Source organism: Vibrio sp. V39_P1S14PM300 (assembly GCF_009904765.1).
GTDB classification, from domain to species: Bacteria; Pseudomonadota; Gammaproteobacteria; order Enterobacterales; family Vibrionaceae; genus Vibrio; species Vibrio proteolyticus.
Map to the genome: position 1 here is coordinate 1 of NZ_WXWP01000338.1, position 49,382 is coordinate 49,382.

General features: G+C 51.3%; 43 protein-coding genes, 2 pseudogenes and 1 riboswitch. Of the genes and pseudogenes, 32 read left to right on the forward strand and 13 right to left on the reverse strand.

All coding sequences use genetic code 11. The features are described 5' to 3' along the window. Positions 1 to 59: 59 nt before the first annotated feature. Positions 60 to 197: riboswitch (molybdenum cofactor riboswitch) on the forward strand. The 9 genes from moaA (at position 186) to udp (ending at position 8,592) form a co-directional block, all read left to right on the forward strand. After that, complete coding sequence (moaA, locus tag CAG65_RS17595) at positions 186 to 1,175, forward strand: GTP 3',8-cyclase MoaA (protein ID WP_161454459.1); 990 nt, start codon at positions 186 to 188, stop codon at positions 1,173 to 1,175. It overlaps the preceding riboswitch by 12 nt. Positions 1,176 to 1,253: 78 nt before the next feature. Further along, complete coding sequence (gene moaB / locus CAG65_RS17600; protein WP_161454460.1) at positions 1,254 to 1,766, forward strand: molybdenum cofactor biosynthesis protein B; 513 nt, start codon at positions 1,254 to 1,256, stop codon at positions 1,764 to 1,766. A gap of 12 nt (positions 1,767 to 1,778) precedes the next feature. Continuing rightward, on the forward strand, positions 1,779 to 2,258 hold the full coding sequence (gene moaC / locus CAG65_RS17605; protein ID WP_161454461.1) for a cyclic pyranopterin monophosphate synthase MoaC: 480 nt from the start codon (positions 1,779 to 1,781) through the stop codon (positions 2,256 to 2,258). Next, positions 2,255 to 2,500: a molybdopterin synthase sulfur carrier subunit gene (moaD, locus tag CAG65_RS17610; RefSeq protein ID WP_161454462.1), complete on the forward strand. Its 246-nt coding sequence runs from the start codon at positions 2,255 to 2,257 to the stop codon at positions 2,498 to 2,500. Before moaC ends, moaD begins: the two co-directional genes overlap by 4 nt. Position 2,501: 1 nt before the next feature. Next, entirely contained in the window at positions 2,502 to 2,957 is a 456-nt protein-coding gene (moaE, locus tag CAG65_RS17615) for a molybdopterin synthase catalytic subunit MoaE (RefSeq protein ID WP_161454463.1), read from the forward strand. Positions 2,958 to 3,258: 301 nt separating this feature from the next. Next, on the forward strand, positions 3,259 to 3,675 hold the full coding sequence (locus tag CAG65_RS17620) for a CBS domain-containing protein (RefSeq protein ID WP_021703834.1): 417 nt from the start codon (positions 3,259 to 3,261) through the stop codon (positions 3,673 to 3,675). 57 nt (positions 3,676 to 3,732) lie between these two features. Continuing rightward, on the forward strand, positions 3,733 to 5,202 hold the full coding sequence (locus tag CAG65_RS17625; RefSeq protein ID WP_161454464.1) for an MATE family efflux transporter: 1,470 nt from the start codon (positions 3,733 to 3,735) through the stop codon (positions 5,200 to 5,202). 90 nt (positions 5,203 to 5,292) lie between these two features. Further along, entirely contained in the window at positions 5,293 to 7,590 is a 2,298-nt protein-coding gene (locus tag CAG65_RS17630) for a zinc/cadmium/mercury/lead-transporting ATPase (RefSeq protein WP_161454465.1), read from the forward strand. Positions 7,591 to 7,833: 243 nt separating this feature from the next. Then, the gene (gene udp / locus CAG65_RS17635; protein ID WP_021703837.1) at positions 7,834 to 8,592 is read left to right on the forward strand and encodes a uridine phosphorylase; all 759 of its coding nucleotides are present in this window, start codon (positions 7,834 to 7,836) and stop codon (positions 8,590 to 8,592) included. Positions 8,593 to 8,645: 53 nt separating this feature from the next. On the opposite strand, the gene CAG65_RS17640 is transcribed toward udp, so the two are convergent. Both CAG65_RS17640 and metG read right to left on the reverse strand, forming a co-directional pair. Further along, positions 8,646 to 9,455 (reverse strand): hypothetical protein, encoded by an 810-nt coding sequence (locus CAG65_RS17640; RefSeq protein WP_161454466.1) that lies wholly within the window; start codon positions 9,453 to 9,455, stop codon positions 8,646 to 8,648. A gap of 209 nt (positions 9,456 to 9,664) precedes the next feature. Beyond that, complete coding sequence (metG, locus tag CAG65_RS17645) at positions 9,665 to 11,725, reverse strand: methionine--tRNA ligase (RefSeq protein WP_161454467.1); 2,061 nt, start codon at positions 11,723 to 11,725, stop codon at positions 9,665 to 9,667. Between the two features lie 160 nt (positions 11,726 to 11,885). Here metG and apbC point away from each other — a divergent pair, with 160 nt between their 5' ends. From apbC to CAG65_RS17660, 3 genes are all read left to right on the forward strand, one after another. Further along, complete coding sequence (gene apbC / locus CAG65_RS17650) at positions 11,886 to 12,962, forward strand: iron-sulfur cluster carrier protein ApbC (protein ID WP_161454468.1); 1,077 nt, start codon at positions 11,886 to 11,888, stop codon at positions 12,960 to 12,962. A 182-nt stretch (positions 12,963 to 13,144) separates the two neighbouring features. Beyond that, positions 13,145 to 13,786, forward strand: coding sequence for a uridine kinase (gene udk, locus CAG65_RS17655; protein WP_040902226.1), 642 nt, complete (start codon positions 13,145 to 13,147; stop codon positions 13,784 to 13,786). 131 nt (positions 13,787 to 13,917) lie between these two features. Continuing rightward, a complete protein-coding gene (locus CAG65_RS17660) occupies positions 13,918 to 16,050 on the forward strand; it encodes an AsmA family protein (RefSeq protein ID WP_161454469.1) in 2,133 nt (710 codons plus the stop codon). Between the two features lie 64 nt (positions 16,051 to 16,114). On the opposite strand, the gene cobO is transcribed toward CAG65_RS17660, so the two are convergent. Beyond that, positions 16,115 to 16,720, reverse strand: a complete 606-nt coding sequence (gene cobO, locus CAG65_RS17665) for a cob(I)yrinic acid a,c-diamide adenosyltransferase (protein ID WP_021703843.1) — start codon at positions 16,718 to 16,720, stop codon at positions 16,115 to 16,117. A 323-nt stretch (positions 16,721 to 17,043) separates the two neighbouring features. Between cobO and CAG65_RS17670 the strand changes: the two genes are divergently transcribed. After that, positions 17,044 to 17,493 carry a low molecular weight protein-tyrosine-phosphatase gene (locus CAG65_RS17670; RefSeq protein ID WP_161454470.1) on the forward strand — a complete coding sequence of 150 codons (450 nt, stop codon included), beginning with the start codon at positions 17,044 to 17,046 and terminating at the stop codon, positions 17,491 to 17,493. A gap of 27 nt (positions 17,494 to 17,520) precedes the next feature. Here the strand turns inward: CAG65_RS17670 and CAG65_RS17675 are convergent, their stop codons facing one another. From CAG65_RS17675 to CAG65_RS17695, 5 genes are all read right to left on the reverse strand, one after another. Next, a complete protein-coding gene (locus CAG65_RS17675; RefSeq protein ID WP_161454471.1) occupies positions 17,521 to 18,195 on the reverse strand; it encodes an SDR family oxidoreductase in 675 nt (224 codons plus the stop codon). Positions 18,196 to 18,401: 206 nt separating this feature from the next. Beyond that, complete coding sequence (locus CAG65_RS17680) at positions 18,402 to 18,905, reverse strand: VC2046/SO_2500 family protein (RefSeq protein ID WP_021703846.1); 504 nt, start codon at positions 18,903 to 18,905, stop codon at positions 18,402 to 18,404. Positions 18,906 to 19,039: 134 nt separating this feature from the next. Further along, positions 19,040 to 19,573, reverse strand: coding sequence for a flavodoxin FldA (fldA, locus tag CAG65_RS17685; RefSeq protein WP_021703847.1), 534 nt, complete (start codon positions 19,571 to 19,573; stop codon positions 19,040 to 19,042). A 49-nt stretch (positions 19,574 to 19,622) separates the two neighbouring features. Continuing rightward, positions 19,623 to 19,844, reverse strand: a complete 222-nt coding sequence (locus CAG65_RS17690) for a DUF2788 domain-containing protein (protein ID WP_021703848.1) — start codon at positions 19,842 to 19,844, stop codon at positions 19,623 to 19,625. 95 nt (positions 19,845 to 19,939) lie between these two features. Beyond that, positions 19,940 to 20,701 (reverse strand): alpha/beta fold hydrolase, encoded by a 762-nt coding sequence (locus CAG65_RS17695; protein WP_161454472.1) that lies wholly within the window; start codon positions 20,699 to 20,701, stop codon positions 19,940 to 19,942. 92 nt (positions 20,702 to 20,793) lie between these two features. Here CAG65_RS17695 and seqA point away from each other — a divergent pair, with 92 nt between their 5' ends. Beyond that, positions 20,794 to 21,330: a replication initiation negative regulator SeqA gene (gene seqA / locus CAG65_RS17700; RefSeq protein ID WP_021703850.1), complete on the forward strand. Its 537-nt coding sequence runs from the start codon at positions 20,794 to 20,796 to the stop codon at positions 21,328 to 21,330. An 89-nt stretch (positions 21,331 to 21,419) separates the two neighbouring features. Next, entirely contained in the window at positions 21,420 to 23,066 is a 1,647-nt protein-coding gene (gene pgm / locus CAG65_RS17705) for a phosphoglucomutase (alpha-D-glucose-1,6-bisphosphate-dependent) (RefSeq protein ID WP_161454473.1), read from the forward strand. A 50-nt stretch (positions 23,067 to 23,116) separates the two neighbouring features. On the opposite strand, the gene CAG65_RS17710 is transcribed toward pgm, so the two are convergent. Continuing rightward, complete coding sequence (locus CAG65_RS17710; RefSeq protein WP_161454474.1) at positions 23,117 to 23,875, reverse strand: DUF1853 family protein; 759 nt, start codon at positions 23,873 to 23,875, stop codon at positions 23,117 to 23,119. Between the two features lie 84 nt (positions 23,876 to 23,959). Between CAG65_RS17710 and CAG65_RS17715 the strand changes: the two genes are divergently transcribed. Then, complete coding sequence (locus tag CAG65_RS17715) at positions 23,960 to 24,718, forward strand: Nif3-like dinuclear metal center hexameric protein (protein ID WP_161454475.1); 759 nt, start codon at positions 23,960 to 23,962, stop codon at positions 24,716 to 24,718. A 36-nt stretch (positions 24,719 to 24,754) separates the two neighbouring features. Here CAG65_RS17715 and CAG65_RS17720 read toward each other — a convergent pair whose 3' ends face one another. Further along, complete coding sequence (locus CAG65_RS17720) at positions 24,755 to 25,378, reverse strand: trimeric intracellular cation channel family protein (RefSeq protein WP_021703854.1); 624 nt, start codon at positions 25,376 to 25,378, stop codon at positions 24,755 to 24,757. A 222-nt stretch (positions 25,379 to 25,600) separates the two neighbouring features. On the opposite strand from CAG65_RS17720, the gene CAG65_RS17725 reads away from it, so the two are divergent. The 3 genes from CAG65_RS17725 (at position 25,601) to CAG65_RS17735 (ending at position 27,069) form a co-directional block, all read left to right on the forward strand. Then, positions 25,601 to 26,131: an elongation factor P hydroxylase gene (locus tag CAG65_RS17725; RefSeq protein ID WP_161454476.1), complete on the forward strand. Its 531-nt coding sequence runs from the start codon at positions 25,601 to 25,603 to the stop codon at positions 26,129 to 26,131. A gap of 12 nt (positions 26,132 to 26,143) precedes the next feature. Continuing rightward, entirely contained in the window at positions 26,144 to 26,407 is a 264-nt protein-coding gene (locus tag CAG65_RS17730; RefSeq protein ID WP_021703856.1) for a YfcL family protein, read from the forward strand. Positions 26,408 to 26,541: 134 nt separating this feature from the next. Next, complete coding sequence (locus CAG65_RS17735) at positions 26,542 to 27,069, forward strand: NADPH-dependent FMN reductase (RefSeq protein ID WP_161454477.1); 528 nt, start codon at positions 26,542 to 26,544, stop codon at positions 27,067 to 27,069. 46 nt (positions 27,070 to 27,115) lie between these two features. On the opposite strand, the gene mnmC is transcribed toward CAG65_RS17735, so the two are convergent. Further along, on the reverse strand, positions 27,116 to 29,128 hold the full coding sequence (mnmC, locus tag CAG65_RS17740) for a bifunctional tRNA (5-methylaminomethyl-2-thiouridine)(34)-methyltransferase MnmD/FAD-dependent 5-carboxymethylaminomethyl-2-thiouridine(34) oxidoreductase MnmC (RefSeq protein ID WP_161454478.1): 2,013 nt from the start codon (positions 29,126 to 29,128) through the stop codon (positions 27,116 to 27,118). 127 nt (positions 29,129 to 29,255) lie between these two features. Between mnmC and fabB the strand changes: the two genes are divergently transcribed. From fabB to purF, 11 genes and pseudogenes are all read left to right on the forward strand, one after another. Next, complete coding sequence (gene fabB, locus CAG65_RS17745) at positions 29,256 to 30,467, forward strand: beta-ketoacyl-ACP synthase I (protein WP_161454479.1); 1,212 nt, start codon at positions 29,256 to 29,258, stop codon at positions 30,465 to 30,467. 234 nt (positions 30,468 to 30,701) lie between these two features. After that, a complete protein-coding gene (locus CAG65_RS17750) occupies positions 30,702 to 31,835 on the forward strand; it encodes a 4-phosphoerythronate dehydrogenase (RefSeq protein WP_021703860.1) in 1,134 nt (377 codons plus the stop codon). Then, entirely contained in the window at positions 31,832 to 32,845 is a 1,014-nt protein-coding gene (locus tag CAG65_RS17755) for an aspartate-semialdehyde dehydrogenase (protein WP_161454480.1), read from the forward strand. The genes CAG65_RS17750 and CAG65_RS17755 overlap by 4 nt, the downstream gene beginning before the upstream one ends. Positions 32,846 to 33,064: 219 nt before the next feature. After that, positions 33,065 to 37,018, forward strand: coding sequence for a FimV/HubP family polar landmark protein (locus CAG65_RS17760; RefSeq protein ID WP_161454481.1), 3,954 nt, complete (start codon positions 33,065 to 33,067; stop codon positions 37,016 to 37,018). Positions 37,019 to 37,106: 88 nt separating this feature from the next. Next, on the forward strand, positions 37,107 to 37,901 hold the full coding sequence (gene truA, locus CAG65_RS17765; RefSeq protein ID WP_021703863.1) for a tRNA pseudouridine(38-40) synthase TruA: 795 nt from the start codon (positions 37,107 to 37,109) through the stop codon (positions 37,899 to 37,901). Positions 37,902 to 38,090: 189 nt separating this feature from the next. Then, the gene (gene accD / locus CAG65_RS17770; protein WP_021703864.1) at positions 38,091 to 39,017 is read left to right on the forward strand and encodes an acetyl-CoA carboxylase, carboxyltransferase subunit beta; all 927 of its coding nucleotides are present in this window, start codon (positions 38,091 to 38,093) and stop codon (positions 39,015 to 39,017) included. A 46-nt stretch (positions 39,018 to 39,063) separates the two neighbouring features. Beyond that, positions 39,064 to 40,329, forward strand: coding sequence for a bifunctional tetrahydrofolate synthase/dihydrofolate synthase (gene folC / locus CAG65_RS17775; protein ID WP_161454482.1), 1,266 nt, complete (start codon positions 39,064 to 39,066; stop codon positions 40,327 to 40,329). Continuing rightward, positions 40,330 to 40,552 (forward strand): annotated as a pseudogene (locus tag CAG65_RS22485) (cell division protein DedD); the annotation flags it as partial. A gap of 95 nt (positions 40,553 to 40,647) precedes the next feature. Then, positions 40,648 to 40,914 (forward strand): annotated as a pseudogene (locus CAG65_RS22490) (SPOR domain-containing protein); the annotation flags it as partial. A gap of 61 nt (positions 40,915 to 40,975) precedes the next feature. Further along, a complete protein-coding gene (locus CAG65_RS17785) occupies positions 40,976 to 41,467 on the forward strand; it encodes a CvpA family protein (protein WP_161454484.1) in 492 nt (163 codons plus the stop codon). 33 nt (positions 41,468 to 41,500) lie between these two features. Continuing rightward, the gene (gene purF / locus CAG65_RS17790; protein ID WP_021703868.1) at positions 41,501 to 43,015 is read left to right on the forward strand and encodes an amidophosphoribosyltransferase; all 1,515 of its coding nucleotides are present in this window, start codon (positions 41,501 to 41,503) and stop codon (positions 43,013 to 43,015) included. Positions 43,016 to 43,068: 53 nt separating this feature from the next. On the opposite strand, the gene znuB is transcribed toward purF, so the two are convergent. Together znuB and znuC are read right to left on the reverse strand one after the other, a co-directional pair. Beyond that, entirely contained in the window at positions 43,069 to 43,854 is a 786-nt protein-coding gene (gene znuB / locus CAG65_RS17795) for a zinc ABC transporter permease subunit ZnuB (RefSeq protein WP_161454485.1), read from the reverse strand. Then, positions 43,847 to 44,635 carry a zinc ABC transporter ATP-binding protein ZnuC gene (gene znuC, locus CAG65_RS17800; RefSeq protein WP_021703870.1) on the reverse strand — a complete coding sequence of 263 codons (789 nt, stop codon included), beginning with the start codon at positions 44,633 to 44,635 and terminating at the stop codon, positions 43,847 to 43,849. Before znuC ends, znuB begins: the two co-directional genes overlap by 8 nt. A gap of 81 nt (positions 44,636 to 44,716) precedes the next feature. Between znuC and znuA the strand changes: the two genes are divergently transcribed. Together znuA and CAG65_RS17810 are read left to right on the forward strand one after the other, a co-directional pair. Continuing rightward, positions 44,717 to 45,595, forward strand: a complete 879-nt coding sequence (gene znuA / locus CAG65_RS17805) for a zinc ABC transporter substrate-binding protein ZnuA (RefSeq protein WP_161454486.1) — start codon at positions 44,717 to 44,719, stop codon at positions 45,593 to 45,595. 217 nt (positions 45,596 to 45,812) lie between these two features. Continuing rightward, complete coding sequence (locus CAG65_RS17810; protein WP_161454487.1) at positions 45,813 to 49,184, forward strand: helix-turn-helix domain-containing protein; 3,372 nt, start codon at positions 45,813 to 45,815, stop codon at positions 49,182 to 49,184. Positions 49,185 to 49,382: the final 198 nt, after the last annotated feature.

Below are 49,382 nucleotides of genomic sequence, written 5' to 3' on the forward strand. Positions count from 1 at the left end.
GAATCACATACAAATATTAAGTATTTTAATGTTAGCTGCTATTGATAACGACAAGTCATTAGTTGCCATAACTCCGAGCTCTTAAGCTAAGTTCCTGCGGGGGATACGCTGAATGAGCCAGTGGCATTTTGCCACGAGGGCCAGGTTGGAAATGACCTTGCCTCCCGTGTTTGGAAAGGTGTTCCGTGGCGCAACAATTTGAAGATAAATTCCATCGCAAGTTTTACTACTTGCGTCTGTCAGTAACTGACGTTTGCAATTTTAAATGTACTTACTGCCTGCCTGATGGCTATAAGCCTTCCGGGCGTAAAAACTCGTCTTTTTTAACCCTGCCTGAAATCCGTCGTGTGGTAAAAGCCTTTGCGGATTGCGGGACCTCTAAAGTGCGCATCACCGGCGGTGAACCCAGCCTGCGTAAAGACTTCAGCCAGATCATTGAGACGGTCGCCGGTACTGATGGTATCCGTAAGGTCGCGACGACCACCAACGGTTACCGGATGGAGAAACAGGTCGCTGAATGGCGTGAGGCCGGTCTGACACACATTAATGTCAGTGTCGACAGCCTGGATCCGCGAATGTTTCATCAGATAACCGGTGAGAATAAATTCACTCAGGTCATGGCGGGTATCGACCGGGCATTTGAGGTCGGCTTCGAACAAGTTAAGGTTAACGTCGTCCTGATGAAAAACCTCAACCATCAAGAGCTGCCTGCGTTTCTCAACTGGATCAAAGATAAGCCGATTCAACTGCGCTTTATTGAGCTGATGCAGACCGGTGAGATGGATGATCTGTTTAACAAACACCATGTATCTGGCGTGGCCATCCGGAATCAACTGATCGCCAACGGCTGGTTGCTCAAAGTTCGTGCGGCTAACGATGGTCCAGCTCAGGTCTTCGTTCATCCCGATTATCAGGGTGAGATTGGTCTGATCATGCCGTACGAAAAAGATTTTTGTGAGAGCTGTAACCGGTTGCGGGTATCGGCTACCGGTAAACTGCACCTGTGCTTATTCGGAGAACATGGTGTTGAGCTACGTGACCTGCTTGAACAGGATGAGCAGGAGCAGGTTTTGATTGAACGCATCCAGGCCCAGCTACAAACCAAAAAAATCAGCCATTTCCTCCACGATGGCAACACAGGTATGACGCCTCATCTGGCGTCAATTGGCGGTTAAGCCGTCGCCTTTTCTGCCGCTGTCTTGCCGAGAGCGGCGCACGCATCCATTTAAATTTTTATCGAGATAGGTGAACACATGGGTCACGCAGAAACGAAATTTCAACCGGCCAACATCGCAGTACTGACCGTTTCAGACACTCGCACCGAAGAGAATGACACATCCGGCCGCTACCTGGCAGAGCACGCAGCAGAAGCGGGCCACAACGTGGTGGATAAACAGATCGTGATCGATGATATGTACAAGATCCGGGCGATTGTGTCGCAATGGATCGCCGACGACCATGTTCAGGCAGTGATGATTACTGGCGGTACTGGTTTTACATCGCGTGACAGCACACCTGAAGCGCTTCAGCCGCTGTTTGACAAAGAGGTCGAAGGGTTTGGTGAGCTGTTCCGGATGGTGTCGTATGATGAGATCGGGACATCGACGATTCAATCGCGAGCGATTGCCGGTTTTGCCAATCACACGGTTATTTTTGCGATGCCTGGCTCAACGGGGGCATGTCGCACCGGCTGGACGAAGATCATCAAGCAGCAGCTGGATGCCAGCCATCGTCCGTGCAACTTCATGCCTCATCTGGCAGTGTGATCCGGAGGGGTAATGAGTCAATTTACTCACATTAACGCGTCCGGCGAAGCCAATATGGTTGACGTCTCTGCCAAAGCAGAAACCGTACGTGAAGCACGCGCGGAAGCGTTCGTGCACATGGCGGCGGAAACCTTGCAACTGATCGTCTCTGGTCAGCACCACAAAGGGGACGTGTTTGCGACCGCGCGCATTGCGGGCATTCAGGCCGCCAAGAAAACCTGGGATTTGATCCCGCTGTGTCATCCATTGCTGCTGTCTAAAGTCGAAGTGCAGTTGGAAGCGTTGGAAGCGCAAAACATGGTTCGGATTGAGTCGGTATGCAAACTGGCCGGCAAAACGGGCGTGGAAATGGAAGCGCTGACGGCTGCGTCAGTGGCGGCGCTGACCATCTATGACATGTGTAAAGCGGTCCAGAAAGACATGGTGATTGGTCAGGTTCGACTGTTGGAGAAAACCGGAGGGAAGTCCGGACATTTTAAGGCAGAGTCATGATTACAGTGTTATTTTTTGCTCAAACCCGTGAATTGGTCGGTACGGATCAAGTCCAGGTTGAGTCTCGTTTTACTACGGTTGATGCGCTGCGCGAACACCTGGCGGCTCAAGAGGGCAAATGGTCACTGGCGCTGGAAGCCGGTAAATTGCTAGCGGCGGTGAATCAGGCGATTGTCCCGCTCGACACTAAGTTGAACGACGGTGATGAAGTGGCGTTCTTTCCGCCTGTGACCGGAGGCTAAGATGGATCCACGCGTCTCGGTACAGCAACAGGATTTTTCGGTGGGTGACGAATATCAGCGTTTAGCTCAGGGAAGTGCAGCAGGCGCTGTTGTCACCTTTGTCGGTAAAGTCCGGGATATGAATTTGGGCGACAATGTCACGGGGCTGTCGTTAGAGCATTACCCGGGAATGACGGAAAAGTCGCTGCTGAATATCTGCGATCAGGCAGAGCAACGTTGGCCTCTGTTGCACACCCGGGTTATCCATCGTGTTGGTGATCTCGATATTGGGGATCAGATTGTGTTTGTGGGTGTGGTCAGTGCCCATCGCGGCGCGGCATTTGAGGCTTGTGAGTTCATAATGGACTACCTCAAAACTCAGGCACCGTTCTGGAAAAAGGAACGGACGACCAACCAGACTCGCTGGGTTGAATCACGCGATTCAGACACGCAAGCTGCCAAACGTTGGCATAAATAAGTCCAACAAGGCCAACCTCAGGTTGGCCTTTTTGATGCGCGTTATTTAAAGAACTGGACGCGCAGTGAGTTAATCCAAGCTTTGACGGTTTGTTGACCAAGGAAAGTTGCCTGATTTTGGCGTGTTCAACCATACTGATTTCAGGAGCCCATCTCAGGGTGAGCGTCCACAGTGACAGTATGGCTATCAGGTGATAGATGCTGCCTATGATTAAAATTGCTGAATTCCATTTAGTAAAATCAAGAAATTAGACAACAATTAGCGTATAGGCACTGCAAAAATCGCAGCAAAGGAGACGCGCATGGAATTATTAAAAGTCAGAGATTATATGACCCTTCAGGCGGTGACATTCACACCGGATATGTCGTTGAGTGCAGCGCTGGAAAAGGTCATGAACTCGAACTACCTTGGTGGGCCGGTGATCAACGAAAAAGAACAGGTGATTGGTTTCCTGTCCGGGCAAGACTTACTCGATAAACTGATCAAAGTGAGTTATTTCTGCCAGGATACTCACATCGTCTCAGATTGTATGCACCGTGAGGTGTTGTCTGTATCGCCTGACACATCCATCATCGCGCTGGCGGAAATGATGAAAGTGGGTAAGCCAAAAGTGTATCCGGTGATTGATGATGGTAAGTTGGTCGGTATTATCACCCGGCGTGATGTGCTGCGTGCGATCGCTAAATCGATTGATAGTTGCTTCAAAAAGCCCGTTTAATTTATTCCTATCCCTTGAAAGGCGCATCGGCGCCTTTTGTTTTGCTCAGAGCATTCTATGACCGAACACAACGCGAAATTTGTTCAGGGCTCGACCATGAGGCACATCTTAGTGATGTCAGGCGCCGGCTCCGTTGGATTGATGGCGTTGTTTGTGGTCGATCTGCTCGATATGTTGTTCATCAGTATGCTCGGCCAGGTGGAACTCGCCGCGGCGGTTGGCTTTGCCGGCACGCTGGTGTTTTTCTCGACGTCGATTTCTATCGGCGCCTCGATTGCGATGGGGGCGTTGGTATCGAAGGCCATCGGGGCTCATCAGCAGCAACACGCCCGTCAGCTAAGTGTATCGGTGTTAATGACGACGTTTGTGATCAGCAGTGTGGTGGCAGCGTTCATGTTGTGGTTTATGCCTCAGTTGCTGGCGGCGATTGGTGCCAAAGGATACGCCGCCGAGCGGGCTCAGGCTTACTTGACCATCCTGTTGCCCAGTGGGCCGGTTGTCGCGGTAGCCATGGCGGCAGGGGCGGGGTTGCGCGCTGCCGGAGATGCTAAGCGGTCCATGCTGGCGACGTTGTCGGGAGGTATTGCCAATGCGGTGTTGGATCCATTGTTTATCTTCGGTTTTGGCTGGAATGTGGAAGGCGCTGCGCTAGCGTCGGTATTCGCCCGATTTACGGTGCTGTATTTTTCTCTTGCGCCTTTGATTAGAGTGCATCAATTGGTAGCGGTGCCGTCGCTGAACACTTGGCGCAACCACATCCGAGTAATACTGATGATCGCGGTGCCCGCCATTATCACCAATATTGCCACACCGATAGGTAATGCGATCGTTACGTCTTCCATTGCGCATTTTGGCGAGGACTATGTGGCGGGTTTTGCGGTTATCGGGCGGTTGACGCCAGTGTGTTTTGCGGTGATTTTTGCCTTGTCGGGCGCCGTCGGGCCAATCGTCGGTCAAAATTTCGGCGCCCATCGATTCGATCGGGTCAGAGAAACGCTCAGTAATGCTTTGCTGGTGACCACCCTCTACACCTTGTTTATATGTGTCGTCCTCTATTTTTGTCAGGGGCTGATTATTCGTGGTTTCTCCTTGTCTGGTGACGCCGCAGTGCTGGTGGCGGCCTTTTGTACTTATGTGGCGATCAGCTTTATTTTCAATGGCACCTTATTCGTCGCTAACACCTCATTTAACAATCTCGGCAAGCCGCTGTTTTCAACCGCGCTCAATTTAGGCAAGGCGACACTCGGAACCTTGCCGTTTGTCTACCTCGGTGCCGATTGGTTCGGGGCACTCGGCGTGGTGTATGGGCAGGCGGTCGGGACGGTGGTGTTTGGCCTGATCGCGTTGGTGGTGTTGCGCTGGCACATCAATGAACTGATGTCGTCACAGCAGCCCGCGGTGGTGCAAGTAGATCCGTCGGTTACCTGTGTGAACACCCAACCGTTTTGTACTCACGATGCGGTTCTGATCGACGAAGCCGGGGCCGACAGTGAAGTGCTGATCTCACCGGCCGAAAATAAATCCTGAAAAGCGTTGACCTTGGAGTAGAGTCCAAGGTTTATGCTGTGACTGTAATGAGAAAAGTTCTCTTTTTTAGTTGGAAACAGGAGTTCGATTATGTGCAGCAAACACGATGCATGTCGTTCAAATAAAATCGCAATTAACCCTTCTCAGGCTGGTTCATGCTCTAGCCCTAAAATTTCGTCTGTCCACATGGCAGAGGCATCAGATTCCGGCGCCGAATGCTGCAGCAGTCACAGTTGTGCATCGGGAAGCGATCCCGGTGACGAAGACAGCGACGCCGCTAGGGTAGCCAAATACACACAAAGCTGGCAGGTCGCAGGTATGGATTGCCCATCCTGCGCACGTAAAATTGAAACGGCCGTCAGTCGACTCGATGGCATTATTCAGGCGAAAGTGCTGTTTGCCACCGAAAAGCTGGTCGTTAAGTTTGATGACCAACGCCTGGCTCAGGCGGTCGAAGCCGCTGTTGTCGATACGGGGTTTACTCTCGTTTCCAACGCCTCTACGGCAACATCAGCAGACAATGCAGGCTGGCGACATGTGGTTCGCCAGAACGGTCAGATCATTGCGATCGCTACCGCGATGGCCGTCGGTGCACTGCTAAAACCGGTGGTCCCTCAAGTCAGTGAGTGGCTGTTTATCCTGACCTGCCTGATTGGCTTGGCGCCGATCATGAAAAAAGCATTCGCTCTGGCTAAATCCGGTACGCCGTTTGCGATTGAGACACTGATGAGTGTGGCTGCAATTGGGGCGTTGTATCTGGGCGAAACCGTTGAAGCGGCGATGGTGTTGTTGCTGTTTTTGATTGGTGAGCGATTGGAAGCATTTGCCGCCTCGCGCGCGCGCAGCGGCGTGCAGGCATTGATGGCGCTGGTGCCAGAGAATGCGACCAGAATCGATGATGGCCGCCGGGTACAGGTGTTGGCGGCCGACCTTAAACCAGGAGACATCATTGAAGTCGCGCCCGGAGCGCGAATGCCAGCAGATGGTCAGTTGCAGGAATCCTCAGCCAGTTTTGATGAGAGTGCGCTGACGGGGGAGTCGATTCCGGTTGAACGTTTCCTGGGTGACGCCGTGATGGCGGGCGCAGTGGTGGTGGACAAAGTGGTGCGCTTTCACGTGATCTCACGTCAGGGCGAAAATGCCATTGACCGGATTTTGCATCTGATTGAAGAGGCGGAATCTCGTAAAGCCCCTTTGGAGCGTTTTCTGGATAAGTTCAGTCGCTGGTACACACCGCTAATGATGCTGGTGTCGCTACTGGTGATCATCGTACCGCCGCTGATGTTTGCTCAACCATGGGAAACCTGGGTTTACCGCGGATTAGCTTTATTGCTGATTGCTTGCCCTTGTGCACTGGTGATCTCAACGCCAGCCGCCATCACTTCCGGGCTGGCCGCTGCTGCGCGGCGTGGGGCTCTGATTAAAGGCGGTGCTGCGCTAGAGCAGTTGGGTCATATCGACACCATTGCTTTTGATAAAACTGGTACACTGACCAAAGGCAAGCCGGAAGTCACCGACATTGAACCGGTAGAGCAGGTCTCTCTCGCGCAGCTGATGCGAGTGGCCGGAGCGATTGAAGTTGGCTCCAGTCATCCACTGGCGGTTTCTGTGGTCAACAAAGCGCAGCAGATGGGGCTGACGCTTCCGGAAGCCGAGGAGAAACAGGCGTTGGTAGGCAGTGGGGTACAGGGCCGGGTTGAAGGTGAGCTCTATCAAATTCTTGCGCCGAGCAAAGTATCTGTGCCTGTGAGTGCGACGTTGCAGACTCGCATTGAACAATTAGAAGGTGCGGGAAAAACGGTCGTGGTGGTACTGAAGGGTCAGTCTGAAGCGCTGGGTCTGATTGCCTGGCAGGACACGCTGCGCGAAGATGCGGCGCAGGCGATAACGGCACTCAAAGCTTTGGGTATCCATTCGGTGATGCTGACCGGAGACAATCCACGCAGCGCCGCTGCCATCAGCAGCCAGATTGGTATCGATTATCAGGCCGGCTTGTTACCACAGGACAAAGTGCACTACGTAGAAGCGTTATCGCAAAAGGCGAAGGTCGCCATGGTGGGGGACGGCATCAACGATGCGCCTGCAATGAAAGCGGCCAGTATCGGGATTGCCATGGGCGGCGGTACGGATGTTGCGCTGGAGACGGCAGACTCGGCTATCACCCATAACCGACTGGTGGAGCTGCCTGGTATGATTGAACTGTCCCGCGCAACTCTCAGCAATATCCGACAGAACATCACTCTGGCTTTGGGGCTGAAAGGGATATTTCTGGTGACCAGTTTACTCGGCATTACCGGCTTGTGGGTCGCTGTCTTGGCAGACAGTGGGGCCACCGCTCTGGTGACGCTGAACGCTCTGCGCTTACTGAAATTTAACCCTCGTCAGTAAACGTCCACGCGAACTGTCATAAATAGTCGCTACACTGGTTGAGTAGCGGCTATCACTTTTATGCAATCAATTGTCTTTGAGTTGGGATTAAGTGTGATCATGTCGATCATTTAATGAAATGCTAATTATGTTTACGCGCATCATTGTGACTCTAATCACTCTTTGTCAGGCGTTTGTTGGTTAGAGTAGGCAAGTACCCAATGAATCAATACGAGCTGAACAAGCCACTATAAGGAGTCTCTTATGTCTCAAGCAGTTTTCCATCTGGGCGTTACTGAAGCGGATCTTAATGGTGCCACACTGGCGATCATTCCGGGCGATCCGGCACGTGTACAGAAGATCGCAGAGCTGATGGATAACCCGGAATTTCTGGCAAGTCAACGTGAGTACACGGTGTACCGCGCTGAGCTGGACGGTAAACCGGTTGTGGTTTGTTCAACTGGTATCGGCGGTCCTTCTACGTCGATTGCGGTTGAAGAGCTTGCACAATTGGGCGTGCGTACTTTCCTGAGAGTGGGTACGACGGGCGCTATCCAACCACACGTCAATGTGGGTGACATGATCGTCACAACCGGTTCTGTGCGTCTTGATGGTGCGAGTCTGCACTTTGCTCCAATGGAATTTCCTGCGGTTGCCGACTTTGATGTGGCGACCGCAATGAAAGCGGCTGCGATTGATGCTGGCGCAACTGTCCACACCGGTGTGACCGCATCGAGCGATACTTTTTATCCAGGCCAAGAGCGCTACGATACCTTCACAGGCCGCGTTGTGAAGCGCTTCCAGGGTTCGATGAAAGAGTGGCAGGACATGGGCGTACTGAACTTCGAAATGGAGTCAGCGACGTTACTGACCATGTGTGCCAGCTCGGGTCTGAAAGCGGGTTGTGTTGCCGGTGTGATCATCAACCGCACGCAAAAAGAAATCCCGGATCACTCTACGCTGAAAGAAACCGAAGCACGCTCTATCAAAGTTGTGGTAGAAGCTGCGCGTAAGATGCTGTAATTTTTAGCTTCATTGTGAGTGATAAAGCCGCCGGTTCGGGCGGCTTTTTTGTGTCAGGCGGCAATCGCCACTTTGGGTAACGGCAGGTACAATGTTTCCGTCAGCTCAGACAGCATCTGATCATAAACGTTGGCGATGCTCAGCGAAACATCACTGGTCATGGCGTACAGCTGTTCGACACTGATGTCATACGCCGGATTGTCGGTCAGTTCCCCCAGCATATGCATCGCTTTAGAGCAGCCTGGTGAGGCAATCGACAGTGGGCTGATCAGCGCCAGTTGGTTGAGCTTACGGCGCATTTTGTCGCAGTAATATTTGACTCTCAGGGCGCCATCTTCCGTGTGCATATCCTGAATCGAAATGCGCAGCTGAGTCAGCACTTCCATGGAGTCGACTACTTGCTGCCAGTTGAGGTGATATTCGTCACTGAGGTCGTCTCGACCAGACTCTGCCAGCCAGGCCATGGCAATTTCATCCATCAGAAACAAACAGTGCCGAATGGTTTTACCGTGGATCATTTGATTACGGGCAACACTGCGGTCTGACCACTCCTTGTCTAACGCCTTGAGCTTGAGCTGTAAAATCCGGTACATGGGTTTATTTTCGAACTGGGCGGTGGCGATCAGATGGTTGCTGGTCTCCATTAATGCGTCCTGAAGATGGCTGAGCTCGGATTTCGGATTGTGCTCTGACGTCAGGCCCAGATGCGTGGCACTGCGGTGCTGACGGCACTGATGCAGCAGTTGTCGCAGGTCGACCAGCAATTCGTATTTGCGCTGCAGCGAATTTTGTCGTTGCTTGGACAGGTAAAGTAAAACTGCCAGTATGCCGATGGATATCAGCATCGAAATCAAAACAAACATAACCAACTCCTTGTTAATGCCTTTCTACCTCAAAAGGGGTAGCAGACTTAATGCCAAGAAATTAGTTATTTAAAAACAATGAGTTATCTAATTTAAATCCAAGATGTTGCGCTGTTTTGGTGCAAGCTGACCTAAAAGTGTGAACCTGGTCAATAAAAAAGCGCCTGATGTTTCCATCAGGCGCTGGGAGTTACAAGGCTGGCAGTGGGTTACATCACACGCATACCAGGCTGAGCGCCTTCGTGTGGCTCCAGGATCCACAGCTCGCTGCCACCAGGGCCTGCCGCCAGGATCATGCCTTCTGACATACCAAACTTCATCTTACGAGGTTTCAGGTTGGCAACCATAACGGTCAGTTTACCTTCCAGATCTTCCGGTTTGTACGCAGATTTAATGCCAGAGAATACCTGCCGGGTTTCGCCGCCAATATCCAGTTGGAACTTAAGCAGTTTGTTGGCTTTTGGCACTTCTTCGCACGAGATGATACGTGCAATACGCATATCTACCGCGGCAAAAGCGTCAAACTCAATCTCTTCAGCGATAGGATCTTTGTCTAACTCAGTCTGACTCGCTTTGTTCTTTTCCGCTTCTGCTTTTTCTTTCGCCGCCATTTCTGCTGCCGCGTCTTGCTTTGATGCTTCGATCATCGCTTCGATGTTCTTAGGATCAATACGGTTAAACAGGGCTTTGAACTTAGTGATTTCGTGGCCTGTCAGTGGTTGAGCAATGCCATCCCACGTTAGTTCCTGATTCAGGAATGCTTCCGTGCGCGCTGCAAGAGCAGGCATCACGGGTTTCAGGTATGTCATCAAAACGCGGAACAGGTTGATACCAACCGAGCAAATATCTTGCAGCTCTTGATCTTTGCCTTCTTCTTTAGCAACCACCCAAGGTGCTTTTTCATCAACGTACTGATTAGCTTTGTCCGCCAGTGCGGTGATTTCACGGATAGCTCGGCCAAATTCGCGAGTATCAAATAGCTCTGCAATACGATCCGCCGCTGCAACGAACTCGTTGTACAGTTCAGGCTCAGCAAAGTGCTCGGACAGTTTGCCGTCAAAACGTTTAGCAATGAAGCCGGCGTTGCGTGAAGCCAGGTTGACGATCTTGTTAACAACGTCCGCGTTGACGCGTTGGGTGAAGTCTTCCAGGTTCAGGTCAAGGTCGTCGATACGGCTGTTGAGTTTTGCCGCGTAGTAGTAACGCAGGCACTCTGGGTCCAGGTGTTCAAGGTACGTGCTCGCTTTCACGAACGTACCCTTAGACTTAGACATTTTTGCGCCGTTTACTGTGACGTAACCGTGGACGAATACGTTATTCGGTTTGCGGAAGCCAGAGCCTTCCAGCATGGCAGGCCAGAATAGGCTGTGGAAGTAAACAATGTCTTTACCGATGAAGTGGTAAAGCTCCGCTGAGCTGTCTTTGTTCCAGTACTCGTCAAAATTCAGATCATCCCGTTTGTCACACAGATTTTTGAACGAGCCCATGTAGCCGATCGGTGCGTCTAGCCACACGTAGAAGAATTTGTTTTTTTCACCTGGGATCTCGAAGCCAAAATATGGCGCATCACGTGAGATGTCCCATTGTTGCAGGCCTGATTCGAACCATTCTTGCATCTTGTTCGCGGTTTCAGCTTGTAGAGAGCCAGAACGTGTCCACTCTTTAAGCATGCTTTCAAACTGAGGCAGATCGAAGAAGAAGTGTTCAGAATCTTTCATGACCGGCGTCGCACCAGACACGGCCGATTTCGGATTGATCAGCTCGGTCGGGCTATAAGTTTCACCACAATTGTCGCAGTTGTCGCCGTACTGATCTTCCGATTTACACTTCGGACAGGTGCCTTTTACAAAACGGTCTGGCAGGAACATCTCTTTCTCAGGATCAAACAACTGAGAAATAGTGCGGCTGGAGATAAAGCCGTTTTTCTTGAGTTCTAAGTAGATGTGAGACGCCAGCTCGCGGTTTTCTTCCGAGTGTGTGCTGTGGTAGTTGTCAAAGCTGATATCAAAGCCAGCAAAGTCTTTCTGGTGCTCTTCGCTGACGGCGGCAATCATCTCCTCAGGTGTAATACCCATCTGTTGAGCTTTAAGCATGATTGGCGTGCCGTGAGCGTCGTCCGCACAGATGAAGTTTACAATGTTGCCACGCAGGCGTTGGTAACGAACCCAAATGTCCGCCTGGATATGCTCAAGCATGTGACCAAGGTGGATCGAACCGTTAGCGTACGGAAGGGCACAAGTTACCAAAAGTTTTCTTGGATCGTTTGCCATACTTAATATTCGCTTTTCTCGATAGGTATTAAAAAATAGAGAGTAATACTACCTTATCCACACTTTGACTCCAAGGCATCAACGCGCTCAATGCCTTAGTTTTTTCAGGGTTCAGTCTGCGCTGAACGAGTGATAGCATTGAGGGCATCAAGGAGGGCCTATGCGTCAATTTTCATCCAAACAAGATTTGTGTCACTGGCTGAACCAATTTCAGCATTCATCGCTTGTGGACAACTGGGCCGAAGTGCCCGGCTTGGTCACAGTAGAGCCGGATGGTACGTTTGTCATCGCGTTGCCATTTGCCGCCAACGATCTGGTGAGTGAGCTGCAACACTGGATTCGCTCCCAGCAGGACAGTGCTGAGGTCGCTCCGTTTGCTTTCCGGGTGGAAGTGCAGGTGAAAGCGCTAAAAACGCATGTGCCACATGCCGTCAACGGGGTCAAAAACGTCATCGCGGTGACCTCCGCCAAAGGCGGTGTCGGAAAATCAACTACGGCCGTCAATCTCGCGCTGGCCATGGCGCGCTCCGGGGCCAAGGTGGGGCTGCTGGATGCTGATATTTACGGCCCATCCGTGCCGATGATGCTCGGTCAGATGACGGCTGCGCCTAAAGTACGCGACAACAAATGGATGCAGCCCGTCGAGGCGTACGGTATCTACACTCACTCGATCGGTTATCTGGTTTCCAGCGATGATGCCGCCATCTGGCGTGGTCCCATGGCATCCAAAGCGCTGGCGCAACTGCTGAACGAAACAGAATGGCCGGAGTTGGATTATCTGGTGATCGACATGCCGCCGGGTACTGGTGATATACAATTGACCTTATCACAGCAGATTCCGGTTACGGGGGCGTTAATCGTGACGACGCCTCAAGATCTCGCTTTGGCGGATGCACGCAAAGGGGCGGCTATGTTTGCCAAAGTGGATGTGCCGGTGATCGGGTTGGTGGAAAACATGAGTTACCACATTTGCAGCCACTGTGGCGAAAAAGAACATCTCTTTGGTGTGGGTGGTGCGCAGAAGATGGCGGCAGAATATGATCTGGCCATGCTGGCACAGATCCCATTGCATATTCGGCTGCGTGAAGATGTGGATTCTGGCTGTCCGACGGTGGCCGCAGAGCCGGAAAGCGAGCATGCCCAGCCCTATTTCTCTCTGGCGGAAAGCGTGGGCAGTCGGCTGTTCTGGCAAGGGGAAGCTAAACCGGACGCAATCAGTTTCACATTGGTGGAGTGAGGTTTAGGGCAAAATAAAAAGGACCGTACGAGATCACATATTCAATGTAATCGTTTGTATGGCGCTTTGTTATTCAATTTGGCCAAAAGCGGCGATTTAAATGGTTTTGCGACTAGTATCCACTAGTCGCAACCCCTATAATCAGGCGGTTTATCTAATCACATCATCATCGGGTGCAACTAATGTCTGATAATAATCAATGCGTCATCGTAGGTATTGCCGGCGCGTCTGCTTCTGGAAAGAGTTTGATCGCCAGCACGATTTATAATGAGCTACGTGCCAAAGTGGGCGATCATCAAATTGGTGTTATCACGGAAGACAGCTATTACAAAGACCAAAGCCATCTGAGTATGGAAGAGCGAGTCAAAACCAATTACGACCACCCGAATGCCCTCGACCACGACCTTCTTTGTGACCACCTTGAAAAGCTGACCCGAGGCGAAGCGGTCGATGTGCCAGAGTACAGCTACACAGAACATACCCGCACCGAACATACCTCCACATTAACGCCAAAGAAAGTGATCATCCTGGAAGGCATTCTTTTACTGACAGACCCACGTCTGCGTGATCTGATGCATGCAACCGTGTTTATGGACACACCGCTGGATATCTGTTTGCTGCGCCGTGTTAAGCGTGATGTGGAAGAGCGTGGCCGGACCATGGACTCGGTACTGAAACAGTATCAAGCGACTGTACGCCCGATGTTCATGCAGTTTATCGAGCCGTCGAAACAGTACGCGGACATTATCGTACCTCGTGGTGGTAAAAACCGCATTGCGATCGATGTCTTGAAGGCTCATATTGCAAAACTTCTGAAAGCTTAATCGTTTATCGCAGTTCTGAGCTTTATTTTTTATGAGATAAGTGGCACTTTAGGTGCCACTTTTTTTATATAACGACTAACCTGAAAAATGTCTCCTTCCTTAACAAGCTCAATCAAGCAAGGAAAAAGCTGATGAAGAAAATTGTACTGTTCATTGCTGCGCTTTTGCTGATCGTTGTTATCGGCCTCGCAGCTCTCGTCTTGCTGGTAAATCCTAACCAATTTAAACCTTTGATCGTCGAACAAGCCAAAAAACATACTGGCCTGGAGCTGGTGATCGAAGGGGATATCAGTTGGCAGTTCTTCCCATCGCTCGGTTTTGAGCTGGGCAAAACCGAACTGCGCAACCCGGCGGGCTTCACCAAACCAAACATGCTCAAAGTAGAATCTGTGGGAATTGACGTGTCAGTGATGCCGCTGCTAAGCAAGCAGTTGGAAATTGGCAACGTGACTCTGGATGGGGCTGAATTCAATCTGGAAACGCTTAAAGATGGTCGTAAAAACATCGACGCTCTGAGCAAAGCGCAAACCGCACAAACAGAATCGAAAGCCGCGGAGAGTAACACTCAAACAGCGCCGGAAACGAACGATCAAACCGGTGAGGCAGCTCAATGGACTATCCATCTGGCTGGTGTCACCGTGTCGAATGCGACATTGGATATTCAGGACAAGCAGGCAGGAACGTTTACCAAACTGTACGATGTGTCACTGAACCTGTCGGAGTTTGCGGTCGATACCTGGACCAAAGCGGATTTTGCCGCCAAGGGTGAAAATAATCAGCAGACATTTGGTGCTAAAGGCAACGCCGAATTTAAGTTGGCTCCAGGCTTCAAAGAATACGCGCTGCGTAACATCAAAGTCGATGCTAACTTCAGTGATGCGTCGAATCAGATCGAGTCTGCCAAGTTAGAGCTGGCAACGTTTGAGTTTGATAAAGCCAATGCACTGACTTACGCGGTGAAAGGAAAAGCGGGCGATATGGCGCTGGATCTGAACGGATCTGGTGCACTGAAAGTGAACAAAGCGATCACTCAGGTGAGTGTGAGTAAACTGATGCTGGCTGGCCAGTTGGAAGGCGCAGGTTTGCCTCAGTCGCCGATGAAAGTGGCGATGACATCGGATGTAAATTTTGACCTCAACAAGAGCCACCTCAGTGTGATCCTAGAAACGCTGACCGCGAACGCGATTGCTCTGGACGGAAAAGCGGATGTGACGCTGGGCGATATTCCGAAAGTGCGCTTTACCCTGCACAGCCCGAATATCGATTTAGATGAGTTCCTGGGTCTTGAGTCCACGAACACTGAAAGCAAACCCGCCACATCGGGTGGTAGCCATTCAGGGGCGAAGTCTGGCACGGCTACATCGGCACCTGAACAGGAGCCGGATTTGTCTGCGCTGAAAACCCTCGACGTTCAGGGCGGCATTACCATTGATAAATTCAAAGCATCCAATGCGAAAATGCAGAATGTGAAAGCCAGCTTTACTGTGGATCGCGGTGTGGCCAAACTGACATCCTTTCGCTCTCAGCTGTACGGCGGTTCGGTGAACGCAACCGCCACTCTGGATGCGCGTAAAATGCCAGCGACCTACGCAGTGAAAAAGCAGATCAAAGGTGTACAGGTTCAGCCGCTGCTGAAAGACGTTGCGGACAACGATAAGCTGGAAGGCACCGGGAACATTGATGTGAATGTCCAGGGGCGCAGCCTGACCCCTAGCGGGATCAAAAAGAACCTGGCAGGCACTGTGGTGATCAAGTTTGCAGACGGTGCGGTGAACGGTATCAACGTTGCGCAGATGATTCGTGACGGTTATGCCAAGTTTAAAGGGAAGTCGATTGATGGCAAAGAAGGTGCACAGAAGACCGACTTCAGTGCGATGGGCGCGACGCTAAACTTGAGCCAAGGTGTGGTTTCAACCAAAGACCTGACGATGCAATCGCCATTGCTGCGTATTGGTGGAGAAGGTAAAGCCAACTACATCAATCAAACGGTGGACTTTCTGGTCAGAACGTCGATTGTCGGTACACTGGAAGGCCAAGGCGGTAAAGACATCAATGAGCTGCGTGATCTGACAATTCCAATCAATGTGTCCGGCAAATGGGAGAAACCGAAGTTCAAGTTGGTGTTTGATGATGTGCTCAAACAGAAAGCCCAAAAGGAACTCGACCGTAACCTGGAAAAGCTGGATGAAAAGTTAGGTGATAAGATTAAAGATGAGAAGACCAAAGACGCGATCAACAATGCGATAAAAGGCCTGTTTAATTAAGCACAGCAAACGCAAAAGGGTTGGCCAATGGCCAACCCTTTTTTGTTATCAACGAAAGCCGCGCTTACCAGTCGACGCCTTTGAGCGCTTTGACACCCGATTCAAAAGCGTGTTTGACGTTGCGAACTTCGGATACCGTATCGGCCATGTCGATCAGAGTACGGTGGGCACCGCGGCCGGTAATGATCACAGATTGCATTGGCGGGCGGGCGTTCAACGCATCAACCACTTCATCCAGCTCAATGTAGCCATAGCTGACCATATAGGTCAGTTCATCGAACAGTACAACATCCAGAGATTCATCGGTCAGCATTCGTTTACATTGCTGCCAGACTTGTTGCGCTGCGTCGGTGTCTGCGGCTTTATTCTGAGTTTCCCAGGTAAAACCGGTCGCCATAACCTGAAATTCGACACCGAGCTTTTCCAATAGGTTGCGTTCCCCGTTCTCCCAAGTGCCTTTAATGAATTGGGCGACAGCACAAGATTTACCATGGCCGATTGCCCGGACGATGGTGCCGAAGCCGGAGGTTGACTTGCCTTTGCCGTTGCCGGTAATGATCAGCAGTAAGCCTTTCTCTTCTTGCGCCGCTGCAACCCGTGCGTCCACTTGTTCTTTGACTTTCTGCTGCCGTGCTTTATGGCGTGCTTCTTTGCTGTCCTCTGCAGACATCTTTTCTCTCCCTAAACGAAACTGATTTCCAGCCATCATAACGAAAAAACGCCACACTAAATACCGTGATTATTCAGGGATATCCGCAAACTTGATAATGGAAACATCGTATGTATTTGGGGGCAAAGTGGCAAATTCGACGTCTGGTTACAACGGATCGCTCAGATAGATAGCGAGGTCACATGATTGCACTGGCTGTCCGACGCAATCTGAAGTAGGTTTTAGGGAGCACTCTCGTCAGCTACCCGCGGTGGTGGAGGCAATACATTACCCGGTGGGAGGAAAGTGATTGTCGTGATTTGGATGATTTGCAGGAGGCAGCTTTGAAGAAAATTCTGGTGGTATGTATGGGGAATATCTGTCGCTCTCCGACAGGTGAAGCAGTACTGCGTGCGAAGGCGCGGCAACTCGGAGTGGATATTGAGGTCGATTCAGCGGGCACCATAGACTTTCATACTGGCAGCGGGCCGGATGCCCGAGCTCGGGCGGCCGGTGAGCAGAGAGGGTATTCTTTTGATGACATCCAGGCACGCCAAGTTAACTGTTGGGATTTTGAACACTTCGATTACATTCTTGCGGCTGACGCTGACAATCTGGCTGACTTGACCGATCGGTGTCCGTCAGAGCACCAACACAAACTGTCGCTGTTTTTGAGCCATGCGGATTCTGATTACGATGAAATCCCGGACCCTTACTATGGTGGGGCAAACGGATTCGAACTGGTGCTCGATCTCATTGAAGAGGCCAGCGATAACCTGCTGCGGAAGTTGTAGTGGCCTGCATTTCAACATTCATGCTTATCAGGCGGCCATGATGCGGCCGCTGAAATAATCATTGGCAACAATGTATTCGGTATTGCGGATCAGCTCATCGTTGATTTCAGCCCAGTGTAATTCGTCATCGCACTCTTGCGCTGTAATCGCTGGGACAACACCGCCCACCCGAATATTGAACGGAGTCAGCTCTCGGGCCCAGCTTTGTGTGAACCCCGTGACCATTGACGCCGCATTCTCAAAGCCGGACAAATCCCGGTAATCTTCATGCGCGACGACATTGACGATCACACCGCGTTTGTTGGCACGTCGCATGTGATCTGCGGTGGCTTGACCGAAGGTAAACAGCGTGGACGCCATTAAAGCCAGTCTCTGGGTAAAAGTGTCTGGAGAAAAATCACTGACCAAACGCGGCATTGGCCGGGTCGTCAGTGTGTTGACTAACACGTCTGGCCCACTGCCGTAGCAGTCTTCAACAAAGGCAAACAGGGCATCCAGCGAAGCTTGGGTATGATCGTGCAACTGGAAGGCATGAACGTCAGGAGACACCCGCTGGCAACCGTCTCTGGTTTGGTGCAGGCGGTGGATATCTTTGTCGCACAAAATCACTTTGGCGCCAAGCGAAGCAAAGTGTGTCGCCAGAGTTGCCCCTAGCGTAGAACCAGCAGAAGTGACTAATATAACGGCACTTTTTATATCCATGGGCAACCCCAAGCTGAAGGTGAATTTGTCCCGGAAGAGGAGAAATTTGTCCACATAGCATGGTTGATTAGCTGTGACTTGGATGTGAATAACATCAAATTAATGGGTCGTATAAGCCGTTAATGTGAAATTCTTTGCAGCATTTCACATATCTGGGTGTAGGGCATGAATCGGGCTTGATGTTATCTAGAGGCGCTTCTAATGAATCAAGCAGTTAACTGAATTTGAGCCTGACGTTGTGCACGGACAAGCTGATTGTACAGGTCAGCAGGTAGGGCCTGACGCGGCTCTGTCTCTGCCAACTGGCGCCGCTGATGGCCTGACAAGTTGTGGTAGACTTCTTCAGGTAAACCGTGAGTGCCTTCTGGCAGATAAGCGAGCGCATCTGGGGTCAGATAGTGGCAGAGCTTGGCGCTGGGCAGACCAGCGTCATGAAATTGAGCAGCCTGGTGTGCGGAGATCGCGTACGAGCTCTGATCGGCGCTAAGAGGCTGAGGAACAGGAAGCTCAAAACGTTGTCGCAGCAGTTGTTCGGTGGTGTGCGTTTGGTTGATCATTTCCACCGGGGTGGTGTCACGAACGTCACTGGAAAACATCGACAGCAGCAAACCAAAATCGGCACGACGTCCTTCGTGAACGGCTTGGTTAATACCATTACCGAACTGAAGTTCGTTGATGATGCCAGCTTTGTCTAAGGTGTGTATTTGCATGGTGCTCCCCGTCTGATGAACTGTTAACGGCATGAGCGCGAAAAACTTTAGCGAAGTAATTGAAAAACAGTATGTTGTGAGCTACGAGCGAAAAAAAGCCCCGCGAGTGCGGGGCTATCGGAATTTGGTGGGGCTCAGTCTTCGAGTTCCGCCAGACACATCTCTTCGTAGATCTGCTCAACCCAATTTTTCACTCGTTCATCGGTCAGTTCTGGTTGACGGTCTTCGTCAATGCACAGACCAACAAAGTTGCTGTCGTCACCTTCAACCAACGCTTTCGAAGCTTCGAACTCGTAACCGTCTGTTGATGTATGGCCCAGAATCGTACCGCCTTTTGCTTCGACGATATCGCGTACGGTTCCCATCGCGTCACAGAAGTACTCAGCGTAATCTTCCTGATCACCACAACCAAAGATAGCAACCAGCTTGGTTGAAAAATCGATCTGTTCCAGTTCTGGGAAGAAATCGTCCCAGTCACACTGTGCTTCACCGTAGTACCAAGTTGGGATACCAAGTAGCAGCAGATCAAAGTTATCAATGTCTTCTTTACTGCTCTTTGCGATGTCTTGAACGTGAACCAGTTTCTTACCCAGTTGCTTTTGAATCATCTTCGCAATAGCTTCAGTGTTACCTGTATCGCTACCAAAGAAGATACCTACACTTGCCATAGATTCATTACCTTTAATTTTGTCTGTGGTTGGCGGTCAGAGACGAGAATTAACCCAGTCCGGTGCCTTCCCAGGAGAGCTGTATCAGGCCTTTCGCGATAAAACCTGCGCACCCCAAAAACAGCACCAGCCATACAATACGACGACCAAATACCGGAACATTGCCCTGTTTCAGAACATCTTTTATTGCCATACCAATCAGGAAAAAGATAGACGCAAAAAGCAAATCAAGTCCAATTGACTCGATCATGTTCATGTAGTCGTAAAGCATGGAATCCCTTTCTGCCAATTTTGCTTGCGCGAACTATACCACTGTTATTCGGTAAAGTTAATGCGATCATGTCGCATTCACGTCACAAGCGCTACTCAGAGAAATTTGCGAATTGCGCGCAGTACTTCCGCCGGTTTTTCCGCATGCAACCAGTGGCCAGTGTTGGCGATCACATGGGCTTTGGCGTTTGCGAACTGCGCTTGCACCTGGCCTTGATGCTCTGTAGTGAGATAGTCAGAGTCTCCTCCTTTGACAAACAGCGTCGGAATCGATGTCAGAGGGATAGGCTCCCAGCCCAAAATACAATCGTAATTGGCCAGCAGTGCCGGAACATTGAAACGCCAGGTTAAAGTATTGCCTTGTTTATACAGTGACTTAGATAGAAACTGCCGGACGCCATCGATCTCAATGTGCTCAGCCAGCATCGCCAAGGCCTGGGCTCGGGTGGTAGGTGGCGTATTGAGAACGTGTTGCAGTCCGGCAAACACGTTGTCGTGTCGACGTACTTGATACGCCACTGGGGCCATGTCCATCACCACCAGTTTGGCCATGGAATCCGGCGCAACCTCTGCCAGTTTCATGGCGACTTTACCGCCCATGGAGTGGCCGATGACGGTCACGTCGTCGAGGTTAAGATGGTCGAACAGGGCGGCCACGTCCTCAGCCATAAGCGCATAATTATGCTCATCAGAGTGGAGCGACTGGCCATGATTGCGCAGGTCCACGCTCAGGACCTGATGATCGTCGCGCAGGTCGCGTGCCAGCAGGCCAAGGTTATCCAAATTACCGAACAGGCCGTGGATCAGTACAATGGTGTGACCCTCACCTTCAAGTTTGTAGTTGAGCAGCTGTGACATTTTATCTTATTCGTGACTGGTTTAACGTAGAGTCTCGGGAAAGATCTCGCTATAATCCCCCAGAGTTTAAACATAGAGATTGTGAAAAGCGAATGAAAACAATTGAGGTTGATGAGGATCTATACCGTTACATCGCAGGCCAGACCCAACATATTGGCGAGAGCGCTTCGGATATTCTGCGCCGCCTGCTTAACGTGGATGGCAAAGCGGTCAAACAAGCACCTGCTGTGGCGCAGCCGAAAGGCATCGTAGTCAGCAAAGATGCCGGTAAAGATCAGCAGATCGATGCAGTAAAAGAGATGCGCTCACTGCTTATTTCCGACGAGTTTGCCGGTCTGAAAAAAGCAATTGACCGTTTTATGCTGGTGCTTTCAACATTACACCGCATCGACCCACAAAGTTTCTCTGAAGCCACTCAGGTGAAAGGCCGTAAACGTGTGTACTTTGCGGATAACCAGCAGACTCTGCTGGCGAGCGGCAACACCACCAAGCCAAAAGCCATTCCTAATACCCCATTCTGGGTGATCACCAACAACAATACCAGCCGCAAACGCCAGATGGTTGAGCAGCTGATGGTCAGAATGAACTTCCAGGCAGAACTGATTGAAAAAGTCACCAACTCAATCTAAAAAAGTCTGATTGAAACCTCATAATGCACAAGTTGAACTCAGTATTATGAGGTTTTTTATTTTCTCGTTTTTAAAGAAAGGATGTCATAATGGCGATGCACCCACGCGCGGGACAAAAAGCGCAGCAGCAAGACCTTCACAACATTCCAGCCCTGGTAGCCAACTATTTTCTTCTTCAGCCTGACCCAAGTAATCCGGACCACAAAGTACAGTTTGGTACTTCTGGTCATCGTGGGACCGCGGATAAGACGACCTTCAACCAGAATCACATTCTGGCGATAGCTCAGGCGGTGGCAGATGTGCGTGCTGAGCAAGGCACGGCGGGGCCGTTGTTTGTCGGTAAAGATACTCACGCTTTGTCTGAGCCAGCGTTTCACAGTGTTGTGGAAGTGCTGGTGGCGAATGGAATTGAAGTGGTGGTGCAGGAGAAGCGTGGTTATACCCCAACACCGGGTATCTCTCATGCTATTTTGAGCTACAACCGTCAGCACCATGATAAAGCGGACGGCATCGTCATTACGCCTTCTCATAACCCCCCTCAGGATGGCGGCATCAAATACAACCCGACGCACGGTGGCCCGGCGGAAGACGCACTAACGAAGGCCATTGAGAACCGTGCGAATGCCCTGATAGCGGCCGACATGCACGGCGTTCAGCGTCTCACTCCAGAGCAGGTGGTGGCATCAGGACTGGTTAAAGAGCGGGATCTGGTGAAACCGTACATTGATGATTTGGTCAATGTGATTGATATGCAGGCGATTCAGCAGGCAGGCCTGAAGATCGGTGTGGATCCACTGGGCGGCAGCGGGATTGATTACTGGCGCCAGATCGCCACGACGTACAATCTGGATCTGACGCTGGTCAGCGAGGCCATTGATCCGTCGTTCCAGTTTATGTCTCTGGACAAAGACGGTGTGATCCGGATGGACTGCTCATCGCCATACGCGATGGCGGGCTTGCTGGCGCTTAAAGATGATTACGATTTGGCATTTGGGAATGACCCGGATTATGACCGCCACGGCATCGTGACACCGAAAGGTCTGATGAACCCAAACCATTACCTGGCAGTGTGTATCGACTACCTTTATCGTCATCGCGATGGTTGGGGGCAGAACGTTGCGGTGGGTAAAACTCTGGTGTCCAGCGCCTTGATCGACCGCGTGGTCGCGGATTTGGGCCGCAATCTGTGTGAAGTCCCGGTTGGCTTTAAATGGTTTGTGGATGGGCTGTACCAGGGGCAGTTTGGTTTTGGTGGTGAAGAGAGCGCAGGAGCTTCATTTTTGCGCAAAGATGGCACGCCGTGGTCCACCGATAAAGATGGCATTATTCTTTGTTTGCTGGCGGCGGAAATTACCGCGGTGACAGGCAAAAATCCGCAGCAATACTACGAAGAGCTGGCGGCCAAGCACGGTGAGTCTCAGTATAACCGTATTCAAGCGGTGGCCAACGGCGCCCAAAAAGAGGTGCTGAAAAAGCTCTCTCCTGAAATGGTGTCGGCTGAAACGTTGGCGGGCGATCCTATCACCGCACGTCTGACGCATGCGCCAGGCAATGGTGCGGCGATTGGGGGGCTGAAAGTCACCACTGACAACGGCTGGTTTGCTGCGCGCCCGTCCGGTACGGAAGAGATTTACAAGATTTACTGCGAGAGCTTCAAAGGCGCTGAGCACCTGAAGCAGATTGAAACCGAAGCGCAGGATATCGTGAATCAGGTTTTTACCAACGCAGGTCTGTAAATCTCTGTTACTTTCATGCAAAAGCGGCCAACCGGCCGCTTTTTTGATCATTATTGGCTGTTGTTCGGCCATTGGTCCGGCACGATGAACCAAAATCGTCCGGTGTCATCCTGACAGTGGATAAAGCGCTCTGTGACACCGGTGACGAGCGGTGAGCTTGCGTCCCGGCCGCTGATCCACTGTGGTTTATCCAGTTGGTACAGAGTCTGCGTTATTTGGGGCCTCTGGCTCTGATAGCACCAGAGCCCCTTAATGCGCTCCGGATTGAGCGCATAGCCCAAACACGTTGGCGGGATCGGCTGTGGGTCGAACGGGTTGATATACAGACGACCTTGCATCAGCAGGTGTTGAGTCATCGTTGGCCAGTGTGGATAGCGTTCGGTGAACGCGTCGGTCTGGCTCATTTGAAGCTGATGACTGAGCATTCTGGTCAGTTTCTTATCCAGTTGATCGTGGGCATTGGGGCCAAACCAGAGCCCGTCTTTTAATAAATAAAACTTGATGGCCACTTCCCAATGCTGGAGTGCGTTACTGGGTAGGTGGCGCACGATAAAATCAATGGCACCAAGAGTTTGTCCCTTGTGTTGTAACTGAATTTCTTCCGCCTCGACCTGGAAATCCGGATGACGCTGAAACAGTTGATGGCACACATGCTGATACAAAAATCCCAGGCGAGGGTTCCCCTGATACACGTCATCAAGAGCACTGAGATCGACGGTGAAGGGAGGCTGGGTTTCCAGCGGCGTGTGGGCCGAAAACAAAGTTGGGGTCGTGGCCACCCATCGGGCGATTTGGCTTAGCTGAGTCATAGGTCAATCAGTCCGTTGTTTTCGACATTTTAACGCGAAATTGCTATAACCTGTCCAATCAAATCCAAGCCAATGGAATGTAGAATGAATATCCTCCAACTTGAAGCGTTGCTGAACGAAAAACTGTCCCCGCAGTTGATCAAAGATTATGCTCCGAATGGTTTACAGGTCGAAGGCCGCTCCGAAGTGAAGAAAATTGTTACTGGCGTAACGGCGTCACAGGCCTTAATCGATCAAGCGGTCGCACTCAACGCCGATGCCTTACTGGTGCACCACGGCTATTTCTGGAAAGGTGAGCCAGCCCCGATTCGTGGTATGAAGGGTAACCGTATCCGGACGCTGATTAAGCACGACCTGAATTTGCTTGGTTATCACTTACCTTTAGATATCCACCCTGAGCTGGGCAACAACGCTAAACTGGCTGAACTGTTAGGAATCCGTGTTGAAGGTGGGCTGGAGGGGCCCCCACAATCGGTAGCCATGTATGGCGCGCTGGACCAGGCCGTAAGCGGCGAAGAATTTGCCGCCCGAATCGAACAAGTGCTGCACCGCACGCCGCTGCACATAACGCCGGACGGCAGCCATAAAATGATCCAAACCGTCGGTTGGTGTACCGGGGGGGGGCAGGACTATATCGAACTGGCTGCGCAGCATGGTCTGGACGCCTTTATTTCTGGTGAAGTGTCCGAGCGAACCACTTATTCAGCGCGTGAACAGGATATCCATTATTTTGCTGCTGGGCACCATGCGACAGAACGCTACGGAGTCAAAGCGCTCGGAGAATGGCTGGCGCAGGAGCATGGTTTCGAAGTCACTTTCATTGATATTGATAACCCGGTTTAATACCAGACTAAAAACGCCCTCCTTGGAGGGCGTTTTTTAATGCAGTGAGCTTTCCGTTTCGAGCTGAAAAGACGGTAAGCGCCATTTAAAACGCACAGCGGCCATGCGCAGCGTGTAGCCGATAACCAGAGTGATAATGGTCGCGTGCACGTCGGCGACCCCAAACTCAAGCAGCGCCAAATACAGTCCGGACGCAAACAGCGCCACGGAGGCATACAATTCTTCGTGCAGTACCAGAGGGGTCTGACGACAAATCAGATCGCGTAGCAAGCCACCGAATACCCCTGTAACCAGTGCCGAGACCATGCAGATCAGCGCATGGTGCCCCATGCCCATCGCAATTTTGGTGCCGATGATACTAAATACGATCAAACCGAGCGCATCCAGACGAATAAACAAACCTTTCAGTTTGAGTACCCACTTGGCCACGCCAGTGGTCAGCACTCCTGCAACACAGGTGATGGCCAGAAACTCGGGATTCTTTACCCAGCCTAATGGGTAATGACCCAACAGGATGTCACGTACGGTACCACCGCCAATGGCTGTTGCACTGGCCACCAACATCACACCAAACCAGTCCATTTTACGTCGGCCCGCACTCAGCGCGCCTGTCATAGCTTCCGCTGTAATACCAATAATATAGAGAACACTCAACAGCATGGCTGTACCACTCAGTAAATCATTGCACAAAGCAGTGAAACAGGATGAAAAATGAAAGCGAGAGTGTAGTGGGAAATGTGATCTGTGACGAATGAGATTTTGTATCTCGAAAATCTGTTTCAGATTAACAAAACTAATAACTGCTTTTGTTGTGGGGCTTTACCCTGACATCAAAACAAGCGAGAATGCGCGCCGCACACTTTTCGACAACATTACAGAGTCATGACCCATCAGTATCACGATCTGATTGAGATATTCAACGCCACGTTTTTTGACCGTTATAACACCCGCCTGGAACTGGGTGAGGATGAGCCTATCTATCTGCCGGCAGATGAGAATACCCAGTACCACCGTATCATCTTTGCCCGCGGATTCTATGCCTCGGCGCTGCATGAGATCTCCCATTGGTGTGTGGCGGGGCCACAGCGACGCCTGCTGGAAGATTTTGGGTATTGGTATGAACCCGATGGCCGCACAGAGCAAAAGCAAGCGGAGTTTGAGAAGGTGGAGATTCGTCCTCAGGCGTACGAATGGGTGTTGTCGGTCAGTGCTGGCTTTCCTTTTACTGTCAGTTGTGACAATCTACACGGCGATTTTGAGCCGGATCGTCTGGCGTTTATGCATAAAGTTCATGCGGAAGTAATGAGCATCCTGGATACAGGCTTGCCACCAAGAGTGAAGCTGTTGTCTGAGGCATTGCGGGCATTTTATGGCATTAAAGCGCTGGAAGCTGGTGACTTCACCGTTAAGTAAAAAGAGACCAAAATGATTATTGAGTTTGAAGAAAAGCTACTTGAACTGATTGATGCCCGTATTGAAATGGCATCGGATGATGAACTGTTTGCAGGTGGTTATTTACGTGGTCATATTTCTCTTTCTGCGGCGTCGTGCGAAGAAGAAGGCATTCAGGATATTGCTGAACTGAAAGCGCGTATCGAACAAAGCCTTGACGCAGCGCGTTCTGAACTCTCTCCGGCGGATCGAATCATTGTCAGTGATCTGTGGCAGGAGCTACAAAGCCAGGCTTAAGCCGACGTTTTTGCTGCCCGACTTCAGGACTCATTCAAATTTTTTGAATGAGTCCTTATAAAAATTACCCTTGTGAGAATCTGTGGCTGATTTATTCTGGTCAGCAATTAAGCGGAACCACAAAGGATAACCTCATGAAAGTGATCGCATTTGGTGCCAGCACCAGTTCAACGTCTATCAACAAAGCCCTTGCAACCTACGCTGCGAATTTGATCGAAGGGGCACAAGTCCAAGTGCTCGACATCAACAACTATCAAGTACCAATGTTCAGTGAAGATACTGAGAAAGCCATTGGGAAAGCGGAAGGTGCGGACGCATTTTTACGCGATTTGAGTGAGGCGGACGCGTTTGTGATTTCATTCGCTGAGCATAATGGCCACCATCCGGCAGCCTACAAAAATCTGTTTGACTGGGCGACTCGTATTGATCGCGATGTGTTTAAAAGCAAACCCGCAGTGTACTTGGCGACCTCGCCAGGTCCGGGCGGTGCTTCATCGGTGTTGTCGGCAGCCACCAACTCAGCGCAGTTTTTTGGCGGTAATGTGAAAGCGTCGCTGTCGGTACCCAGCTTCTATGATAATTTTGACATGGCGGTGGGCAAACTGACGAACTCAGAGATTGAAGAGCAAATCCTCGCAGCCGTCGCTCAGTTGCGTGACTAATTCCGCGAGAAAAAACGCCTCTATACAAAGAGGCGTTTTTTTGTGTTTACAGTTTAGTCAGCGCCTTGCCCTTACGAAGCTTACGCACCCACATCCGGCTAGGGTGTAAGGCCTCCAGCACGTCCACGGGCAGCGGCATCGGGTCGGCGCAGATCTGTGATGCCAGCACTTCAGCCAGCAGCGGGGCTGAGCTCAGACCACGTGAGCCGAGACCGAGCAGGCAATAGAGATTCTCTTGGCTGGCCACCGGCTTCACCTGTTCCGCTTTTTGCAGATGCAAATCAGCGTAGGTGTGTTTGATGGCAGTAAAATCACCAACATTGCCGACAAATGGCAGGTGATCACGGCTGACACAGCGGATTCCCTGACGAGACTGATTAGCTGATATATCCACTTGCTCAGGCCAGCTCTGGTCAGGGACGCATTTACGTAACTTGCCGGCATTTTCAAGCTGGGCCTGTGGATCAAATGCGCGATTCAGGTTGTCACGGTCGTAACTCGCCCCAATGCAATGTTGACCATTGTTCGGATTCTGCGGCGTCATGTAACCGTCATAGCACAATACGGTTTTCATTTGGCTCAGTGTGGTATTGGTTGGTACATGGCTGACCTGGCCTTTGACCTGACCAAGTGGAATATCGGCAGTAGGTGCCAGTTCGGCAAACTGATGGCCATTCGCGACCACCACGACCTGATGGGTAAACTGTTTGTCGTGGCAATGCAGCACCCATTGCTCACCGCAGCGCTCCAACTGAGTGACGGGATGGTTAAAATTTGCCGAGAAATGCTCGCCTTGCATTAGCTCTGCCAGCAGCCCGCGGGTGAACTGTGCCGGACACAACCAGCCGCCGAGAGGATAGAAGACGCTGTCGACACTGACAGGCAGACCCAGCGTTTGGCTGGTTTGTGTGGCGTCCAGCCCCGTGACCAGATTGGCTGAGAACTGGCCCTCAAGCAACTTAGTCAGTTTTTGTCTGGCGCGTTCATCCCACATCAATTGCGTGACGCCACACCAGTCATGATCAAACTTGAAGCACTGAGCCATTTGCGACACGAACTGGCGGGCGAACAAAAATGCCGGGGCAAATACCCGAGAGACCCCGCTGTGGTTACCGTTGAGCAGCGGATAAATAGCGCCCTGACGGTTACCGGAAGCTCCTTGAGCGGCCGTGTCATCAGCGCAGTATAAGGTCACGTTCACACCGCGTCGGGTGAGGGTTTTGGCCAGCGTGGCGCTGGCGATGCCACCGCCAATGATGGCCACATCGTCGACACATGGGGTGCTGCTGCGATGGAACCAGGCTTTATGATTGGGCGGGGTGTGACGCTCAGGCAGATGGCCGGCGATCATGTCACGCTTGGTGCCGAATCCTTTGACTTTTTTCATATCAAAGCCGGCTTCTATCAGGCCTCGGCGCACAAAACCCGCTGCAGTAAATGTCGCGCAGGTACAGTGAGCTTTGGCCAGTTTAGCCATGCCGTTAAACAGATCCTGATTCCACATTTCCGGGTTTTTGCTCGGGGCGAAGCCGTCCAGGAACCAGGCGTCGATGATGCCATGTTCTCCGGTTGGCACTTGTGGCATACAGTCTTTGATATCCCCAAACCACAAATCGAGAGTTACTGCGCCATCGGCCAGGATGATACGCTGACATTCTGGCACGGCAATCGGGTAGTGCGCTTGCAACTGCGCCGCATATTCAGCCAACTCCGGCCAGGCCTGATGCGCTTTGATCAGGTCCTCTTTACTGAGCGGGTATTTTTCAAAGCTGACAAAATGCAGCTCTTTTAATGGCGCATGCGGGTTTTGCTGTCTAAATTCATCAAACCACTGCCAGACCGCCAGAAAGTTGAGACCGGTGCCGAAACCGGTTTCACCGATCACAAAGCGGCGCTGGTCATACTCGTGCCATCTTTGCGGGAGATGATTCTGGTGGAGAAAGACATAACGGGTCTCTTCTAAGCCGTTGACGTTGGAGAAATAAACGTCATCAAACTGGTCGGAGACCGGAGTGCCTGCTTCATTCCAGGCCAATTCGGCATTTTTAATTGATGTCATACTGTCTCTATCGGAGGCGAATTCTCGTTGTGTGGGGCGGGATTGTACGAATTTATGGGAAAGCTGACCACTTCTGTGGGGCTTCTTAGTTATTATTTAGCGGAATTTTGAATTATAGGAATGTCACATGAAACGAGTCGTAATCACCGGTATGGGTATTGTTTCAAGTATCGGTAACAACGTCGAAGAAGTTTTAGCGTCTTTGAAAGCAGGTAAATCAGGCATTACCGCTTCTGAACAGTTTAAAGAGAACGGTCTACGCTCTCAAGTTTGGGGCAACCTGAAGATGAACCCTGCCGACCATATCGATCGCAAGAAAATGCGCTTTATGGGTGATGCGGCAGCGTTTGCGTACCTTTCTATGGAACAGGCGATTGCCGACGCTGGTCTGACAGAAGATCAGGTTTCTAACGAGCGCACTGGTTTGGTCGCGGGCTCGGGTGGTGCGTCATCGGTGAACCAAATTGCCGCGGTTGATATCTTGCGTGAGAAAGGCGTTAAGCGTGTTGGTCCTTACATGGTACCACGTACGATGTCATCGACCGTGTCTGCCTGTTTGGCCACGCCGTTTAAGATCCGTGGCGTTAACTACACCATGAGTTCGGCCTGTGCGACGTCAGCGCACTGTATCGGCCACGCGATGGAGCTGATCCAACTGGGTAAACAGGATGTGGTTTTTGCTGGTGGCGGTGAAGAGCTGGACTGGACACTGACCATGATGTTTGACGCGATGGGCGCACTATCTACCAAATACAACGACACACCAGAAAAGGCGTCTCGTACTTATGATGCTGACCGTGATGGTTTCGTCATTTCTGGTGGTGGCGGCATGCTGGTGGTTGAAGAGCTGGAACATGCGCTGGCCCGCGGTGCGAAGATTTACGGTGAAATCGTCGGTTACGGTGCGACGTCTGATGGCTACGATATGGTGGCGCCGTCAGGTGAAGGAGCCGTTCGTTGTATGAAGATGGCTATGCAGGATGTTGATGGCGTGGACTACGTCAACACTCACGGCACGTCAACGCCTGTTGGTGATGTGAAAGAGCTGGGTGCGATTCAGGAAATCTTTGGCGACAACAGCCCGGCAATTTCAGCGACCAAAGCCATGACGGGTCACGCATTGGGTGCGGCTGGTGTGCACGAAGCCATCTACTCAACGCTGATGCTCAATCACGGCTTCATCGCCCCAAGCATTAATATCGATAACCTTGACGAAGCGGCAGACGGCCTGGATATCGTCATGGAAACCCGTGATGCCGAGCTGACGACCGTGATGTCAAACAGCTTTGGTTTTGGCGGTACAAACGCGACCTTGGTGATCAAGAAATACCAGGGTTAATGAAACGAATGCCTACTGGCAATCAGTTTCCAGAGCGGATCAGCACTGGCTGATCGAACAGACGCAGACTCTGTCCCCTGGAGAGCGGGACAGGATCCTTTTGTTCTGGAATATTACCCGGCTGCCGTAAGGAGCCGGGTATTTTTCTATACTTAACAGAGAAACGGGACTCGACACTGTGCCGGCTTTTCTGCACAATCCTGTTCTACCCCTTTTCCCAACTCAGACTCCGCTATGAAAATCCTAATCGACGAAAATATGCCTTATGCTCAGCAACTGTTCAGTCAGTTGGGCGAGGTGATCCTCAAACCGGGACGTACGTTAACAGCCGATGACCTGGTTGATATTGATGCGTTGATGATTCGCTCTGTTACTCAGGTTGACGAGTCACTTCTGACTAAGGCCAACAAACTCAAGTTTGTCGGCACCGCGACCGCAGGCATGGATCATGTTGATCAGGCGTTGCTGGATCAAAAGGGCATTGTCTTCACTGCCGCACCGGGCTGCAATAAAGTTGGCGTCGCAGAGTATGCATTCAGCGTGATGATGGTGCTTGCGCAGCAACAGGGCTTCTCGGTGTTTGATAAAACCGTGGGTATCATCGGCGCCGGACAGGTGGGCAGCTATCTGGCTCAGTGTTTGTCCGGACTGGGGATGAAAGTACTGCTTAACGATCCTCCCAAGCAAGCGGCCGGTGATGCGCGAGATTTTACGCCTTTGGCCGATCTGCTTGAGCAAGCGGATATCATTACACTGCACACTCCGATCACCCGCGACGGTGCACATCCCACACACCATCTGATTGACGAAGGGGTACTGAGTAATTTACGCAGTAACCAGATTCTGATCAACGCGGCTCGTGGGCCGGTGGTGGACAACAGCGCGCTCAAAGCCCGCCTGATGGCCGGTGATGGTTTTACTGCCGCACTGGACGTGTTCGAGTTTGAACCGAAAGTGGATATGGAGCTCCTGCCGTTGCTGGCGTTTGCGACCCCCCATGTCGCCGGGTATGGCCTGGAAGGCAAGGCTCGCGGTACGACCATGATTTTCAATAGCTTCTGTGAGTTTCTTGGTGACGAGCGTCGGGCACAGGCCAGCGAGCTGTTGCCAGTGGCGCCAGTTCCACTGGTCAGTCTGGATCGCGCCTGGGACGAAGCAACCCTGCACAACCTGACACAAATCATTTATGATGTGCGCAAAGACGATGCGTTGTTCCGTCGTGAGATTCATCAGTTGGGTGCGTTTGACAAGATGCGCAAACAATACTGGGATCGACGAGAGTACAGCGCCGTCACTTTAGCCGGCGACGATGCATGCAATTTAGCGCCGCTGGCTAAACTTGGTTTTCAAATTGAGGTAAGTAAATGAGCCAACAATTTAACGTTGCCGTACTTGGCGCAACAGGCGCTGTCGGTGAAACCATCATTGAAGTTCTTCAGGAGCGTGATTTCCCGGTCGGTGAATTGTACCTGCTGGCCAGTGAACGCAGTGAAGGTAAGACCTACCGCTTCAACGGCAAAACGGTCAAAGTACAGAACGTTGAAACCTTCGACTGGACACAGGCTCATATCGGTCTGTTTTCTGCCGGTGGGGAACTGTCGGAGAAATGGGCGCCAATCGCGGCTGAAGCTGGAGTGGTGGTCATCGACAATACATCGCATTTCCGTTATGACTATGATGTCCCGCTGGTGGTACCAGAGGTGAACCCGGAAGCGATCGCTGAGTTTCGTAACCGCAATATCATTGCCAACCCGAATTGTTCCACCATCCAGATGCTGGTGGCGTTGAAGCCGATCCACGACGCAGTGGGGATTGAACGTATTAATGTTTCAACCTATCAGTCCGTGGCGGGTGCCGGCAAAGCGGGCATCGATGAGTTGGCGGGCCAAACCGCGAAACTGCTGAACGGTCGCCCGGCTGAACCTGAGCAGTTCAGCCAACAGATTGCGTTTAACTGTATTCCACAGATCGACAAGTTCATGGACAACGGCTACACCAAAGAAGAAATGAAAATGGTGTGGGAAACACAGAAAATTTTCAACGATCCGTCGATCATGGTGAATCCGACCTGCGTACGGGTACCGGTATTTTACGGTCATGCCGAAGCCGTCCACATTGAAACCCGCGCACCAATTGATGCTCAAGAAGTGATTAACCTGCTTGAACAAACTGAGGGCGTTGAGGTTTTCCACGATGAAGACTTCCCGACTCAGGTGCGCGATGCGGGCGGCAAGGACCATGTGATGGTCGGCCGTATCCGCAATGACATCAGTCACCACAGTGGCGTGAATCTATGGGTGGTTGCGGACAATGTGCGCAAAGGCGCCGCCACCAACGCAGTACAAATTGCCGAAGTTTTGATTCGTGATTATTACTGATAGCTATTGATGAATCTGTTAAAGCCTCACGCGAGTGGGGCTTTTTTATACGCCCGGTAGCGCCAGACAAGCAGAGCGGGGGAAATTTAGTGTGAGCTTACTGCGATTATTGCTGCCGCAACACATTTTTTGCCTTGTTTCCTGTAGTTTTGCCCTAGATATCCGATATATTTAACAGATCATGTAAACCTACGATAAAAGCACACAGCTGAGCTTATTATGCGTCCATTTTTCAAGCGTCTGCTCTTGCCTTTGGCAATGGCAGCGATGACTCAGACATTTTACGTCAGTGCACAAGGTATTCGACTGATTGGCCCGAACGGTGAAGTTCAGTCCGCGCCTCAATTCTCACAGCCACTGACGCGTGCCTCTCAACAGGCAGAGCAGGAACCCTCCCGTTTTTACGGACCCACAACCGAAAGTGATACTCTGTGGCGAATTGCGACAGATTTACGACCGTCCAATACGGTTACGGTGCAACAGACCTTGCTGGCGATTTATCAGCTCAACCCCAAAGCATTCGATAATCAGAACATTCATGAGTTGATTCCGGGTAGCACGTTGCGGGTACCGTCGCTTTCTCAGGTCACGAGTGTCTCGACCCAAGAAGCTGTGCGGGTGATGGATGCGCACAAAGCGCGCCTGAATGACGCACCGGGTAAAGCTGCGCCAAAAGTCGCTCAGCCTGCAGTCAAACCACAACCAGTCGCTAAACCTGAGGTGAAAGCCGAAGCGCCAGCCAAGAGTGATGCCGCTGAAACGGCTCAGCCTGCTAAGCCGTCTGCCGACACTGTACCAACGGATGAAACAGCACCGAAAACGCTGACGCCGCCAACGACATCAGCCAAGCCTGTGGGTGAACTCGCGGCTCTGGAAGAGCGTAATCACCAGTTACGTCTGATGCTGGCGGAAGTTCAGTCTGAAGTCAGTGTGCTGAAGAACGAACTCAATGATGAATCGCGAATTCGCGATGAAGTTGAGCGTCTGCTGGCAGAAGAGCGAGCCCGTAATGCCAAAGACGCCCAACTGGCACCTGGCCCGCTAGACAAGTTGATGTCCAACACCTGGTTAGTCGGCGCGCTGGCGGTGATCCCAGGGCTGCTGATTGCCCTGTTGGTGACTATGCTGCTGGGGCGTCGCAAATCAGAACCGGCGCAGCAAACCGAAGTACAGCCTCCTGTCACCGACCCTGTGATGCCGGTGACGCCACCTCCAGCCATGTCAGAGCAAGATGAACTCGATGATTTAACTGATGAGTTGTTGTTGGACGATGATTTGTTTGGCAGCGCTGATGATGACGAAGAACAACTGTTCGACGACAGCTCGGAAGAAGCTGTTGCTGCGGATAGTGACGATATCTTTGCCGATCTGAAAGACAGCGAGCTGGATTTTAACCTTGAAGGCGAAGACGGTGATGATCCGTTTGCGGGCATCGGTGATGACGGTGAACTGGATGCCGATCTGCTCGATATGGATTCCAGCTCCAACGGCATCAGTGTCAAAGGTGACGACAAGGCGCTGGGTCTGGAAGAGATGGAACGTGCACTGGATGAAGTGATCACTGATACATCTCAAGCCCAAAGCAACTTTGACCTGGCAGATGACGAACAGGTGTCTCAAGACGACCTGGATGATCTGTTATCGGGCAGTGACAAGACCGCGTCGACAGACGGCGAACTGGATCAAGCGATGTTGGATGAGTTGCTATCTGGCGACGCCGACACGGATGACAGTGCAGACGATTTGGATATCGATGCCTTACTCGCGTCTGGCAGCGACAGTCCGGAATATGAGCTTAGCGATGTGGAAATGGCGTCCGATGATGAGATCGATGCGCTGTTTGCCAAGGCTGAGTCTCAGGCCGATCTCGATCAATTGGATGCCTTGTCTCAGGATGAAACTGCTCTGCTGGATGAAATGCTTGATGACGACGATCTTGAGCTGAGTGAAGACAGTACTGAGCTACTTGATGAGCTGCTTGACCATCAGACTGCTGAGCCAACCACGGAGACTGACGACGAAGCCGAGCGCACCGAAGAGTCCGACACGTTGTTGGATGAGTTATTGGACGAGCAGGACGATGTCGCACTGGCTGAACAGTCAGACCTGATGTTGGACGAGTTGCTGGATCTGGATGAGCAGCCAGCGTCACTGGATGATGACAGTACCGACCTGCTGGAAGAACTGCTCGCCACGCCTGAAACGCCGGACGAGCAGGACCACAGTTTTGAACCGGATGGGACGGAATTTCTTGACGAACTCAATGAAATAGAAAAGCTTGCCGAAGCCGAAGCCGAAGCCGAAGCCGAAGCCGAAGCCGAAGCCGAAGCCGAAGCCGAAGCCGAAGCCGAAGCCGAAGCCGAAGCCGAAGCCGAAGCCGTCGAAACACAACCGATCGAGCCTGAGCAGGTAACGGATCCGATTGCTGAAGAGCGAGAAACGCCCCTCGATTTTGATCGCGACGAGTTCATCCATGATCTGGACGAAACTGCGCCGCAAACCGATCCACTGTTGGATGAGCCAGCAGATTCAGAAATCCCGGTGGCTGACGACATGGCCCGTTTCGCTGATGACGTATTGCCGTCACTGGATGAATCGGATGCACACGGGGTCTCTGACGGCGAATCTGAACTGCCGCTGAACCAAGTGCTGGAGGAAGAATCCGATGCACTTGAGACAACGGACGATAAGACGCAGGATGTTGGCGAAGAGGTGACGTCTCAGGCTACGGAAGATGCGAAAGACGCGACGGACGACTGGCTCAACGATGCGATTGCGGATGTGGAGTCTGCACAGAGCGCGGCCACAGAAGGGACATTCGAACAACCTGAACAAATTGAACCAGAGCAGGTGATTGAAGCCGATCACGAAGAGTGGTTTAGCGCGGATGAAGAGGCACAGGATTCGGCGCCGCTGGATGACGATTTTGAGTTTGAACCGCAAATTGAAGGTACGCCACAAGCGGACAGTGCGGTAGAGAGCGAAATGTCTGTCAGCGATGAGACGGATGAGGAACATACTCTACCAGAACCAGAACCAGAACCAGAACCAGAACCAGAACCAGAACCAGAACCAGAACCAGAACCAGAACCAGAACCAGAACCAGAACCAGAACCAGAAGTTAGTGCGCCAGAGCAAATGGAGCCATCTGTATCTGAGGCGTCTGCACCTCCGATGCCTGAGGCCATTCCAAACGAATTCGGGGTTCCGCAAGACGACGATTGGTTGTTCGATGAAACGCCAGCTGCAATTGAACCTGAGGCGTCAGCCACTGACACTGCGCCTGAGCCGATTGAACTGAGCGACGAGGAACTGCCGGAATACGATGAAACCAGCGCACTGGCGGATAGCGATGACGTTGAAAGCGCTGCACCTGCAGAGCCGAACGATAGCAGTGAACCGGCAGAATACGATCTGAACGACCTGCCAGAGTATGATGAAGATCAGGCGTTGGCGGATGTTTCCGAAGATCAGCCGATCTCCCCGGAGCCAGCGGCTGACGAGCAGGATGCTTTATTTGCGGCGTTTCAATCTGGTGTGGACGCGCAATCTCAGACACCCTCGGCGGACCAGGAACAAACCCTGAACGAGTTGCTGGCGGAAAGCGATACACCGGAGTTCAACTTTGAGCAGCCAATTGATGCCACGTTGACCGACAGTGCGGGGATGGACATTGATGCCATGCTGGAAGCCGGTGGTGAGGATTGGAATGGATTCAGCCTTTCTCCTGAACAGCAGGCGCAAATCCCGGATGAGATCCCTGAAGACGAGCAGGGCATCTGGAATACACAAACCGCGCAACCTCAGGTTCAGGATGAAAACTGGGCCAATCAGGAGCAACTGACCGACTTTGACCCGAAAAGCAGCCAGTACAAAACCATTGATGAGTTGATGGCGGAAATGGACATGGGACAGGATCAGTTGGCGCTTGATGAAGAAGAGCTGAAACTGGATGTGGGTTTGAACGAGTTTCCGGACGTGATTGGTGATATCGGTGACGATGACGTTGATGCCAACGCAGAAGCGGCAGGAAAGCTGGATTTAGCTAAGATCTACATGGAAATGAATGATGCCTCCGGAGCGAAAAAACTGTTGGAAGAGGCCATTGTTGACGGCAGTGATGATATTCGCCGTGAAGCCAAACATTTAATCGATGTGATTAATGCGCAATAAATCAATCAAGAGGGGACATGGTCCCCTCTTTTGATCCGGCCCTGAAATTCGTTATACTTCCCGCCCCATTTTCAGAGAGAACGGTGAAATGAGAATTGCATTAGGTATTGAGTACGATGGCACTCATTACTTTGGTTGGCAGCGTCAGCGAGAAGTGAAAAGTGTTCAGCAATCGCTGGAAAAGGCGTTGAGTGTCGTCGCTAACCATCCGGTAGAGGTTCAGTGTGCGGGTCGGACTGATGCGGGCGTTCACGGCACTGGGCAAGTGGTTCATTTCGATACCACAGCAAGCCGTAAGATGGTGGCCTGGACGATGGGAGCGAATGCCAATTTACCCGGTGATATAGCTGTGCGCTGGGCGAAAGAAGTACCGGATGAATTTCATGCTCGTTTCGCGGCGACGGCCCGTCGTTACCGCTATATTATCTATAACCATGCACTGAGACCTGGGATTCTCTCTTCGGGGGTGAGTCATTATCACGGTGAACTGGACGTGGAAAAAATGCACCGTGCCGGACAGTTCTTGCTTGGCGAGAATGACTTCACGTCTTTCCGTGCTGTGCATTGCCAGTCACGCAGTCCATGGCGTAACATAATGCATCTGGATGTAACGCGGCAAGGTCATTACGTTATCATTGATATTAAAGCCAATGCGTTCGTTCACCATATGGTACGTAACATTACCGGCAGTCTGATTTGTGTCGGTCGTGGCGAGCAGGCGCCGGAGTGGATCAAGTGGCTGCTGGATGCTAAGGATCGTAAACTGGCGGGAGCCACCGCTAAAGCGGAAGGACTCTATCTGGTGGACGTCGATTATCCTGAAGAGTTCCAGTTACCCAGAGCGCCGATCGGACCGCTATTTTTACCCGATCAATTGAACTAATTGCTGGTAACTTGTTCAAATAGGAGTTGTTTAAAGTATTAGCAGTCGTCTTGTGAGGCGGTATTCAGGAAATAGGTACAACCAGTTTTTTGTCTACAGTTTGCGTTTTATATGCTTTAATCCTCCACGCGTAAATTCGAATATGTATCTTTCGCAATTAGGCGGGAGAGTAAAGAGAAAAGGTCTTCCATGAGTTGGCTTGAAAAGATTTTAGAAAAGAGCAACATTGTAAGTTCACGTAAAGCGTCCATCCCGGAAGGGGTTTGGACTAAATGTACCTCATGTGAACAGGTGCTTTACCACGCAGAGTTGGAACGCAACCTGGAAGTGTGCCCGAAATGTGGTCACCACATGCGGATGAAAGCACGTCGTCGTCTGGAAACATTCCTGGACGAAAACAACCGCGTGGAACTGGCGGGTGAGCTTGAGCCACAGGACAAGCTGAAATTCAAAGACTCCAAGCGTTATAAAGATCGTATCTCCGCGGCACAAAAGAGCAGCGGTGAGAAAGACGCATTGGTGGTCATGCAAGGTGAACTGCTGGGCATGCCCGTTGTAGCGTGTGCGTTTGAGTTTTCTTTCATGGGCGGTTCCATGGGCTCTGTAGTGGGTGCGCGTTTTGTGCGTGCAGTTGAAGCTGCGATGGAAAACAACACGGCGCTGATTTGTTTCTCAGCCAGTGGCGGTGCTCGTATGCAAGAAGCTTTGATGTCACTGATGCAGATGGCGAAAACCAGTGCGGCGCTTGAGCGTCTGACGGAAAAAGGCCTGCCGTTTATCTCGGTCATGACTGATCCGACGATGGGTGGGGTATCTGCGAGTCTGGCGATGCTGGGTGACATCAACATCGGTGAGCCGAAAGCATTGATTGGTTTTGCTGGCCGTCGCGTTATCGAACAAACGGTACGTGAAGATCTGCCTCAGGGTTTCCAGCGCAGTGAGTTTCTGCTGGAGCACGGTGCGATCGATATGATCGTTGACCGTCGTGAAATGCGTCAGCGTGTAGGTGGTCTGGTTGCGAAACTGACGAACCAAAGCTCTCCACTGGTCGTTTCTGTGAACGATTCTCCAAATGAAGAGCCTTACACTGTACCAGAAGCAGACGAAAAAGGGTAAAGTAGACGCTAACGTACCGACCTGAATTTAAAGGTTATAAAGTTAGATGAGTCACAACCCTGTTCCACAAGCCACATCGCCATTGTCGGTGTGGCTTGATTATTTAACCCACATTCACACTTCTGCGATCGACCTCGGTTTAGATCGGGTTCAAGCCGTCGCTCAAACCGCTAACCTGACCAAACCCGCACCTACCGTGATCACTGTTGCCGGTACTAACGGCAAAGGTTCCACCTGTGCGCTGATGGAAGCCATCCTGCTCGATGCCGGGTATTCTGTTGGTGTGTACAGCTCTCCCCATCTGATTCGTTATAACGAGCGCGTGCGCGTGAACGGTGCCGATCTGCCTGACGAGCAGCATTGCCAGGCTTTTGCGTTTATCGAAGCACAACGTGGGGATATCAGCCTGAGTTTCTTTGAATTTGGCACGTTAGCCGCGTTGCGACTGTTTGAACAACACAAGGTGGATGTGGTTCTGCTAGAAGTCGGGCTAGGGGGGCGTTTGGATGCCACCAATGTCGTCGAGCACGATGTATCGGTGATCACCAGTTTGGCGGTTGACCATGTTGACTGGCTTGGGGATGACATCAACGTCATCGGTTACGAGAAAGCCGGCATTTTCCGCTCCGGCCGGCCAGCTATCTGTGGTCAGCCCAAAGCCCCTGCGACGGTGGCAGCTCACGCCGATGATATTGGAGCAGAGCTTTTCCAGGTCGGTATTCAGTACGACTTCACCCTAGAATCAGACAGTACGTGGCGCTGGCACAGTGGCTGCTTTGAAATGACGGATCTGCCGGTCCCTGATCTACCGTTGCCAAATGCGGCGACAGCGTTGATGGCGCTGGGTAGTGCGGAGCTTGATATCAGTGATGTGAATATCGTCAACGGATTACGGAATGCAAGGCTGCCGGGGCGCATGCAGGTCATCAATGAACAACCACTTATCTTACTGGATGTGGCCCACAATCCGCACTCTGCCGAATACCTGGCTGAACAGGTTAATCGTCGTTTGGCAGAGAAAAGCATCCATGTGGTGGTGGCGATGCTGCACGATAAAGATATTCCGGCTACGCTCAATGCATTGGCACCAATCGCGGCGAAATGGTATCCGGCGTCTCTGAGCGGCCCACGTGCGGCAGCGGCCGAGGAGCTGTGTGCTCATTTGGCTGAATATCAGGGGAAATACGCCAACCCGGTCGCGGCATTTGAAGCCGCGTTGACACAGGCGGCGGACGACGAAGCAATAATTGTGGTCGGTTCATTCCACACTGTTGGTGAAGTACTAGAGCACTGGCAACAGAAAGGAGAATAAATGGCTAGTAAGTTCCAAAGTCGCTTGGTGGGGACCATTGTTCTGGTCGCCATCGGCGTTATCGTGTTACCGGATGTTCTGGACGGCAAGAAAACCCACTATAAAGAAGACATTGCCAGCATTCCGATTAAGCCGGAATTGGACAGTGAAGCGGAAACCTTTGAGGTGCTGGATCCGGTTGAAGACAAGGTTGCGTTGCCCGAGTCGCCTGTGGAAGTCGCACAGGAAGAGGCGCCGGTCGAATCACAGGAAACCCCATCCCAGCCGAAAACCGTTGTTGAGCAGCCACCAGTGCGAGAAACGGTCGAAGTGACCGCGCGCAACGTGCCGGAGCAGAATGAGTATGACGACAGTGCCTGGATCATTCAGCTCATGGCGTTGAAAAATGCTGAAAATGCAGAAGTGCTGGTTAAAGATCTGCAGAAACGCGGTTATCAGGCTCACACCCGACACGAAAACAATTTTACCCGGGTCATTATTGGTCCTGACGTGTCAAAAAGTAAACTGGAGCGTCAGATCATAGAGTTAGAAAAAATTACTGGCTCAAAAGGTCAATTGCTCAAATTTAAACCATTAAATCCATAAGAAAACGTTTGCGTCAGCATTTTTTCTGTTAAAATGCGCGCCAACTTAAGATGAAGAACTCATGAATTGGTTAGATATTGTCATTTTAAGTGTGATCGGCCTGTCGGCATTGATCAGTTTAGTCCGTGGCTTTGCCAAAGAAGCATTGTCGTTAGTTATCTGGTTTGGCGCTTTTTTTATCGCCAGTCAGTATTACCAGAAGCTCGCCGTTTATTTTACTAATATTCAGGATGAGATGTTTCGTAACGGCACCGCGATTGCAGCGTTGTTTATTGCAACATTGATTGTCGGAGCGATCGTCAATTACGTCATCGCTCAGCTGGTACAGAAGACCGGCTTGTCGGGCACTGACCGTATTTTGGGCATCGTATTCGGTGCTCTGCGCGGCATACTGATTGTTTCGGCAGCGCTGTTTTTTATGGATGCGTTTACTGCATTCCCGGATTCACAGTGGTGGAAGGATTCGCAGTTGGTACCTGAGTTCAGCCGTATCATTGCGCCGTTCTTCGAGCACTTGCAAGCAACATCGAGTTTTTTATCTGGCGCTAAATAGCGCCAGCCATTGTCGCAAATCGAGGGTTAGGACATGTGTGGTATTGTTGGAATCGTGGGCACTTCGCCTGTAAACCAGTCTATCTATGACGCTTTAACGGTCTTACAGCATCGTGGCCAAGATGCCGCTGGTATTTGTACCATAGAAAGCAATCGTTTTCGTCTGCGAAAAGCAAACGGATTGGTGAAGGATGTGTTTGAAGCCAGACACATGCAACGCCTGCAGGGCGATGTAGGGATTGGTCATGTGCGCTACCCGACCGCAGGCAGCTCAAGCGCCTCAGAAGCTCAACCATTCTACGTCAACTCTCCTTTCGGCATCTCCCTCGCTCACAACGGTAACCTCACCAACGCCAATGAAGTTCGCGATAAACTGTTCGCCAAAGACCGCCGTCACATCAACACCACATCGGATTCTGAAGTGCTGCTTAATGTGCTGGCGCATGAGATTGACACCGTGAAAGGCAATGTGACCACAGATGATGTGTTCCGTGCTGTAACGAATGTCCATCGCACCATCCGCGGGGCGTACGCAGTGGCGGCCATGATCATTGGACACGGTTTGATTGCATTTCGTGACCCGAATGGCATTCGTCCACTGTGCTTGGGTAAACGTGTCGTGGGCGGACATACCGAATACATGGTGGCGTCAGAATCGGTGGCACTGGATGCGGTCGGTTTTGATTTTGTTCGTGATGTTGCCCCAGGTGAAGCGATCTATGCGACTTTCGACGGCGAGCTGCATACCAAGCAATGTGCTGACAACCCAGCATTGAACCCATGTATTTTTGAGTTTGTCTACTTTGCGCGTCCGGATTCGTTTATCGATAAAATTTCGGTTTACAGCGCCCGGGTTGAAATGGGTAAAAAGCTGGGTGAGCGGATTCGTGATGAGTACGCCCATCTGGATATCGATGTGGTGATCCCAATTCCGGAAACCTCGTGTGATATCGCGCTGCAAATCGCACAAGCGATCGATAAACCGTATCGTCAGGGCTTTGTGAAAAACCGCTATGTTGGACGCACGTTCATCATGCCAGGTCAGCAGCAGCGTAAGAAGTCGGTACGCCGTAAACTCAACGCCATTCGCTCGGAATTTAAGGACAAGAATGTGTTGTTGGTGGATGACTCGATTGTTCGCGGCACAACATCCGAGCAGATCATTGAAATGGCGCGTGATTCAGGGGCGAGAAAAGTCTTTATGGTGTCGGCGGCTCCGGAAATTCGTTTCCCCAACGTGTACGGTATCGATATGCCAAGTGCGAATGAGCTGATTGCTCATGGCCGTGATAACGACGCAATCTGCAAGCAGATTGGTGCTGATGAACTTATCTACCAGACACTTGATGATCTGATTGCGGCGGTTGGTTTGGGCAATACCGATATCACCAAATTTGAAACGTCAGTGTTCAATGGTGAATATGTCACCGGAGATATCGACCAGAAATACCTGGAGTTTCTTGAGTCATTGCGCAACGATGATGCCAAACTGCAACGTGAAATACAGCAGGATCTGGCGAATCTTGAGCTGCATAACGAAGGCGCCTGAAGCGCGAACTGAGCAAGAAGAAAAGGCTTCCTGATGGAAGCCTTTTTTGTGCCTTATTGGCGAACCTTGATACCTTGTGCGAGTAAAAACATAGCGGTGGCACTTAACACCACTGAAGGGCCGGCTGGCGTATCAAAATGCCAGGACAGGCTCAGGCCACCCAATACCGCGATGGCGCCGAGCAAAGAAGCCAGTGCCGCCATCTGTTCTGGTGTGCGGGCAAAACGTCGCGCCGTCGCGGCCGGAATGATCAACAACGAGGTCATGATCAGAGCACCAACGAATTTCATCCCTACGGCGATCACCATGCCAACCAGCAGCATTAACACCAGTCTCATCAGGTCAACATTATGGCCCTCTACCGCAGCCAGCTCCTCATTGACGGTGGTCGATAGTAAGGGACGCCAGAACAGCAATAAAACGACAGACACTGCAATCACACCAGCATAAATGAACATCAGATCTTGGGGTGAGACGGCCAGTAAATCGCCGAACAGGTAACTCATCAGATCAACCCGAACGTTATCCAGGAAGCTGACCGCCACCAGACCAAACGACAGCGAACTGTGTGCGAGAATACCGAGAAGTGTGTCGGTGGCGACCAACTGCTGTTTTTGCAGCGTGACCAGTAAAACCGCCAGTGCCATACAACATACCAGCAGAGCCAGATAGAGATTAATATTGAGCAGGAAGCCGAGCGCTAACCCCATCAATGAGGCATGCGCTAGGGTATCGCCAAAGTAGGCCATCTTGCGCCAGACAACGAAAGATCCCAGAGGGCCTGCGATGAGTGCAATGCCAAGGCCGGCAAGAATCGACGGAAGCAGAAATTCAATCATGGTGATGATGCCCGTGAGAGTGGTGAGAACAGCTGTCGCCTTCGCCTGTAACGGGTTGACCAGCCAGATCGTGATGATGATGTTCGTGCTGGTGGTGGTACAACGCCAGCGCTTCCTGTCGTGCTTCGCCAAACAGGGCAATATAGTTCGGATGCCGGGTAATGGCTGCCGGTGTCCCCGAGCAACAAATATGGTGCTGCAGGCAGATCACATCATCGGTCTTGGCCATCACCAGGTGTAAATCGTGCGAAACCATAAACACGCTGCAGCCAAAGCGGTGGCGTATGGTATCGATCAGATCATACAAATCGATTTGCCCTTGTACGTCCACACCTTGCGCAGGTTCATCCAATACCAACAGTTCAGGTCTTTGCAACAGCGCCCGGGCGAGCAGTACGCGTTGATTTTCTCCGCCGGACAAATGGTGCATGTCGCTGTCGATCAGGTGTTCGGCCCCGACTAATTTGAGCGCATCCAACTGCTCTTGTGAGCTGTAACGCCCGGCCAACTGCAAAAAGCGTCTAACGTTAAGCGGAAGTGAGTCATTCAGCTTCAGTTTCTGCGGCACATAGCCGATTTTTACGCCGCGTGATTTGATGATCTGACCGGTATAACTTTTCTGTAAGCCAAGCAATACTTTGACTAAAGTCGACTTACCCGCACCGTTGGGACCAATCAATGTGGTGATTTTGCCTTTTTCCAGCCTCAGGCTGACGTTGTCGAGGACTTTTCTCGGTCCAAATTCTACGCAGATATTGCGCAGTTCAATTAATGCGGACATGGATGGAACTCATTGCATTTTGGTAATGTTATAATGTAACATTTAATCTCATTTCAAGCCACAAGCAAATATCAATAAGTTATGACTCGTTTTACTCTGTTTTTGCTGTTAAGCATAGCGTCGGTCGGTGCCAAGGCAAGCACGATTCTGACCAGTATTAAACCCATTCAAATGATCACGACAGAACTGACCCAAGGTGTAAGCCAGCCGGATGTTTTACTTAGCTCTAATGCGTCTCCTCATGATTACGCACTACGTCCTTCCGATGTGAAGCGGGTGCATAGCGCCGATCTCGTGATTTGGTTCGGGCATGAACTGGAGCCTTTCATGGAGAAAGTCGTCGCGGCCAAACCTGGTGCTCAGGTGCTGACACTTAGTCACCTGCCGGAGCTACAACTGAGGGAGTTCGGTGAACATCATCACGACGATGGTCATGATCATGGTACGCATGATCCGCATTTCTGGCTGGGTATCAAGCCTACACAGCAAATTGCGGCTGCAATTGTACAGAAACTGGTCGCAATCGATCCGGAGCATCAGACTCAGTATCAAAGTAATCTGGCGGCGTTTAACCAGCAGCTAATGCAGTTGAATCACGAATTGGCTGCTCAGCTCAAGCCCGTGTCCAAAAGCGGCTATTATGTTTTTCATGATGCGTACGGTTACTTTGAGCAAGATTATGCGCTCAATCAGCTGGGTTACTTCACTGTCAGCCCGGATCGTAAGCCCGGTGCGAAAACGTTAATCCAGATCCGGACCACATTGGCGTCCGGGCAGGCACAGTGTGTATTTGCCGAACCTCAGTTTACACCAGCAGTGATCGAGTCGGTAACACGTGGCAGTGAGGTAAAAGTGGGAGAACTGGATCCTTTAGGGACACAGATTACCGTGCAGCCAGGCAGTTATTTTACCTTCTTGCGCAGCATTGCTGACAGTTTCAGCTCCTGTCTCACTCCTTAATTGAACTCAGGCCGCGTTTTGACGCGGCCTGTTTGTTGATCTTTGCGCCACTTAGCTGTGATCTCAGCTAGAAAACCAGCTATTCTCCGGTTTGCGACCTTTTAATGCCTTGTTATTGATATAAAATTAGATAATTAATATTACGAAATAACTTCCCCCGACATTCATGCGGGGGATTGTCAGGCCATTAAGACTTTGCTGCAGGAAACCCACCACCGTGTTTAGGCTGATACTCTTGGTTCTGTCCGTAGTACTGAGCCATGGCGTGAGAGCGCAAGACACTTCGACGTCTGTTTTTTATCCGCTGCCAACTCATGCGGAGGGAAAAGGGATCGCGGCGAAACACTTGTTTCCGGGTCAGGAAGGGGGCTTGTGGATTCACGATGTGCACGGTCAGGTTCGTTTTTTTGACGGTGAACATTTGCTACCGCGCAGTGGGTCAGTGCTCGATTATCAAGCCAAGCAGTTAGTGTTTTCGGCGGGGGCATTCTGGACGTTTGCCGACAACGAAGTCTTCAAGACATTTCCCAATCAGGAACGCAAAGGCGTATTCAGCCTAACACCAGGTAATGTGATCAGAAAGATAGGTGCATCTGGTGGGTTTCTCTGGGTTAGCGATGACCGTCACTTCTACACCTATGACATGCAAAGCGAAGAGCTACGTAGTTATTCACTGATGCCGCTTTATCAGCATAACCAGTCGAGCCGCATTCAGATCAATGATGCCAGATTGGTGCGCAGCAAATGGGTTTTAGCGACCAATTCCGGCGTGTATCTTTCGGAGGAGGAGCAGTTTACGCATGTGGTCAGTTCAGGCAAGCAACACATCGAAACGATCTACTTTTCTGAGCAACGCAATCAGCTGTTAATTGGTACGTTGAAGGGGGCGGTGATCATCAACATTGATGATCCGCAGCAAGAAGAGCGCTGGATTGGTGATACGCATGTTCTGGCCATCACAGAGAGCGCCGATGAATACTGGATCGGCACCGAGAATGGCCTGTTTGTCTACTCGATAGCCCAACAGCAAACCCGAAAATATACTGGCGTCGGGCGAGATGAATACACGTTATCCGGTAACAAAGTGTATTCCTTGGTCAATGATCACACTGGTGGTATCTGGATAGGAACCAACCGTGGTGTGCATTACATTTCGTTGTTCGCCCGCAATTTTGAACGCTACGCCGACAGTTCTACCGGTAATGGCCGGGAGGGTGGCAGCTTGCAAGTGATCGTGCCACAGCGCGATAACGACGACTTCTGGCTGATCACCAACCTCGGTGTTTATCGCCTGATCAGCGACAAAGTGCCTCAGCGAATTCAGCTCTACAGCGGTCAGGTTAATGACTTGGTCGAGCTGGACTCACAACTCATTCTGGCCACCCCCCATGGTCTGGTTTGTATCAATAAACTCACAGGTCAGGTTCTCCAGAATGCGCTACCGCCAGCGCTCAAAGGCAAGGCCGTCCAACAACTGGAACTGGATGAACAGAAAACATTATGGGGAGTCAGTGACAATGACCTGTGGTCTTACGATGTGTCACGGCAACATCTTAAGGAGTATGGCCGGCAATGGCTGATCGAGGCGTATCTGCCCGCGCAGGTGACGGACTTGTTAGCGACGCTGACTCAGGGGATAGTGATTGGCACCGATCACGGGATCTATCGCCTTCGCAGGGGAAACATTCAATTTGTAAAGGACAGCGAACGCTACGGACAGGTCATCGATATTGAAACTGACTACCAGGACGGTGTGTGGGTTGCCGGGACCTATGGTGTGTTTCGCTTATCACCAGACACAGAAAGCCTGACGCCTGTGTCTCTGGTTGATCTGAATATCGGGCCGCGTTGTCTGGTCGCACAGGGGCCCTACATGTGGCTGACTTCGTCGGCGGGTTTATCACTCTATAACTCACAGCAGCAGTTGAAGAAGCACTTCAGTGCCCCCTTTGGTTTAATCATGAACGAGTTTGTTTCACGGCAATGTGCGTTAGATAATTCTTTGGCGCCAGCTTTGATTTTCGGCTCTAAATACGGCCTGATTCGGGCGCGTTCTTCACAGCTGTTGGACCAAGATATTCCGAGTGGCAAAGTGCTGTTTTCACGGGTCAGCATCGACAATCAAACCCTGGCCACCGGTGGTCGTCCGCCTCATCTTGTCCCAGTGAGATACGGTGATTCGGTGAGTTTTTTATTCGGAACCATGCCACAAAGCAACAGCCGACAGGTGGAGTACCAGATCAATCAAGAAGGTTGGCATGCACTGCAAGGGTCTCAGCTGACGCTAGACCATCTGATGCCCGGAACGTACACCATCACAGTGCGCAGCCGACTGCCGCATGATCGCGTGTCGGCAGAGAATGCATTGCAATTTATTGTCAATGAACCCTGGTATTTAACCTGGTGGGCCAAGCTGGCAGGGATGGTTGTCGTACTCTTGTTGCTGAGCACCCTGATTTGGTGGCGCTCCCGTTTGATGATGCGAGCCAATAAACATTTAAAAGCGCAGGTGGCGTTGAAAACAGATCAACTGCGTCATCAGAGTCGCATTCTGCTGACCAACAACCAACAACTGCGTAAACAGCTGCAGATTCGCAAAATGTTGCAGACGCAAAAAAACAAAGAGCTCGAAGCCAGGTTGGTGTCTGCCAGTGAAGCGCTGCTGCAGAGTGGGGAACCACAGGGGCTGAAAACGACGTTGCAGCGCCGGATACGCCAAGAGTTTGCGTGCTTGGATCAGACAGAAGGGCATCAAGGTGTTGTGGTTTTGTATCCGCTATTGGATACGGTACTGCAAGGCTGGCAGGAGGAGTTCGATAAAGCGGGGATCCAAGTAGAGCTGCGTACAGAAAACGCAGCGGCCAGAACCAGTCAGATTCAAATCACCGAGGACAATCTGGACATGGTATTCAATACCTTATTTGCCAGTTTGTTGCGCCGTGGTTACTGCCATCAAACGGTGGTATTGAGTCTGGAGCAAACCGCTGTTGAAGTGCTACTGAGAGTGATCGACTACGGTCAGCGTCTACCCGATCTTCAGCGCCGTTATATTGGTGACGAAAAAGATCTCAATGTTCTCAATTTACCCAGTCTGATGGATCGCAGTGGCGGCTGCTTGCATTGTTTTAGCTCGGAAGAGCGCAACTTTCTCGAATTCAGCTGGTCACTGGCCGTGGATCTCGAGCTCGCGCGCGATCAAATGCACAAATCCACCCAGTGTGAAACGGCCACTCGTTCCGATCTCTGTCAGCAGGAGTGGCTGGATAATGTGACGTGTCTAATTGAACGCTACTTTCGTGACCCCGATTTCGGGACGACGGTGATTGCAAATTGTTTATACACATCAGAACGAAGTTTCCAGCGACGTTTCAAACAAGCCACGGGCAGAACGTTTAAAGAATACCTGACAGAATTCCGCCTGGAACACGCCTGCCGCCAATTACTGTCCGGTCACAAAGTCTCTGAGGTCGCGTTTGACTGTGGCTTCAATGACCCCTCATATTTCAGTCAACGTTTTAGAACGTACTTTGGTGTGTCTCCCACACAGTTCGTTGAAACGCACAGCGAACCCCTTTCATCCGACGATTAAATCAAGCCAGCCGATACTGGTTCGTTACTTTGTATGCGTTCAAGGATAACCGTATTTTCTGCAGATCGGGCGTACTGACTGTCGAGGTAAAACCGTGGCTAAAAGTGTGTCGGAGGAGGTAAAAGAGATGGTGGAAGAAAGAGAAGAAAAAAATGTCGTGGTATAGCCGGGGGGACTATACCACGGGTGCCAATGACA

Excerpts from the sequence above, each read along its gene's own strand:
- znuA (WP_161454486.1), top strand. The coding sequence starts at position 44,717 with ATGACTCGTTTTACTCTGTTTTTGCTGTTAAGCATAGCGTCGGTCGGT.
- apbC (WP_161454468.1), top strand. The coding sequence starts at position 11,886 with ATGCGTCAATTTTCATCCAAACAAGATTTGTGTCACTGGCTGAACCAA.
- CAG65_RS17755 (WP_161454480.1), top strand. The coding sequence starts at position 31,832 with ATGAGCCAACAATTTAACGTTGCCGTACTTGGCGCAACAGGCGCTGTC.
- CAG65_RS17710 (WP_161454474.1), bottom strand. The coding sequence starts at position 23,875 with ATGACTCAGCTAAGCCAAATCGCCCGATGGGTGGCCACGACCCCAACT.
- CAG65_RS17730 (WP_021703856.1), top strand. The coding sequence starts at position 26,144 with ATGATTATTGAGTTTGAAGAAAAGCTACTTGAACTGATTGATGCCCGT.
- purF (WP_021703868.1), top strand. The coding sequence starts at position 41,501 with ATGTGTGGTATTGTTGGAATCGTGGGCACTTCGCCTGTAAACCAGTCT.
- accD (WP_021703864.1), top strand. The coding sequence starts at position 38,091 with ATGAGTTGGCTTGAAAAGATTTTAGAAAAGAGCAACATTGTAAGTTCA.
- CAG65_RS17735 (WP_161454477.1), top strand. The coding sequence starts at position 26,542 with ATGAAAGTGATCGCATTTGGTGCCAGCACCAGTTCAACGTCTATCAAC.
- CAG65_RS17760 (WP_161454481.1), top strand. The coding sequence starts at position 33,065 with ATGCGTCCATTTTTCAAGCGTCTGCTCTTGCCTTTGGCAATGGCAGCG.
- CAG65_RS17630 (WP_161454465.1), top strand. The coding sequence starts at position 5,293 with ATGTGCAGCAAACACGATGCATGTCGTTCAAATAAAATCGCAATTAAC.
- CAG65_RS17785 (WP_161454484.1), top strand. The coding sequence starts at position 40,976 with ATGAATTGGTTAGATATTGTCATTTTAAGTGTGATCGGCCTGTCGGCA.
- CAG65_RS17675 (WP_161454471.1), bottom strand. The coding sequence starts at position 18,195 with ATGGATATAAAAAGTGCCGTTATATTAGTCACTTCTGCTGGTTCTACG.
- moaC (WP_161454461.1), top strand. The coding sequence starts at position 1,779 with ATGAGTCAATTTACTCACATTAACGCGTCCGGCGAAGCCAATATGGTT.
- mnmC (WP_161454478.1), bottom strand. The coding sequence starts at position 29,128 with ATGACATCAATTAAAAATGCCGAATTGGCCTGGAATGAAGCAGGCACT.
- CAG65_RS17715 (WP_161454475.1), top strand. The coding sequence starts at position 23,960 with ATGAATATCCTCCAACTTGAAGCGTTGCTGAACGAAAAACTGTCCCCG.
- udk (WP_040902226.1), top strand. The coding sequence starts at position 13,145 with ATGTCTGATAATAATCAATGCGTCATCGTAGGTATTGCCGGCGCGTCT.
- znuB (WP_161454485.1), bottom strand. The coding sequence starts at position 43,854 with ATGATTGAATTTCTGCTTCCGTCGATTCTTGCCGGCCTTGGCATTGCA.
- metG (WP_161454467.1), bottom strand. The coding sequence starts at position 11,725 with ATGGCAAACGATCCAAGAAAACTTTTGGTAACTTGTGCCCTTCCGTAC.
- fldA (WP_021703847.1), bottom strand. The coding sequence starts at position 19,573 with ATGGCAAGTGTAGGTATCTTCTTTGGTAGCGATACAGGTAACACTGAA.
- udp (WP_021703837.1), top strand. The coding sequence starts at position 7,834 with ATGTCTCAAGCAGTTTTCCATCTGGGCGTTACTGAAGCGGATCTTAAT.
- truA (WP_021703863.1), top strand. The coding sequence starts at position 37,107 with ATGAGAATTGCATTAGGTATTGAGTACGATGGCACTCATTACTTTGGT.
- CAG65_RS17660 (WP_161454469.1), top strand. The coding sequence starts at position 13,918 with ATGAAGAAAATTGTACTGTTCATTGCTGCGCTTTTGCTGATCGTTGTT.
- CAG65_RS17625 (WP_161454464.1), top strand. The coding sequence starts at position 3,733 with ATGACCGAACACAACGCGAAATTTGTTCAGGGCTCGACCATGAGGCAC.
- folC (WP_161454482.1), top strand. The coding sequence starts at position 39,064 with ATGAGTCACAACCCTGTTCCACAAGCCACATCGCCATTGTCGGTGTGG.
- fabB (WP_161454479.1), top strand. The coding sequence starts at position 29,256 with ATGAAACGAGTCGTAATCACCGGTATGGGTATTGTTTCAAGTATCGGT.
- pgm (WP_161454473.1), top strand. The coding sequence starts at position 21,420 with ATGGCGATGCACCCACGCGCGGGACAAAAAGCGCAGCAGCAAGACCTT.
- CAG65_RS17620 (WP_021703834.1), top strand. The coding sequence starts at position 3,259 with ATGGAATTATTAAAAGTCAGAGATTATATGACCCTTCAGGCGGTGACA.
- znuC (WP_021703870.1), bottom strand. The coding sequence starts at position 44,635 with ATGTCCGCATTAATTGAACTGCGCAATATCTGCGTAGAATTTGGACCG.
- CAG65_RS17690 (WP_021703848.1), bottom strand. The coding sequence starts at position 19,844 with ATGCTTTACGACTACATGAACATGATCGAGTCAATTGGACTTGATTTG.
- CAG65_RS17750 (WP_021703860.1), top strand. The coding sequence starts at position 30,702 with ATGAAAATCCTAATCGACGAAAATATGCCTTATGCTCAGCAACTGTTC.
- cobO (WP_021703843.1), bottom strand. The coding sequence starts at position 16,720 with ATGTCTGCAGAGGACAGCAAAGAAGCACGCCATAAAGCACGGCAGCAG.
- seqA (WP_021703850.1), top strand. The coding sequence starts at position 20,794 with ATGAAAACAATTGAGGTTGATGAGGATCTATACCGTTACATCGCAGGC.
- moaD (WP_161454462.1), top strand. The coding sequence starts at position 2,255 with ATGATTACAGTGTTATTTTTTGCTCAAACCCGTGAATTGGTCGGTACG.
- moaE (WP_161454463.1), top strand. The coding sequence starts at position 2,502 with ATGGATCCACGCGTCTCGGTACAGCAACAGGATTTTTCGGTGGGTGAC.
- CAG65_RS17695 (WP_161454472.1), bottom strand. The coding sequence starts at position 20,701 with ATGTCACAGCTGCTCAACTACAAACTTGAAGGTGAGGGTCACACCATT.
- CAG65_RS17725 (WP_161454476.1), top strand. The coding sequence starts at position 25,601 with ATGACCCATCAGTATCACGATCTGATTGAGATATTCAACGCCACGTTT.
- CAG65_RS17640 (WP_161454466.1), bottom strand. The coding sequence starts at position 9,455 with ATGTTTGTTTTGATTTCGATGCTGATATCCATCGGCATACTGGCAGTT.
- CAG65_RS17720 (WP_021703854.1), bottom strand. The coding sequence starts at position 25,378 with ATGCTGTTGAGTGTTCTCTATATTATTGGTATTACAGCGGAAGCTATG.
- moaB (WP_161454460.1), top strand. The coding sequence starts at position 1,254 with ATGGGTCACGCAGAAACGAAATTTCAACCGGCCAACATCGCAGTACTG.
- CAG65_RS17680 (WP_021703846.1), bottom strand. The coding sequence starts at position 18,905 with ATGCAAATACACACCTTAGACAAAGCTGGCATCATCAACGAACTTCAG.